This window comes from Sodalis sp. RH16, assembly GCF_047324245.1.
In the GTDB taxonomy this organism is placed as follows: domain Bacteria; phylum Pseudomonadota; class Gammaproteobacteria; order Enterobacterales; family Enterobacteriaceae; genus Acerihabitans; species Acerihabitans ligni.
This window is the reverse complement of the sequence record NZ_CP178737.1, coordinates 5,000,393-5,058,063: the sequence shown is the minus strand read 5'-3', so window position 1 is coordinate 5,058,063 and position 57,671 is coordinate 5,000,393. Positions and strand designations below refer to the sequence as shown.

The 57,671-nt window shown below is 52.4% G+C and carries 51 protein-coding genes, 1 tRNA gene and 4 other RNA genes (2 of these 56 running past the window's edge); 25 read left to right on the top strand and 31 right to left on the bottom strand.

The window, feature by feature from the left end; translation table 11 throughout:
- Positions 1–241 carry the 3' portion of a YcgN family cysteine cluster protein gene (locus ACL2XJ_RS23030; RefSeq protein ID WP_413726948.1) on the top strand. It extends 206 nt beyond the left edge of the window, so the window shows 241 of its 447 coding nt (coding positions 207–447); its start codon lies off the left edge, out of view; it ends in the stop codon at positions 239–241.
- Positions 242–312: 71 nt separating this feature from the next.
- Here ACL2XJ_RS23030 and ACL2XJ_RS23025 read toward each other — a convergent pair whose 3' ends face one another.
- Entirely contained in the window at positions 313–672 is a 360-nt protein-coding gene (locus ACL2XJ_RS23025) for a hypothetical protein (protein ID WP_413724595.1), read from the bottom strand.
- Entirely contained in the window at positions 669–2,621 is a 1,953-nt protein-coding gene (locus tag ACL2XJ_RS23020; RefSeq protein WP_413724594.1) for a hypothetical protein, read from the bottom strand. The genes ACL2XJ_RS23025 and ACL2XJ_RS23020 overlap by 4 nt, the downstream gene beginning before the upstream one ends.
- Positions 2,622–3,121: 500 nt before the next feature.
- Here ACL2XJ_RS23020 and ACL2XJ_RS23015 point away from each other — a divergent pair, with 500 nt between their 5' ends.
- A complete protein-coding gene (locus ACL2XJ_RS23015) occupies positions 3,122–3,472 on the top strand; it encodes a hypothetical protein (protein ID WP_413724593.1) in 351 nt (116 codons plus the stop codon).
- A gap of 13 nt (positions 3,473–3,485) precedes the next feature.
- Here the strand turns inward: ACL2XJ_RS23015 and ACL2XJ_RS23010 are convergent, their stop codons facing one another.
- Both ACL2XJ_RS23010 and dsbB read right to left on the bottom strand, forming a co-directional pair.
- A complete protein-coding gene (locus ACL2XJ_RS23010; RefSeq protein WP_413724592.1) occupies positions 3,486–4,577 on the bottom strand; it encodes an acyltransferase family protein in 1,092 nt (363 codons plus the stop codon).
- 205 nt (positions 4,578–4,782) lie between these two features.
- The gene (gene dsbB / locus ACL2XJ_RS23005) at positions 4,783–5,313 is read right to left on the bottom strand and encodes a disulfide bond formation protein DsbB (protein WP_132921350.1); all 531 of its coding nucleotides are present in this window, start codon (positions 5,311–5,313) and stop codon (positions 4,783–4,785) included.
- Between the two features lie 372 nt (positions 5,314–5,685).
- Between dsbB and fadR the strand changes: the two genes are divergently transcribed.
- Complete coding sequence (gene fadR / locus ACL2XJ_RS23000; protein ID WP_132921351.1) at positions 5,686–6,405, top strand: fatty acid metabolism transcriptional regulator FadR; 720 nt, start codon at positions 5,686–5,688, stop codon at positions 6,403–6,405.
- Positions 6,406–6,477: 72 nt separating this feature from the next.
- On the opposite strand, the gene ACL2XJ_RS22995 is transcribed toward fadR, so the two are convergent.
- Complete coding sequence (locus tag ACL2XJ_RS22995; RefSeq protein ID WP_413724591.1) at positions 6,478–8,013, bottom strand: SpoVR family protein; 1,536 nt, start codon at positions 8,011–8,013, stop codon at positions 6,478–6,480.
- Between the two features lie 313 nt (positions 8,014–8,326).
- Here ACL2XJ_RS22995 and ACL2XJ_RS22990 point away from each other — a divergent pair, with 313 nt between their 5' ends.
- Together ACL2XJ_RS22990 and ACL2XJ_RS22985 are read left to right on the top strand one after the other, a co-directional pair.
- The gene (locus ACL2XJ_RS22990) at positions 8,327–9,613 is read left to right on the top strand and encodes a D-amino acid dehydrogenase (protein ID WP_413724590.1); all 1,287 of its coding nucleotides are present in this window, start codon (positions 8,327–8,329) and stop codon (positions 9,611–9,613) included.
- 109 nt (positions 9,614–9,722) lie between these two features.
- Entirely contained in the window at positions 9,723–10,157 is a 435-nt protein-coding gene (locus ACL2XJ_RS22985) for a MarR family winged helix-turn-helix transcriptional regulator (protein WP_132921354.1), read from the top strand.
- A gap of 2 nt (positions 10,158–10,159) precedes the next feature.
- Here ACL2XJ_RS22985 and ACL2XJ_RS22980 read toward each other — a convergent pair whose 3' ends face one another.
- Positions 10,160–11,887, bottom strand: coding sequence for a potassium/proton antiporter (locus ACL2XJ_RS22980; protein WP_203521247.1), 1,728 nt, complete (start codon positions 11,885–11,887; stop codon positions 10,160–10,162).
- A gap of 477 nt (positions 11,888–12,364) precedes the next feature.
- Here ACL2XJ_RS22980 and ACL2XJ_RS22975 point away from each other — a divergent pair, with 477 nt between their 5' ends.
- Positions 12,365–13,753 carry a diguanylate cyclase gene (locus ACL2XJ_RS22975; protein WP_413724589.1) on the top strand — a complete coding sequence of 463 codons (1,389 nt, stop codon included), beginning with the start codon at positions 12,365–12,367 and terminating at the stop codon, positions 13,751–13,753.
- A 144-nt stretch (positions 13,754–13,897) separates the two neighbouring features.
- Here the strand turns inward: ACL2XJ_RS22975 and ACL2XJ_RS22970 are convergent, their stop codons facing one another.
- Both ACL2XJ_RS22970 and yeaG read right to left on the bottom strand, forming a co-directional pair.
- Positions 13,898–15,172, bottom strand: a complete 1,275-nt coding sequence (locus ACL2XJ_RS22970; protein ID WP_132921357.1) for a YeaH/YhbH family protein — start codon at positions 15,170–15,172, stop codon at positions 13,898–13,900.
- A 36-nt stretch (positions 15,173–15,208) separates the two neighbouring features.
- Positions 15,209–17,143 (bottom strand): protein kinase YeaG, encoded by a 1,935-nt coding sequence (gene yeaG, locus ACL2XJ_RS22965; protein WP_132921358.1) that lies wholly within the window; start codon positions 17,141–17,143, stop codon positions 15,209–15,211.
- A 438-nt stretch (positions 17,144–17,581) separates the two neighbouring features.
- Between yeaG and ACL2XJ_RS22960 the strand changes: the two genes are divergently transcribed.
- From ACL2XJ_RS22960 to ACL2XJ_RS22950, 3 genes are all read left to right on the top strand, one after another.
- Complete coding sequence (locus tag ACL2XJ_RS22960; RefSeq protein WP_413724588.1) at positions 17,582–18,331, top strand: MipA/OmpV family protein; 750 nt, start codon at positions 17,582–17,584, stop codon at positions 18,329–18,331.
- A 97-nt stretch (positions 18,332–18,428) separates the two neighbouring features.
- Positions 18,429–19,277, top strand: coding sequence for an aldo/keto reductase (locus ACL2XJ_RS22955; protein WP_132921360.1), 849 nt, complete (start codon positions 18,429–18,431; stop codon positions 19,275–19,277).
- Between the two features lie 203 nt (positions 19,278–19,480).
- The gene (locus ACL2XJ_RS22950; RefSeq protein ID WP_413724587.1) at positions 19,481–20,617 is read left to right on the top strand and encodes a DUF4765 family protein; all 1,137 of its coding nucleotides are present in this window, start codon (positions 19,481–19,483) and stop codon (positions 20,615–20,617) included.
- A 125-nt stretch (positions 20,618–20,742) separates the two neighbouring features.
- On the opposite strand, the gene ACL2XJ_RS22945 is transcribed toward ACL2XJ_RS22950, so the two are convergent.
- Entirely contained in the window at positions 20,743–21,618 is an 876-nt protein-coding gene (locus tag ACL2XJ_RS22945; RefSeq protein WP_413724586.1) for a D-hexose-6-phosphate mutarotase, read from the bottom strand.
- Between the two features lie 83 nt (positions 21,619–21,701).
- Positions 21,702–22,700, bottom strand: a complete 999-nt coding sequence (gapA, locus tag ACL2XJ_RS22940) for a glyceraldehyde-3-phosphate dehydrogenase (protein ID WP_165934099.1) — start codon at positions 22,698–22,700, stop codon at positions 21,702–21,704.
- 350 nt (positions 22,701–23,050) lie between these two features.
- Here gapA and msrB point away from each other — a divergent pair, with 350 nt between their 5' ends.
- Both msrB and ACL2XJ_RS22930 read left to right on the top strand, forming a co-directional pair.
- On the top strand, positions 23,051–23,464 hold the full coding sequence (gene msrB, locus ACL2XJ_RS22935; RefSeq protein WP_203521251.1) for a peptide-methionine (R)-S-oxide reductase MsrB: 414 nt from the start codon (positions 23,051–23,053) through the stop codon (positions 23,462–23,464).
- 74 nt (positions 23,465–23,538) lie between these two features.
- Positions 23,539–23,817: a YeaC family protein gene (locus ACL2XJ_RS22930; RefSeq protein WP_132921365.1), complete on the top strand. Its 279-nt coding sequence runs from the start codon at positions 23,539–23,541 to the stop codon at positions 23,815–23,817.
- Positions 23,818–23,953: 136 nt separating this feature from the next.
- Here the strand turns inward: ACL2XJ_RS22930 and pncA are convergent, their stop codons facing one another.
- From pncA to sppA, 3 genes are all read right to left on the bottom strand, one after another.
- A complete protein-coding gene (gene pncA, locus ACL2XJ_RS22925) occupies positions 23,954–24,589 on the bottom strand; it encodes a bifunctional nicotinamidase/pyrazinamidase (protein WP_413724585.1) in 636 nt (211 codons plus the stop codon).
- Positions 24,586–25,620, bottom strand: a complete 1,035-nt coding sequence (ansA, locus tag ACL2XJ_RS22920; RefSeq protein WP_203521254.1) for an asparaginase — start codon at positions 25,618–25,620, stop codon at positions 24,586–24,588. The genes pncA and ansA overlap by 4 nt, the downstream gene beginning before the upstream one ends.
- Before the next feature lie 181 nt (positions 25,621–25,801).
- A complete protein-coding gene (sppA, locus tag ACL2XJ_RS22915) occupies positions 25,802–27,652 on the bottom strand; it encodes a signal peptide peptidase SppA (RefSeq protein ID WP_413724584.1) in 1,851 nt (616 codons plus the stop codon).
- 249 nt (positions 27,653–27,901) lie between these two features.
- On the opposite strand from sppA, the gene ACL2XJ_RS22910 reads away from it, so the two are divergent.
- Both ACL2XJ_RS22910 and ACL2XJ_RS22905 read left to right on the top strand, forming a co-directional pair.
- The gene (locus ACL2XJ_RS22910) at positions 27,902–28,453 is read left to right on the top strand and encodes an NAD(P)H nitroreductase (RefSeq protein WP_132921368.1); all 552 of its coding nucleotides are present in this window, start codon (positions 27,902–27,904) and stop codon (positions 28,451–28,453) included.
- A gap of 48 nt (positions 28,454–28,501) precedes the next feature.
- On the top strand, positions 28,502–30,433 hold the full coding sequence (locus ACL2XJ_RS22905; protein WP_132921369.1) for a DNA topoisomerase III: 1,932 nt from the start codon (positions 28,502–28,504) through the stop codon (positions 30,431–30,433).
- A 207-nt stretch (positions 30,434–30,640) separates the two neighbouring features.
- Here ACL2XJ_RS22905 and xthA read toward each other — a convergent pair whose 3' ends face one another.
- From xthA to ACL2XJ_RS22865, 8 genes are all read right to left on the bottom strand, one after another.
- Positions 30,641–31,447: an exodeoxyribonuclease III gene (xthA, locus tag ACL2XJ_RS22900; protein ID WP_413724583.1), complete on the bottom strand. Its 807-nt coding sequence runs from the start codon at positions 31,445–31,447 to the stop codon at positions 30,641–30,643.
- A 27-nt stretch (positions 31,448–31,474) separates the two neighbouring features.
- Positions 31,475–31,590, bottom strand: a non-coding RNA gene (locus tag ACL2XJ_RS22895) — RtT sRNA.
- A gap of 43 nt (positions 31,591–31,633) precedes the next feature.
- A non-coding RNA gene (locus ACL2XJ_RS22890) (RtT sRNA) lies at positions 31,634–31,765 on the bottom strand.
- Positions 31,766–31,808: 43 nt separating this feature from the next.
- Positions 31,809–31,940, bottom strand: a non-coding RNA gene (locus ACL2XJ_RS22885) — RtT sRNA.
- A gap of 43 nt (positions 31,941–31,983) precedes the next feature.
- Positions 31,984–32,115, bottom strand: a non-coding RNA gene (locus tag ACL2XJ_RS22880) — RtT sRNA.
- A 43-nt stretch (positions 32,116–32,158) separates the two neighbouring features.
- Positions 32,159–32,243, bottom strand: a tRNA-Tyr gene (locus ACL2XJ_RS22875).
- A gap of 188 nt (positions 32,244–32,431) precedes the next feature.
- Positions 32,432–33,280, bottom strand: coding sequence for a formyltetrahydrofolate deformylase (gene purU, locus ACL2XJ_RS22870; protein ID WP_413724582.1), 849 nt, complete (start codon positions 33,278–33,280; stop codon positions 32,432–32,434).
- Positions 33,281–33,348: 68 nt separating this feature from the next.
- Complete coding sequence (locus ACL2XJ_RS22865) at positions 33,349–33,813, bottom strand: YchJ family protein (RefSeq protein ID WP_413724581.1); 465 nt, start codon at positions 33,811–33,813, stop codon at positions 33,349–33,351.
- 458 nt (positions 33,814–34,271) lie between these two features.
- Here ACL2XJ_RS22865 and rssB point away from each other — a divergent pair, with 458 nt between their 5' ends.
- The 4 genes from rssB to ACL2XJ_RS22845 all read left to right on the top strand — a co-directional run bounded on the left by rssB (position 34,272) and on the right by ACL2XJ_RS22845 (position 38,810).
- Positions 34,272–35,285: a two-component system response regulator RssB gene (gene rssB / locus ACL2XJ_RS22860; protein WP_132921373.1), complete on the top strand. Its 1,014-nt coding sequence runs from the start codon at positions 34,272–34,274 to the stop codon at positions 35,283–35,285.
- A 211-nt stretch (positions 35,286–35,496) separates the two neighbouring features.
- Positions 35,497–36,405 carry a UTP--glucose-1-phosphate uridylyltransferase GalU gene (galU, locus tag ACL2XJ_RS22855; protein ID WP_132921374.1) on the top strand — a complete coding sequence of 303 codons (909 nt, stop codon included), beginning with the start codon at positions 35,497–35,499 and terminating at the stop codon, positions 36,403–36,405.
- Between the two features lie 46 nt (positions 36,406–36,451).
- Positions 36,452–37,795 (top strand): UDP-glucose dehydrogenase family protein, encoded by a 1,344-nt coding sequence (locus ACL2XJ_RS22850; protein ID WP_132921375.1) that lies wholly within the window; start codon positions 36,452–36,454, stop codon positions 37,793–37,795.
- A 7-nt stretch (positions 37,796–37,802) separates the two neighbouring features.
- Entirely contained in the window at positions 37,803–38,810 is a 1,008-nt protein-coding gene (locus ACL2XJ_RS22845) for an NAD-dependent epimerase (RefSeq protein WP_413724580.1), read from the top strand.
- Between the two features lie 305 nt (positions 38,811–39,115).
- Here the strand turns inward: ACL2XJ_RS22845 and hns are convergent, their stop codons facing one another.
- Positions 39,116–39,523, bottom strand: coding sequence for a histone-like nucleoid-structuring protein H-NS (gene hns, locus ACL2XJ_RS22840; protein WP_132921376.1), 408 nt, complete (start codon positions 39,521–39,523; stop codon positions 39,116–39,118).
- A 560-nt stretch (positions 39,524–40,083) separates the two neighbouring features.
- Between hns and ACL2XJ_RS22835 the strand changes: the two genes are divergently transcribed.
- On the top strand, positions 40,084–40,716 hold the full coding sequence (locus tag ACL2XJ_RS22835; protein ID WP_413724579.1) for a thymidine kinase: 633 nt from the start codon (positions 40,084–40,086) through the stop codon (positions 40,714–40,716).
- A 585-nt stretch (positions 40,717–41,301) separates the two neighbouring features.
- Here ACL2XJ_RS22835 and adhE read toward each other — a convergent pair.
- Positions 41,302–44,022 carry a bifunctional acetaldehyde-CoA/alcohol dehydrogenase gene (gene adhE / locus ACL2XJ_RS22830; RefSeq protein WP_413724578.1) on the bottom strand — a complete coding sequence of 907 codons (2,721 nt, stop codon included), beginning with the start codon at positions 44,020–44,022 and terminating at the stop codon, positions 41,302–41,304.
- Between the two features lie 1,212 nt (positions 44,023–45,234).
- Here adhE and oppA point away from each other — a divergent pair.
- The 5 genes from oppA (at position 45,235) to oppF (ending at position 50,868) form a co-directional block, all read left to right on the top strand.
- A complete protein-coding gene (gene oppA / locus ACL2XJ_RS22825) occupies positions 45,235–46,872 on the top strand; it encodes an oligopeptide ABC transporter substrate-binding protein OppA (protein ID WP_413724577.1) in 1,638 nt (545 codons plus the stop codon).
- Positions 46,873–46,972: 100 nt separating this feature from the next.
- A complete protein-coding gene (gene oppB, locus ACL2XJ_RS22820) occupies positions 46,973–47,893 on the top strand; it encodes an oligopeptide ABC transporter permease OppB (RefSeq protein WP_132921380.1) in 921 nt (306 codons plus the stop codon).
- A 16-nt stretch (positions 47,894–47,909) separates the two neighbouring features.
- Positions 47,910–48,818 (top strand): oligopeptide ABC transporter permease OppC, encoded by a 909-nt coding sequence (gene oppC, locus ACL2XJ_RS22815; protein WP_413724576.1) that lies wholly within the window; start codon positions 47,910–47,912, stop codon positions 48,816–48,818.
- Positions 48,819–48,835: 17 nt separating this feature from the next.
- Positions 48,836–49,855, top strand: coding sequence for an ABC transporter ATP-binding protein (locus tag ACL2XJ_RS22810; RefSeq protein ID WP_413726947.1), 1,020 nt, complete (start codon positions 48,836–48,838; stop codon positions 49,853–49,855).
- Complete coding sequence (oppF, locus tag ACL2XJ_RS22805) at positions 49,852–50,868, top strand: murein tripeptide/oligopeptide ABC transporter ATP binding protein OppF (protein WP_132921383.1); 1,017 nt, start codon at positions 49,852–49,854, stop codon at positions 50,866–50,868. Before ACL2XJ_RS22810 ends, oppF begins: the two co-directional genes overlap by 4 nt.
- Positions 50,869–50,955: 87 nt before the next feature.
- On the opposite strand, the gene ACL2XJ_RS22800 is transcribed toward oppF, so the two are convergent.
- Both ACL2XJ_RS22800 and cls read right to left on the bottom strand, forming a co-directional pair.
- On the bottom strand, positions 50,956–51,279 hold the full coding sequence (locus tag ACL2XJ_RS22800) for an HI1450 family dsDNA-mimic protein (protein WP_132921385.1): 324 nt from the start codon (positions 51,277–51,279) through the stop codon (positions 50,956–50,958).
- A 36-nt stretch (positions 51,280–51,315) separates the two neighbouring features.
- On the bottom strand, positions 51,316–52,776 hold the full coding sequence (cls, locus tag ACL2XJ_RS22795; RefSeq protein WP_132921386.1) for a cardiolipin synthase: 1,461 nt from the start codon (positions 52,774–52,776) through the stop codon (positions 51,316–51,318).
- A gap of 196 nt (positions 52,777–52,972) precedes the next feature.
- Between cls and ACL2XJ_RS22790 the strand changes: the two genes are divergently transcribed.
- Positions 52,973–53,149, top strand: coding sequence for a YciY family protein (locus tag ACL2XJ_RS22790; RefSeq protein WP_132921387.1), 177 nt, complete (start codon positions 52,973–52,975; stop codon positions 53,147–53,149).
- A gap of 102 nt (positions 53,150–53,251) precedes the next feature.
- Here ACL2XJ_RS22790 and ACL2XJ_RS22785 read toward each other — a convergent pair whose 3' ends face one another.
- The gene (locus ACL2XJ_RS22785) at positions 53,252–53,494 is read right to left on the bottom strand and encodes a hypothetical protein (protein WP_413724575.1); all 243 of its coding nucleotides are present in this window, start codon (positions 53,492–53,494) and stop codon (positions 53,252–53,254) included.
- 588 nt (positions 53,495–54,082) lie between these two features.
- Complete coding sequence (locus ACL2XJ_RS22780) at positions 54,083–54,379, bottom strand: YciI family protein (RefSeq protein ID WP_132927729.1); 297 nt, start codon at positions 54,377–54,379, stop codon at positions 54,083–54,085.
- A gap of 230 nt (positions 54,380–54,609) precedes the next feature.
- Between ACL2XJ_RS22780 and ACL2XJ_RS22775 the strand changes: the two genes are divergently transcribed.
- Entirely contained in the window at positions 54,610–55,350 is a 741-nt protein-coding gene (locus ACL2XJ_RS22775) for a TonB family protein (protein WP_413724574.1), read from the top strand.
- A gap of 45 nt (positions 55,351–55,395) precedes the next feature.
- On the opposite strand, the gene yciA is transcribed toward ACL2XJ_RS22775, so the two are convergent.
- The 4 genes in view from yciA to ACL2XJ_RS22755 are tightly spaced (at most 56 nt apart) and all read right to left on the bottom strand, a layout consistent with a single transcriptional unit that may run on beyond the window.
- A complete protein-coding gene (yciA, locus tag ACL2XJ_RS22770) occupies positions 55,396–55,821 on the bottom strand; it encodes an acyl-CoA thioester hydrolase YciA (RefSeq protein ID WP_132921390.1) in 426 nt (141 codons plus the stop codon).
- 56 nt (positions 55,822–55,877) lie between these two features.
- Entirely contained in the window at positions 55,878–56,423 is a 546-nt protein-coding gene (locus tag ACL2XJ_RS22765) for a septation protein A (protein WP_203521270.1), read from the bottom strand.
- A gap of 39 nt (positions 56,424–56,462) precedes the next feature.
- The gene (locus tag ACL2XJ_RS22760; RefSeq protein ID WP_132921392.1) at positions 56,463–57,218 is read right to left on the bottom strand and encodes a YciC family protein; all 756 of its coding nucleotides are present in this window, start codon (positions 57,216–57,218) and stop codon (positions 56,463–56,465) included.
- A gap of 46 nt (positions 57,219–57,264) precedes the next feature.
- A protein-coding gene (locus tag ACL2XJ_RS22755) for a YkgJ family cysteine cluster protein (RefSeq protein WP_413724573.1) crosses the window boundary here: on the bottom strand, positions 57,265–57,671 show its 3' portion. Its footprint extends 1 nt past the window's final position; 407 of the gene's 408 nt are visible here — the last part of the coding sequence; the start codon is cut by the window's right edge — 2 of its three bases fall inside, at positions 57,670–57,671; its stop codon occupies positions 57,265–57,267.

The window sequence follows — 57,671 nt, the reverse complement described above, 5'->3', positions numbered from 1 at the left end:
TGAACCGGATTGCATCAAGCTGACGCGAGAAAATCTGGTGACCTTTGATTGGTTGCCGCCCACCTGCGCCTATCGATTGCGGGAGGAGGGCAAGCCCCTGCCGCCGTGGCATCCGCTGATTACCGGTTCCAAGGCCGCTATGCACGGCGAGCGTATTTCGGTGCGGTATATCGCGGTGCCGGAAAGGGAGGTGGAGGACTGGGAGGATCATATTTTAAATAAACCGGAATGGGCGAGGTAACCGCCATTATTACTCCGTACCGATACTTATCCGGCAATGTGTAGGTCCCGGCTGAGGCCGGGCGCCTAGGATCATTTATGGGGAAAATGATAATGTTCGGGGATCTTATAATTTTCCGGTATGGCAGGCCATTGCGGTGCCCTGAGCAGTTTAGTCGCATCAGAATCAATGTTCCCAAAAAAACTTGAAAGTCCCATGGCATATGAACTGATATGTAACAGAGCAGCTTGAGTCGCAATCTTATCATCTGCCTCCCTGGCTTTTTTCAAAAGGGAAACAGCATCTCGCAGACAATTAATTTGCTCTTCAAAATCTTGATCAAGGTCAAGTTGAATATCCATGGATACAATCCTATCATTTTTGGCAAAAAAATCTTGCAAAATTTGGATATAAGTATCTTTCAATTCATTCATAAATAGGGATTTATTCATTTCGGTAACGTCCTGCCTTCTTTTTTGGCCCTGTTCCACTTCTCATAATTAACGCTGCCGTCTAAGTTCAAGACGGTGCGAATCTTATTGCCTTCATCGAATACCTCAATATGGTCTTTATGCTTGCCATCCAAATAAAATTGGTCTCCTTTCTTGATGTTTTCATTGATATTCGTTGTGGCCTTATAAACCGTCTGTCCCTGATAGATTTTACCCGTTTTTTGCGAATGCGTCTTGGCGTTTTCCCCAAACCCGTTTTGTTTAAAGAACTCACCCATATTGCCGACCGCGCCTTGATTGGGTTGGTGGGTTTTTTTGTTCTTATCCAACACCCCCAGCGCGGGGGATCCTTTGCCCCCCGCCGGCACGCCATGGCCTAAGCCATCCAGCACTTCCTTGGCGCCCAGCGCCGCTTTCACCGCAGTGGGCATCGCCTGGTAAATGGCGGCGGCGGTGGCTTCATTCTCAGCCGATACGAAGTTATAAAGCTGGGACCGCTCTGCGCTGTTTAAGCTGGATACAAAGGGAAACCGATTGATGGTTTTGGCGATATCATTACCGCCATCCATTTCCGCAAGGGCGCCAATCGTCCAAAACGGTTTTTTGGCGCATTCCTCCGCAATTATCTGTTCACGGTTCTGCTGGCTGCTTGCGGCATATTTTTCGTAAATCCCCTTGGTACCTTCGCCGGTTTTTTTTGCGGCCTCAAGCTCTTTGTGCAGGTCTTCAACCTGTTTCGAGCTGAAAGCGCTATTTTTAATTCCGGGAGTTGTAGCACTGGCTGCCGGTTTGACCGAGGGCTGACCCGCTTTGCCTACGCCATCCTGATCGGCAGGTTGCGCCGTCTGGGATGAAATATCGAGAGCGCTAAATTGCCTGCCGACGGTATCAAAATAGTTATTTTCAACGCTTCTGGTGGCAATCAGGTCTTTGACAATATGCGTCGTTTCTTCAGCTTTTTGGCGAGCCATCTCTTGCTCTTTTGCCCTGGCGTCGTCGGCTTTTGTTTGTGCTGCCAGCTGTTCTTTAAGCCTTGTGGCTTCGGCTAGCCGGCGTTGCGCTTCGGCCGCCTCATTAGCTTTTTGTTGAGCTTCCCGCTGTTCGTGCAATCTGGCCGCTTCCAGCTGCCGTAAATGGGCGGCATGGGCTTCTTGGTCACGGCGAATGTTTTCTCTTATATGAGTAAGGTGATTATCGGCCTGGGATCTATTTTGATGAGCTTCGTGGAGCTGTTGATTACAATGATTTAAATGACCTCTCCGATGGTTGACTTCATCTTGTAATCTATTAATTTCAAGCTGTATGTCAGATAATGCCTTATCGCGCTTAATTTTAAGGAAGTAATCAGGACCGGCGACTGGGCCAAAAAAGCAATTTTGTCTTTCGTATGCAATCTTTTGTTCATAATCATCTCTTGTTTGGTTATATCTGTTCCGCTGATGTTCTAGGCTTTGCTCGCTTTCCCGTAATTGATGCTCGGCATGACTCCTTTCGTGCTCTTTATGTCTGAGATTTTCATTAGCATCACGCACCCCTTTTTCAGCGGCCTCGAGGGGATGTTTCGCCATCCATTCCTCATGCTCTTTTTGGCGGATGGCTTCTTCATGCCGGCGACGCGCCTCTTGCTCCTGCCGAATTCGCGCTTCTTCGTCATGCCTGCGCTGTGCTTCTTCGGCTTCATGCCTGCGGCGCGCCTCTTCCGCCTCGGCCCTTTCCCTCGCCTCCCGCCGCCTTTGCTGCATCTCATAGCGGTTTGTGCCTCTGGCGCCGCTCCTGTGTCTGCCGGTATAAGCAGTGTTATGGCCGCCTTGGAAATTGTGCGAAATGGAGGGTGTAGGGGCCGGGCTACGCTGTTCGCCGGTATAATGCCGGATATCTCCTCTCGGATCATGAGTGGTGGTCCAGCCGTTGCCATGATTTATTGACCCGCCTGTAAAATTATTATTCATAGTCTTTCCTTAGATTAATTAATAAAAATTAAATGGCGTTTGTGTTATTTATTCTTGAGATAATAATTAAGATTAATATCAGGATTATGATCAAAAAAAATAAAATACAATAAGTAATTAACCACAGGGAGTCTAAAAAAAGGTTAAACAGAATGAGCGAATAAATTAAAAACTTATCGGCAGTGAGTAAACTTAAAAGTATTATGGATTGAAATGGAATTTTAGAATTGGATTATTTATTGGCTATCTAATCAAAGCGCTATCACAGCATGTTTAAGATCCGGCAGTGGAAAATATCAAGCGATTCTTTAATAACAGATGGTCTTTATGAACAGCTAAACTTGTAAGTTTAACTTGCAAGTTTAGCGGGTTAGTGACAACCTCGACACTTGTACTGCCACTTTTGGTCGTGGCGGATAGGCGGCCGCGCGATGGGCAGCCAGACCATACACTTGACCGCTTGTTGCGTCATCCCTTGTCGGATCATCGGAGAATGTCTCATGCCCTGGCATCAATATCTTTCCTATTTTTTGGGCGGCATGTTTGTTTCCAATGCCATTCCACACCTTGTCAGCGGCATGATGGGGCGGTCTTTCCAAAGTCCGTTTGCCAGTCCTCCGGGACAAGGGCTGTCTTCATCAACCGTGAATGTGCTGTGGGGAGCAGTCAACATCGCGCTGGGTTACCTTCTCATCTATCAGGTTGGCGATTTCGATCTACGCGTTACGGCGGACGCCGGCATGGCCGGCCTCGGAGCGTTATTGATGGCGATCATCTCCGCGCGGTTGTTCGGGCGGTTTCATGGTGGGGAAGGTTCCGGCAAAACAAATCAATCATCCCGGGGTGAATGATTGAAATAGCCTCTCAAACCAGCGCCTTTTCAGTGCGAACCAGCGACGGGTACTGGAACAGGACGCGGCCGACGCCGCGATTCAGGGCCCACCAGATTGCAATTGCTCCCGCCGCGCATAAGGCCGTGGCCGCCAATGGGTAAAATGCCAGCCACAGCTGGGAGAACAGCTTATTATCGAAGGCGTGATAGCGCACCAGCGCTCCCAGCGCCGGCACGGCCATCAGTTCGGTGAGCAATTTATGCAGTACATAAATCTGCAGCGTATTTTTACCTATCCAGTTAAGGGCCCGCAACGGTCCGCTGTGCCACAGCCAATGGCGGTTTACCCACTGACAGCATAATATGGCGACGCAGACCGCCAGCGCGCTGGTAAACAGGCTCTTATCCATCGTCAGCATCCAATGGAAAAGCGCCAATCCGGTAAGCGCCGCCAGCAGCGTCAGGCGGGAACGCCTGTCCGCCAGCAAGGCCACGATACGCGAACCCAGAAAACAGCCGGTAAAGAAGAATATGCCGTTTTGCGCCACGCTTGCCGGACCCCACCAGGGAACCAGGCCCAAGATACAGGCGTAATTCAGCACTGCCCCCAGCCCAAGCAGTAAGACCCAGTGATTCCGCCACAGTTTGCAGATGACAAAATAGAGCGCCAAGGCATACAGATACCAGGGACTGGACATGGCTGCCGCTACGTAGAGTATGAATTGGCCCGCGGAACTTGCATAGGCGGCGTTGTGCGCCATCAGCCGCCAGTCGTCAAAGGCCAGGTCGCGGTTGATTAAACTCACGCACAGCCACTGTACAAGACACCACAACAGATAGAGATAAAACAGGTTAACCGCTTTTTTTGTCAATACCTCATTCCAGGAGCGTACGAGAACGCCGTCCGCGGCCAGCAGACCGGAAATAAAGAAAAAGGCCGGCATGCGCAGAGGTACCAGATAATGGTTAATCCCTACCCAGACTTTGGTAATGAACTGGTGCTGGTTGATCACCGATAGCGACGGGATATAGCTGGTGGTGATGATATGGTTTAATACCACCAGCAAGATGCAGACGCCTTTCAGAGAATTAATCCATTGGATTTTTTTGGCAGAGGCAGGCATGCAAAACTCCCCGTCGACGGTGATGTTGAGCGAACTTAAAACGGAGGGTAGCGGGAAGAGGAGGGGGGATCAAAGTGAAATCGGGGTTTTAACGGCGATTTCACTTTTCATTTATTACGGGTATTACAGGCCGCATGCCGGCTCGATAACCCGGAAAAGCTTTACGCGGCCTCGGGAGAAAGGGCCCCTGCGGGTCCTTTAGCCTTTAACGGTTGAACAGGTCGCGTTTTTTCGGGCGGAAAAATTGAGCAATCAGCACCAGGATGCCTACCAGCAAATAGGCGCCGAAGATCACGATCATCCATTGCGGCATTTCCAGCGACATGAAATGCCATTGGCGGACGGCGCAATCGCCCGTGGCGCTGAAAATCGACGGCAGCCATTTGTCCAGGGGCAGCCACGAGGGGAAACTGACAAAAAAATCGCAGGTGACGAACGGTGAGGGGTTCAACTGGATATCAGTATGCTTCATAGCCAGTTTCAAGCCTTCCCAAGCGCTGTACAACCAGATAATCAATGCACCGTAGCGTAACGGCGTGGCCGGCGCTATGGCGCCGATGATCCCCGCCCCCATGACGCCATAAAGAGCAACCCTTTGATAAATGCATAACACACAGGGTTTTAATAACATCACATGCTGAAAATAAAGCGCCACCAGCTCCAACGCCAGGGCAGTAAGCACCATCAATATCCAGGCGCCACGACCTCGCGAGCAGCGGTTGAGAAATTGCAACATATATTATTATCCAGGCCAGTTGCTTGTAAACACGCAGTTTAAATCAATTAATGACAGATGCCAGCCTCTTTTTTAAGTAAAGTACGATTCGTTCTCCAGCTTGTTTCGTTTTCATTGAAACTCTTGTCATTAAGAATTCATCTTAAGTGATATTTTTGCGAGGTCTCTTAACGTAATCTGAAGCTGATACAGGTATTATGTTTAAAGAAAACATTATCAAAATTAATCATAAGGTGACAAATATGCCTCGTTATTGCCATCACCGACAAGGTTTTACCTTAAGTCCCTTTATCTCCCTATATCAGCTTGACGCTATCTGCTATGATTAGCCCGTTTTAGCTTACTTACGCATGCTGCACGGAACATACTATTATGGTTATCAAGGCGCAAAGTCCCGCCGGTTTCGCGGAAGAGTATCTTATTGAAAGCATATGGAATAATCGTTTCCCGCCGGGATCCATCCTGCCCGCGGAACGAGAACTTTCAGATGTGATTGGCGTTACGCGGACCACTTTGCGGGAAGTGCTGCAACGGCTGGCCCGGGATGGTTGGCTGACCATCCAGCATGGTAAACCGACCCGGGTAAACAACGTCTGGGAAACCTCGGGCCTGAATATTCTCGAGACGCTGGCCCGCCTCGATCATGACAGTGTTCCGCAGCTCATTGATAATTTATTGTCGGTACGCACCAATATCGCCTCGATATTCATTCGCATGGCGATACGGTTTTATCCCGATAAAGCGCAGCTGGTTCTGGCGCAGGCGGCAAATCTGGAAGATCAGGCCGATGCCTTCACCGAAATGGATTACCGCATTTTTCATGAATTGGCTTTTGCCTCCGGCAATCCGATATACGGCCTGATTTTCAACGGACTGAGGGGGTTATACCTGCGGGTAGGGCGCTATTATTTCTCCAATCCCCAGGCCCGCGAGCTGGCTCGCAATTTTTACACCCGTCTTTCTGCCCTGTGCCGGGAAGGATTATATGATCAGGTTATTGATCTGGTGCGTCATTACGGCAATGAGAGTGGGGCCATCTGGAACAGCATGCAGTCCTCCATACCCCATGATATCGCCGAAGCCGGACGCTGAGCCGGCATCATTCCGAAGAAGGGTGTGAAGGCCGTGACCGACCTTCACCGGGTTTTGGTACGGGATAAGATATCACAAGGGTAAGTTGCGCGCGGGACAACGCTCAATCAATTCCACATTTCCGTCTTCATTAAGCTGTTCCATATACACATCAAAACTCCACAGCCGATGAATATGCTTCATCACTTCGCGACGGTTTTTTGCTAACGGCGCGCGATTTTGCGGCGTATAGCGCAGAGTCAGCGAGCGGTCGCCGCGCAAATCCACATTCCAGACCTGAATATCCGGTTCGAGATTGCTTAAATTGTACTGGGAAGAGAGTTCCTGCCGTACCGCCCGGTAGCCGTCTTCATTGTGGATGGCGGCAATTTCCAGGTAATTGTTATGATCGTCATCCAACACGGTAAACAGACGGAAATCCCGCATGATTTTCGGCGACAGGAATTGGCTGATAAAACTTTCATCCTTGAAGTTATGCATGGCGAAATGCAGGGTTTCCAGCCAGTCGCTGCCGGCGATATCCGGGAACCAGCGGCGATCTTCTTCCGTCGGCGACTGGCAGATACGCTTGATGTCCTGGAACATGGCAAATCCCAGTGCGTACGGGTTGATGCCGCTGTAATAGGGACTGTTGTACGGCGGTTGATACACCACGTTGGTGTGGCTGTGAAGGAACTCCAACATGAACCGGTCGGTCACCTTTTTCTCATCGTAGAGGTGGTTGAGAATGGTGTAGTGCCAGAATGTGGCCCAACCCTCATTCATGACCTGGGTCTGTTTTTGCGGATAAAAGTATTGGCTGACTTTACGGACGATACGCAAAATTTCCCGCTGCCAAGGTTCCAGCAAGGGGGCGTTTTTCTCCATGAAATACAGCAGGTTTTCCTGCGGCTCATGGGGATAGCGGCTGGCTTCGGCGGGAGACTCCTCTTTATCCCGGCGGGGCAGGGTTCGCCAAAGATCGTTGACCTGGCTTTGCAAATAGGCTTCTCGGCTTTCCTGCCGGGATTTCTCTTCCTCCAGGGAAATTTTCTGCGGCCGTTTGTAACGATCCACGCCGTGGTTCATTAAGGCATGGCAGGAATCCAGCAGCTGTTCCACCTGTTCGACGCCGTATCGCTCTTCACATTTAGTGATGTAATTACGGGCGAAAATCAGGTAATCCACAATGGAACTGGCGTCGGTCCAGCTGCGGAACAAATAATTATTTTTAAAGAAGGAATTATGGCCGTAACAGGCATGGGCAATCACCAGCGCCTGCATGGTCATGGTATTCTCTTCCATCAAATAGGCGATGCAGGGGTTGGAATTAATGACAATTTCATATGCCAGCCCTTGCTGACCCTGTTTGTAACGTTGTTCCGTTTCGATAAATTTCTTGCCGAATGACCAATGGGTATAATTAATCGGCATACCGACACTGGAGTAAGCATCCATCATTTGTTCCGAGGTAATGACTTCTATCTGATGGGGATACGTATCCAGCCGATAGAGTTTAGCCACCCGGTCAATCTCGTCCAAATACTCCTGTAATAGCTCAAATGTCCAGTCGGGTCCATCGCTAAGACAAGTGGAATCCTTTAAACGTTCATCAATGGAAATCGTCATCAGCGCACCTCATCGTTACAGACAGTACATCATCATGCTGGCTTATTATTAATCCTAGTGCAAGATGAAATTTACGCGGTGCCTGACACAGTATTAGCATGCAAATAATTGCGATTTTTTTGTATGCATTTCAGAGCACAACCGGACGGTATTGAATATCCCGATTTAGTCCTTGAAATGGCATTGCCGCTGAGTATCTAATGAATTGTGAACCAGCGCATGGTTTTGACGGCCTGCGGGACGCGGCCTGGACCGGGGCTTATCTTTCTATTGCGACTCTTCTGCTGTTGAATTCGAAAAGGGACACTTGACAATGCGGGTTATCATTTTAGGAAGCGGTGTGATCGGCGTCGCCAGCGCCTGGTATCTTGCCCGTGCGGGGCATGACGTTATGGTGCTTGAAAGACAGCCCGGTTCGGCGCTGGAAACCAGCGCCGGCAACGCCGGCCAGATTTCTCCCGGTTATGCCGCGCCCTGGGCCGCGCCCGGTGTACCGTTGAAGGCGATAAAATGGATGTTCCAGCGCCATGCTCCCCTGGCCATACGCCTTAACGGCACCCATCATCAGCTCCACTGGATGTGGCAAATGCTGCGCAACTGCGATAGCCGCCATTATTATATTAATAAAAGCCGGATGGTGCGCTTGGCGGAATACAGCCGCGATTGCCTGAAAGCCCTGCGCACCGACACCGGCATCCAATACGAAGGCCGCCAGGGCGGAACGCTGCAAATTTTTCGTACCGAACAGCAATTTGCCAGCGCTGCCAAGGATATCGCGGTGCTGCGCGACGAAGGGGTACCGTTCGAATTGTTGGAATCCCGGCAGTTGGCCGCCGTTGAACCCGCCTTGGCCGGCGTAGCGCACAAGCTGACCGGCGGCCTGCGGCTGCCCAATGATGAAACCGGCGATTGTCAGTTGTTCACGCAGCGCCTGGCAAAAATGGCGGCGGAGCTGGGTGTGGAATTCCGCTACGGCTGCGATATTACCGGCCTGCTTAGCTCCGGCGGCAGGATAATCGGCGTCAAGTGCGGCGGCGAGGTAATGCAGGGGGATGCCTATGTCATGGCGCTGGGTTCATACTCCACCGCCATGCTGCGCCATATCCTGTCTATTCCCGTTTATCCCCTGAAAGGCTATTCCCTGACCATTCCCCTGGCGGATGAACGGGCCGCTCCGGTGTCTACGGTCTTGGATGAGAGCTATAAAATCGCCATTACCCGTTTCGATAAGCGGATCCGGGTGGGAGGCATGGCTGAGATAGTCGGGTTCAACACCGAGTTGGCCAAGGCGCGGCGGGATACGCTGGAAATGGTGGTGCGGGATTTGTTCCCCGGCGGCGGACATATACAGCAGGCGACCTTTTGGACCGGATTGCGGCCGATGACCCCCGACGGAACGCCGATTGTCGGCAAAACCCCGTTCGCTAATCTTTACCTGAACACCGGCCACGGCACTCTCGGCTGGACCATGGCCTGCGGTTCGGGGCGTTTGCTGGCGGATATCATCAGCGGCCGGACGCCCGATATTCCCTACGACGATCTCTCCGTTGCGCGTTACATCGAAGGTTTCCGGCCCGGCGTCGAGCCTACCATGGCTTGAGTCGTTGCGGACCGGGGGGCTCTGTATGGTATGTACCCACTGGCCAATGGTCATGCCGGTGAAAATGTGTTAATTTTTGTCATATTATGACTAAATTTATTTTCTGCTGATGAATACTGAATACAAAAATTTCTCAAGGTTATTACATCTTACCTCCCGTGCGCTGCGGATGGCCATTGATCGCCGCCTGAAATATCTCGGCTTAAGCCAGGCGAGCTGGGTGGCGGTGGCCGCCATCGCCGGCGCGCAAACGCCCTTGTCTCAAAGCGAACTGGCGCAATTTCTTGGCGTGGAGGGGGCTACTATTGTTACCATGGTGGACCGGCTGGTGAAAACCGGCCTGGTACAGCGCGTGCCTACGCTCGCCGACCGGCGAAAAAAATTACTGGTGGTGACGGCGGACGGCAAGGCGTTATATGAAAAGGTCCGCAGCGAAGCGGATGCGCTGGGGGAAGAGATCCTGGACAAGGTGGCGGAGTCGGATTTGCAGGTGGCGATGCGCGTGCTGGCTGAAGTCTACGCCGCAACGGAATCCCTTTCCTGAGATTATTGTTCCTCGATTATCTTTATACCGATTTTATTGACCCGCTGGTCCTCTTTCTCCGCGATGGTCCACACCAGCCCTTCAGAAACGGCATTATCCCCCACTACCGGTTCGCCGCCGCCAAGCAGGCCCAGAACAAACTCGCCGAGGGTGAGATCCTGTTCATATTTTTCATCAAAGTCCAAGCCGTATATGGCCGCCACATCGGTGAGTTTTGCATCGGCTTCCAGAATGAAATCCCCAAAAAACCGCTGATCCAGCGCCACCGGCGGCGACTGGCTGAACAGCCGGCCCAGCGCGGGCAAATCACGTTCGCGGCCGATGACACACAGCACATCTCCTTCTTTAAGACGGGTATTGCCGGTGGGATGCAGCAGCACATTATCGCGAAAAAGCGCTGCGATACGGGTGTTTTTCGGCATTTTCATATCCCGCAATGCCGCGCCGACGCACCAGTTTTCACTGCCTAACTTATAAATAAACTGCTCCCAGGGGTTTTCGGGATGGATATCCATCCCGACGCGATTGATGGGGGAGGCGGTGGGGGGCACCACTACCTTGGCCAGTTTGGCGGCATAGCCCAAGGACGTACCCTGCAGCAGCAGCGAAATCAACACGATAAAGAACGCGACGTTAAAGAACAGTTTGGCGTTGTCCAGGCCCGCCATCATGGGGAAGACCGCCAGGATGATGGGAACCGCGCCACGCAGGCCGACCCAGGACAAAAAGACACGTTCCCGGGTCGTGAAATTACGAAACGGCAACAGACCCACCAGGATGGATAGCGGCCGGGCCACCAGCATCAGCCACAGCGACAGCAGTAACGCCGGAATGGCGATAACCCATAAATCACTTGGGGTCACCAGCAGTCCCAGCACGAGGAACATGCATATCTGGCTGAGCCAAGCCATGCCGTCAAAGGTTTGCAAAATACCGTGACGGCTGCGTATCGGCCGGTTTCCCAACAAAAAACCGCACAGATATACGGCCAGGATGCCGCTGCCCTCCAGGGCGGTGGTGAGGGCAAAGATCATGATGCCGCCGCTCACCGCCAGCAGGGGATAAAGCCCTCCCGCCAGGGAAATGCGGTTGATGGTTTGCAGCAGCAGCCAGCCGCCGCCGAGACCGAACAATACTCCCAGTCCAAATTGCTGGATGAGGTGCAGTACGAACATCCAGCTCAGATGAGTCTGTCCCTGCTGAATCATCGCAATCAGGGTAATGGTAAGAAAGACCGCCATCGGGTCATTGCTGCCGGATTCAATCTCAAGGGTTGAGCTGACGCGTTCATTGAGGCCTTTATTGCCCAGCAGCGAAAACACCGCCGCCGCATCCGTCGAACCGACGATGGCCCCTATCAATAGCCCTTCGATAAGATTGAGCTTGAACAGCCAGGCGGCGACCATGCCGGTCAAGCCGGCGGTGATGATGACCCCCACCGTGGCCAACGACAGGGCGGGCCACAGAGCCACGCGAAAAGACGTGGCGCGTGTGCGCATGCCGCCGTCCAATAAAATCACCGCCAGCGCCAGGTTACTGATCAAATAGGCCACCGGGTAATTGTCGAAGCCGATGCCGCCGATGCCGTCCACCCCCGCCAGCATGCCAATGGCGAGAAATATGACCAAGATGGGTATACCCAGACGCGAGGAGAACGAACTCAGCAATATACTGCCGCCCACCAGCAGAGAGCCGATAATAAATAAATTGATTATGGTGCCGCTATCCAATCGTCGCTCTCCTTTTTTTATAATAGTCAGTCTTTATAATAATTATCGAACCCTCTTCTTGTGAAGAGAATAGCAGGCAGATCCGCCAACACTGACACGAAACCCTGTTTTTAGCCATCAGTGGCAAAATGAGAGGGATATTGCCCTTTTTCCCGTTGAATCTGCTTTCCCGCGTCGACGTGCCATAGTTGTGGAGGGAGTAAACCTGCGTCAAGCCGCTTTCAATGCCGGCTTGAAAACCGGCTCTTTTTAACGTTATCACAAAAGTCGTTGAGGATGAAAGGGCTGCTTTTGGCCATTTAGCGTATTTCCGGCCGCATAACCCCTGAAAATCATAACCTGTTGTGCTGTAAATTATGTTTTTGTCGTGGTAAACCGTCGAAAGTGCGGGCGGTCCTCATCATTGATGGCTTCAGCCGTTCTTCAATTATGCTATTATAGAACAACGAAAATTATTAGTCTTAAAATTGACTGCCAATGAAAATAAACGGGCAATATTACGATGCGCTGATTATGAGCGAGTGGCATGACTTGATTGACATCACCGGTGCTGCCGCCCACTCATTATTAAAGTCGCTTTCCGACGACGATATTAGTCTGCTGGTGGATGATTTTTATGCGTACATGCTGGATGACGACGACGCTCGATTGTTTCTTTCCAACCAACTGGTGAAAGATCGTTTGCATGCCACGCTATTGAATTGGATTAGACAGGTTTTAAACAGTTCCACCGCCGACCTGGCGGAACTGATTGCCCAACAGCGTAAAGTGGGGAATATCCACGCCCGCATCGGTATTCCTATTGATTTGGTGGCCCGCGGCGCCCGCAGGGTCAAACAAAGCCTTTACAGCCGGCTGCGGCGGGAAAAGATGGATCCGGCATTATGTTATGACGCCATGCGTTTTTGCTCCCTTGCCATGGATACCGCCATCGAAGTCATGACTACCGCCTATTCCCGAACCCATGAAAGCACCACCAAGGATCAGGAAAATTATCGGTTATTTTCGATCTTGGATAACGTTAACGTTGAGCGCGAACGGCAACTCGCCGCATTGCTGAATTGGGAAAACCGCTTTATCTATAATGTCGCCACCGGCTCCCCCGCCGTCGAAATTCAGGAACTGAAGGAATCGGAATTCGGATTATGGTTCCAGCATAAAGGCAGGCATGTTTTTGCCCAGGTGGATGAAGTATCGGAAATTACCGCGCTATTGGGCAGTACGGATGAATTTATCAAGACCTTTACCCCCGACATGATTGCCATAGCGGAACAACGCTATGTGTTGTTACGAACCGTGCGTAATCGGATCATGAAATTGACATCTCTCCTGTCCTCGTTATTTGAAGAGCTGGCGAAATTCGAAAATGGCAAAGATCCCCTCACGAACCTGCTGAACCGGCGTTTTATCCCCACTATCCTTCGGCGGGAAATAGCCTTGGCCATACGTACCAATACGTCCTTTGTCGTGGCCATGCTGGATATAGATTATTTCAAGAAAATAAACGATAAATACGGGCATGATGCCGGCGATGCGGCATTGAAAAATATCGCCGCGATCCTCTATGAAAGCGTACGCAGCAGCGATTATGTCTTTCGCTACGGCGGGGAGGAATTTATGCTGGTTTTTGTGGAGATAACTGAAAACCAGGCCAATCTGATCATCGATTCGATTCGCGCAAAAATCGCCGGTCGGCCGACGTATCCCACCGCCGGCGAAAAAATCGACCTGACGGTCAGCGTGGGCCTGTGCGTGTTCGACGGGCATCCGGATTATGAACGCCTGATCCGCAGAGCCGACAGCGCACTGTATGAGGCCAAGCAAAACGGCCGCAACCGTGCGGAAACTTATCATCCTAAAGGATGACAGTATTTCCATTCGAGAGGTGCGCCAGGAAACAAAGTGGGAGGGGCCGATGGCAGCCGGCCATGGAGCTTGACGGGGGAAGGGACGCCGTATCCGAAATCAGCCAGAAACCGCCTGCTGTCTGGCTGATTTATGAGTGTGCGGTTATCTTTCGTTTACCTGTTTGTGAAACAATTCACGGAACACCGGATAAATATCTTCCTGATCGCGAATATGCTGCATGGCAAAGTTACTGTACTTGGCTTGCAGGTCTTCATATTCGCGCCACAAGGTTTGATGCGCCCGCCGGGTTATTTCGATATAGCTATAATAACGCACCATTGGCAACAGCCTGTTAGCCAGCAGTTCATGACACAACGGGGAGTCATCCGCCCAGTTATCGCCGTCAGACGCCTGTGCGGCATAAATATTCCATTGTGCCGGGTTGTAACGATCTTTAACCACCTCCTCCATTAATTTCAACGCGCTGGAAACGATGGTGCCGCCGGTTTCCTGGGAATAAAAGAATTCATGTTCATCCACTTCCTTGGCTTGGGTGTGGTGGCGAATATAGACCACATCCACGTTTTTATAGGTCCGGCTGAGAAACAGATACAGCAGAATATAAAAGCGTTTGGCCATGTCCTTGGTGGCCTGGTCCATGGAACCCGAAACGTCCATCAAACAGAACATCACCGCCTGACTGGAAGGCTCGGCCCGGCGTTCAAAATTTTTATAGCGCAAATCAAACGTATCAATGAAAGGCACCCTGGCGATTTTTTGCCTGAGTTCCGCAATTTCCTTATGGATACGCTCCTCTTCCAACAGCTGCACAGGTTCGCTGTTGGCCAGCAGCGCCAGCTCTTCTTCCAGGGCCCGGATGGCGCGCCGTTTACCCGCTGTCATGGCGGTACGCCGTACCAGGGAGTTCTGCAGCGACCTCACCACGCTGATATTGGCCGGAACCCCGGTAGAGGTATAGCCGGAGCGGTGGGTTTTGAACTCATTAAGCTGCTTGTGCTGGTTTTTCTGCAGATTGGGCAACGCCAAATCTTCGAACAGCAGGTCAAGGTATTCGTCTTTCGAGATCTGAAAGACGAATTCATCCTGCCCCTCGCCGTCCTGGCTGGCGTTCCCCTGTCCGCTGCCGCCACCCCCGCCTCCCGGCGGGCGCTCTATACGGTCATTCTGGACAAAGTGATCATTGCCGGGATGCACGCGGTGACGCATGCCCCCTCGTCCCTGATGGAAAAAAGGCTCATTGATGTCAGTGTTGGGAATCGATACCGATTCCCCGCTCTCTACATCGGTAACCGAACGCTTGTTGATGGCCCCGGCAATCGACTGTTTGATTTGTGACTTATAGCGGCGCAAAAAGCGTTGGCGGTTAACCATGCTTTTGTTTTTGCCGTTAAGTCGTCGGTCAATAAAGTAGGCCATATATCTCCTCCGGACGACAGCGTCTTAGCGCCGCGTTTAAGACGATTTCCTTACCCGCAGATACCATTCGCACAACAGGCGCACCTGTTTGCGGGTGTAGCCTTTCTCCATCATGCGATCCACAAAGTCGTCGTGTTTTTTCTGCTCATCTGTAGATGTTTTCGCATTAAATGAAATAACAGGCAACAACTCTTCGGTGTTTGAGAACATTTTTTTCTCAATCACGGTACGGAGCTTTTCATAACTGGTCCAATTCGGATTCCGTCCGCTATTGTTGGCGCGAGCGCGAAGGACAAAGTTAACGATTTCATTACGGAAATCTTTAGGATTGCTAATCCCGGCGGGCTTTTCAATTTTTTCCAGTTCGGCATTCAATGCTTCCCTATCGAATAATTGGCCAGTATCGGGATCGCGGTATTCTTGATCCTGAATCCAGAAGTCCGCATAAGAAACGTAGCGATCAAATATATTCTGTCCGTACTCGGAATAAGATTCCAGATAAGCGGTTTGTATCTCCTTGCCGATGAATTCGGCATATTTGGGGATAAGGTACCCTTTCAAATGTTCGAGATATTTTTCAGCAATATCTTGGGGGAACTGTTCACGCTCAATTTGCTGTTCAAGAATATAGAATAAGTGTACCGGGTTAGCGGCAACTTCGCCGTGATCAAAATTGAATACCCTGGAGAGGATTTTAAAGGCGAAACGCGTTGATAATCCGTTCATGCCTTCATCCACACCCGCGTAGTCGCGGTATTCCTGGTAGGATTTTGCTTTCGGGTCGGTATCTTTCAGGCTTTCGCCGTCATATATCCGCATTTTGGAATAAATGCTGGAGTTTTCCGGTTCCTTCAAGCGCGACAGAATCGAAAAACGCGCTAATGTCTCAAGCGTGCCGGGCGCGCAGGGTGATTCCGCCAGTTCACTGTTGCTGATAAGTTTTTCATAAATCTTGATTTCCTGCGATACCCGCAGGCAATAAGGCACCTTGACGATATAAACACGGTCGAGGAAGGCCTCATTGTTCTTATTATTGCGGAATTGTACCCATTCCGATTCATTGGAATGCGCCAGGATGATACCGTTGAACGGCAGGGCGGCAATGCCCTCGGTGCCGTTATAGTTGCCTTCCTGGGTGGCGGTCAGCAACGGATGCAGCACCTTGATGGGGGCCTTGAACATTTCCACGAATTCCATGATGCCCTGGTTGGCCCGGCACAGTGCGCCGGAATAACCGTAGGCGTCGGGATCGTTCTGGGCATGGTCTTCCAGTTTGCGGATATCCACCTTGCCCACCAGAGCGGAAATGTCCTGATTGTTTTCATCGCCGGGTTCGGTTTTGGCGATGGCGATCTGCTCAAGGATAGACGGCCATACCTTTACTACCCTGAAGCGGGTGATATCGCCGCCGAAGTCGTGCAGGCGCTTGGCCGCCCAAGGCGACATGATGGTGCCGAGATAACGGTGGGGGATGCCATAATCCTTTTCCAGGATATTGGCGTCTTCCAGCGGGTTGAACAGGCAGAGCGGATGATCGTTCACCGGGCTGCGTTCGCCGTTGGCGCTCAGTATATAAATAGGCACACGCTGCATCAATGACTTCAAGCGTTCCGCCAGGGAGGATTTACCGCCCCCCACCGGGCCGAGGAGGTACAGAATCTGTTTCTTTTCTTCCAGCCCTTGAGCGGCATGTTTCAGATACGAGACAATTTGCTCAATGGCTTCCTCCATGCCGTAAAATTCTTCGAAGGCAGGGTAGCGTGCGATAACGCGGTTGGAAAATAGCCGGGAGAGAGGCGGTTCCTGAGCGGTGTCAACCATAACTGGCTCACCGATTGCCATTAAAAGCCTCTCAGCCGCATTGGCGAACGCGCTGCGATCCTGGCGGCAGATAGCCAGGAATTCCTGCAAGGTGAACTCTTCGTCCTTGGCAGCTTCGTAGCGCTGACGATACTGGTCAAATATGTTCATGGCGATGCCCGTCCTTCGTTATTAGCACAGGTTAAAAAGGAGCTAAATTGGTATTTTGCGGCTCCTGAAAAAAAAGATCCCTTCTGAGTACAGCAACCACTATGCCAACTTGTAGCCGCTTTGCCGTAACCGCTCTCAGGTAAAATCTTTCTCTAAGATAAAGTTTAGTTGGCATCTTGGAAATGTCATTTAAGTGTTAACGCTTTTTTTAAGATATATCAATGACTCAGTTGCCGAAATATCTATCAGATCCCATTGTGGCGCGGTCTGTGAGGCTGTCAACAGATTCCGTTATAGTTTATAGAAAATTAGGATATAATTTAGATGTTAATTGTTCGTTTCTGTAAATAACCGACAATGACCAAGGCTTTACTTTACACTTCTAATTTAGATTGGTTGTAGCCGTTGTGCTTTTTTACATTAAGGGAAACTGACATCGTGAAAAGTAACACGTTTAAAATAGGGGCTATAGCCGCTGCGGTGGCGCTCTATGTGCCGACTGCCTTAGCCGGCACGTGGTCTTTGGGCGCTTCGGCGCTCTATTCTACCTCTCCGTATAAAGGGGAAGATGGAAAAATCTTTCCCTTTCCTCTTATCAATTACGACGGCGACAGCGTCTACCTGCAAGGGCTCAGCGCCGGTTATTACCTGTGGAAAGATCAACAAAATCAATTATCATTAGCCGTAGCCTATTCCCCCTTCCGTTTCAAGCCTGGCGATGACGATTACGGCTATATGAAACAGCTGGATAAACGCCGTTCCACCGCTATGGCCGGATTACGCTACCGATTCAACGCCAGTTGGGGAATTATCCGCACCGAATACCTCGGTGATATCCTTAATGAAAGCAATGGCTTTACCGCTGATTTAGCCTATCTCTACCCGTTTACCTTTGACAGGCTGACGCTCTTGCCGGGTATTGGAGCTGCCTGGGCCAGCGGCAAGCAAAACGATTATTACTTCGGCGTCAGCCCGCATGAGTCCCGGCGCAGCGGCTTAAACGAATACCAGGCCGATGACGGCTGGTCCCCTTACCTGGAAATGACTGCTGTCTACGCCTTGACTGATAACTGGCGCGCCTCGCTGGTGGCCCGGTATGCGCGCTTGAATGGCGAAGTTAAAGATAGTCCGATGGTAAACGCCAATTCCACAACCACAGTGGGGGTCGGATTGACCTATCGCTTCTAATATAGTGCAGACCTTGCACCATTATAAAGCGTTTAAAGTTTATTGCATCAAAAGAGTGCGATTACCGTGATTCATGAGAACAGGAGGGCCTATAACCATGAAACAGGTGATTTTTCCCGACGGATATTCCGTGCCCGCCATTGGCCAAGGCACGTGGTATATGGGGGAACGGTCCGGCAATATGGCGCAGGAAGCGCGCGCGATACAATTTGGTCTCGATCATGGACTGACATTAATTGATACCGCCGAGATGTATGCCGACGGCGGGGCGGAGAGAGTAGTGGCCCAAGCCATTCGCGGCAGGCGGGACGAGGTCTTTCTGGTGTCCAAGGTCTACCCGCAGAACGCCGGGGGGCAGAAAGCCGTCACCGCCTGTGAAAACAGCCTGCGCCGCCTGCAAACCGATGTTATCGATCTTTATTTATTGCACTGGCGAGGGAATATACCCCTGGCCGATACCATAACCGCCATGGAACATTTACAGCAGGCGGGAAAAATCAAACGCTGGGGTGTCTCCAACCTGGATTTGTCGGATATGCGGGAACTGTGGTCGTTGCCCGGCGGAACCGCCTGCATGACCGATCAGGTTTTATACCACCTCGCTTCCCGGGGCATCGAATATGACCTGCTGCCCTGGTGTCAGCAAAAGTCACTGCCGGTAATGGCCTATTGCCCCCTGGCGCAGGCCGGGAAACTGCGTAACGGTCTAATGGATAGCCCGGCGGTATTGTCCGTTGCCCAGGAACTGGAGGTAACGGTTGCACAGGTATTGCTGGCATGGGTGATACGTCAACCCGGAGTGATTGCCATACCCAAAGCCGGCAGCGAGGCCCACGTTCAGGAAAATGCCGGGGCGCTGGGCATAGAATTAAGCCCCCGCCAGCTACAGGCGCTGGATGAAGCTTTTCCGGCGCCCAAGCGAAAAACACATCTCGATATCGTTTGATCCTCTGTCGCGCCAGCTCCTGCGCGCCGCGGGCGTCACCATCGACCTCAATCCGCCGCGCGGTCCCGCGCGGCGCTGACGCTTTGTTCCTGCCCTTTGATGAAATATTTAATTAACGGAAAATCAAACGCAACTTACAGCATTAAACGCTAAGGTAACAGGATAAGAACTGGGTGCCGAACAAGGATGAAAAACGGTGAGATATGCTTTCAATTTTGAATGGTCTGTCCTCTTACAGTCCCCGTACCGTCCAGCTTCCATCGGGTATTCCTTCTTGGGATACCGAAGCGTACGCAAGAGCGATGGCAAGGCGCTATCCAAAAGATGAAGTACTTGATCTGCAGGCGCGCAATCCCTCGGACCTGCGGCGTCAATTGGATCTCATTGCACGGGGAGAAGAGCGGATCATCGCTTCTCTCGCCCTCTATGATAAATTTTTTTTACCTGCGGAGCCGGTAATAGAAACCTGGGTGAAAGAGCCGTTAATGGAAATATACCGGCTCAGCCGGACGTTTCGGCGGCTTTTTAATCATTGGAAAGTTGTTCTGGAGAAGGGGGGCGCCCCCGAGCGCTGGCAATTATTGCTTCAAGAAGGCATTACGCCCTCATTTCAGGGCCTGCCAAAGGCGGAGTTCGTCTTTATGCGGGGCGGTAGCGGACGCCAGCAAACATGTTATCCGGTTAAAGGGCTCGATGTGTCCAATGCGCTGCAGATCCTGCTGTCTCAAATGGTCTGGGCGCTCCTGCAAAATTTCAACGCCAACGAGGTTGAGTGCTGGGCCGGCGCGGCGGAATATACTAACCTGATCATGCGGGAAACGGCATGGCCCTTCCCCTCTCTGATGCGTTATATGCCATTGCTGGTGGTCTCGCATTGTATCTCCCCCGCTGCCAGTGTTGAAACTCCGCCGGCGGTCACGTTCTCGACTAAATTGTATGCGAAGGATCATTTCGGTAAAAGGGACATCACAAACAAAGTCCTGCGTTGGAGCGCTCTAACGGGAAAGGGTGCTTTGCCACGGGGTGAAATGGCCCGCTTCGCCAAAGACGAGGGAGTGGCTTACCGGGAGCTGAGTCGGTACATCGGGGCAACCGGACGGCTGACGAATCGTGGCAACAGGCTGATGGCGCAGGCCGCCGCCCCAATGGATGAAAAACTGTTGGCGTCGAACGTACGTGCCTGGGCGGGTATGTCCGAAGAGCTGCGCTGGGCCTCCGGCGGACAGAAAGGGTATGTCAAAACACGAGGCCTGACCCTTTATCGCTGGCGGCATTATGTAGACAAAAACGGGAACCTGACAAAACGGGGACACCTATTGTTGGCGCGGGCGGCGGGGTAATTCAGCCATGAAGCGCAGCCTGGTTGCAATGATTATTTCCCACTGCAACCAGTGCCTTATTCAGCTTGGCGACAGCGTGACGACAGATCCTGCACTACGCTTTCCAACGCCATGCCGTCCTGCCATTATGCCTTGCGCAGGCTGATCACCGTGGACAAACGGGCCGGGGCGGAGGCGGTGGCCGTCAGCGGGTCGTTAACGCGCGCGGTCTCGACGCAGACATAGGTTTTATAACCTTCATCGGTAATATCGCCTATTTGCTTCGCTAACGCGGCGCCGGGATTCCAGGCCACCACGTCGCTGTGATTGTGGTGGTGAATCTCAATAATCCGTTTAAGCAGCGGATCGTGGATCTGGCTAACCGATTCAGGATGGGTATAAACCCGGTCCACTTCTTCCCCGCTGAACCCCAGCTCGCCTTTTTGCTGCGCGGTGATGCCGTCTTTGACTTTATCTATATAGCTATCGCCTAAGCCGCTGATTTTGACCTGGGTAATGTCGCCGATATTGAAATAGCTGTGCAGGGCAGTGGTGTTTTGGAAATCCCCCTGAGCTTCAAGTTCGACGCTACAGGTCTTGCCAAGGACATATTTTGCCGTCAGGGTAAAGGGTTTCGGCCAATACTGTTCGGTGGCGGTGCTGTCATGCAGCGTCAGGGTTAACGTGACCTGACCCTCGTCTTCGTGATGTTCGCTTAGCTGCCAGGGCAAAATACGCGCAAAGCCGTGATTCGGGCTGGCTACTTTGCCAAACCAGGGCCAGCAGATAGGAATGCCGCCGCGAATGGCCACTCCGTCTTTGAACGCACTGGCTTCACTCAGCCATAAAACCGCTTCCTCGCCGGCGGGTTGCCAGGCGATAAGATGTGCGCCCTGTAACGTGACCGCCGCCCGAACCAGGGGATGATCGATAACGATGACCGGCAGTTGATCCAATTGGCGCAGGCTGACCGATGAAGAAAGCTGTTCTTTAACGGGTAACGCAAAAAGAGTGTCGTACATTTTCGGGCCCTATTGAAATGAGGAAACGGATCAAATAAAAAGGGCGACATCGCTGTCGCCCCCTACATATTTGCTATCGGCAATTATTTCTTGGCGATATGGGAAATCAGATCCAGCACTTTATTGGAGTAACCGGTTTCGTTATCGTACCAGGATATCAGTTTGACAAAGTTCTTGTTCAAAGCAATACCGGCTTTGGCATCAAATACGGAAGTCAGTTTTTCACCGTTGAAATCGGTAGAGACGACGTCATCGGTAGTATAGCCCAGGATGCCTTTCAGTTCGCCTTCGGACGCTTCTTTCATCGCGGCGCAGATTTCTTCATACGTTGCGCTTTTTTCGATGCGAGCGGTCAAATCCACTACGGACACGTTCGGCGTCGGAACACGGAATGACATACCGGTCAGTTTACCGTTCAGCTCAGGGATAACTTTACCCACTGCTTTAGCCGCGCCGGTAGAGGACGGAATAATGTTCTGGGATGCGCCGCGGCCGCCGCGCCAGTCTTTGTGGGACGGGCCGTCAACGGTTTTCTGGGTAGCGGTGGTGGCATGGACCGTAGTCATCAGGGCTTCGACGATGCCGAATTTGTCGTTCAGCACTTTAGCCAGCGGGGCCAGGCAGTTGGTAGTACATGAGGCGTTGGAAACGATATCCTGGCCGTCATAGGACTTGTGGTTGACGCCCATGACGAACATCGGGGTATTGTCCTTGGAAGGACCGGTCAACACCACTTTCTTTGCGCCGGCGGTGATATGCTTGCGAGCGGTTTCGTCGGTGAGGAAGATACCGGTGGCTTCTGCGACTACGTCGACGCCGATTTCGCCCCATTTCAGGTTAGCCGGATCTTTCTCTGCGGTAACACGGATAGTTTTACCGTTAACAACCAGATGGCCATTCTGGACTTCCACGGTGCCGTTGAAACGGCCGTGGGTTGAATCATACTTCAGCATGTAAGCCATGTAGTCAGCATCTAACAGGTCGTTGATTCCGACGATTTCCACATCGTCACGTTCCTGCGCAGCACGGAAAACAATGCGGCCGATACGGCCAAAACCGTTGATACCTACTTTGATAGTCATATATTCCACCAGCTATTTGTTAGTGAATAAAAGGTTGCTTGTAAATTTACAAAAACCTCACGCAGCGTCAAGCGGAATCGTGTCAATAGTTGCTACAAATCAAACCCGACAATACCATTCGAACGTTAATCGTTCGTTCCGCTGCCTGCTCAGCTACGAATAATATGAGGTCGTTCGACCTCAATTAAAACTGCACCTGGCAGTTAAATGTGATGTTCATCACACTTACCGCTCACGTTGTTTCTCGTTCCCTAGTTTAAGCTAAAAATGTCTCCGATGTTGTTAATTATTTGTTATAATGAGCCGGTTTTGACCTGCTTTATTCCATTAACCGTCCGGGAATCGCACTTATGGCTAACGACGAATCGATACGACCGCCTACGGACTCATTGACCGAAATGCAGCGGTATGTCACGCAGCAGCGGGGCACCGAGCCGCCCTACAGCGGTAAATTACTGGAGAACAAGCGGACCGGGCAGTACCATTGCCTGGTGTGCAATGCGCCGCTGTTTTATTCTGCAAGCAAATATGACTCCGGCTGCGGCTGGCCGAGTTTTTATGAGCCGGTAAGCGATACCGCCATCCGCTATCTGGATGACGACTCCCACGGCATGCACCGGGTAGAGATCCGTTGCGGCGCCTGCGATGCCCATTTGGGACATGTTTTCCCTGACGGACCGCAGCCTACCGGTGCCCGCTTTTGCGTGAATTCCGCCTCCCTGCGTTTCAAAGACCAGGACAATGGCGAAGAGATCAGCGGCTGACACTCTGTCATGTTTATCGCTTTAACGATTCAGCTAATTATTCATGTTGCAGATATTCCCCTAAGGAGAAATTCATGGATGTCGACGCGCTAATGGCAACCCTGACCCCGGAAATCTACCAGAGGCTGTTAACGGCGGTGGAGTTGGGAAAATGGCCTGACGGCGTTCGCCTTACCGAAGAACAAAAAGAGCATTGCCTGCAAATAGTCATGCTTTGGCAGGCCAGAAACAATCACCGGCCGGAGCATATGAGCATCGGTACCGACGGCAGCATTGTAATGAAAAGCAAGCGGGAACTGCTGGCGGAATTCACCGGCGAGCCGCCGGAGATTTTTCGAGCCAAGCCGGATTAATGAGGCGCGGGCCTGCTTTTGTATCGGTTCAAGCCGGATAAACGCGGTTAGGGCATGCCTGCATAGATAGCGATTCGGCGCGGGCAGGGACGGGTATCGCAGCGATTCGGCACCGCAGATGTCTACCACCCGGCCTTCAGCATCCGGCGGTGAACTCTGCCAGGGTGATAAGTCCCGCTCCGAGGCGCTGCATCTCTTCCAATGCCCTGGCGCTGTCGCCGGGATGAAGGTCCACGCCCCTGCAGCCGTCTAAGATAACATCCACGGCGTAGCCCAGCGAGAGGGCGTCCAGCACGGTATAATTCACGCAATAATCCGTCGCCAGGCCCATGATGGAGAGGCTATGGATTCCTTGGGCCTGCAGATAGGCGTGCAGCTCGGTTTGGGCTCGATGACCGTTATCGTAAAAAGCGCTGTAGCTGTCGATGCCGGCCTGACGGCCTTTATAGATGCGGCGGCGGATGCCTTCTGCATCCAGTTCGGGATGCAACTGCGCCCCGGTGGTATCCTGTACGCAATGCACCGGCCACCATACCTGGGACAGACCATCCAGCAGCCCGATTTCACCCACCCGTCCGCCGGAGTTCACGGCAAAGCTGCCGTGATTTGACGGATGCCAGTCCAGTGATGCCACGACCGGTATGTCTTCCCGGCGGCAGAACGCTATGGCTCGATTCGCCACCGCAATGACTTTATCGCCATCGGTAACCGCCAGAGCGCCGCCCGGGCAAAAGTCATTTTGCAAATCAATCAGCAGCAAAGCCTGTTTCATGCTGTTTCTCCGCTTATATCATCGCCGGTCAGCTCGCCGCGCAAATCCTGTTGCATGATGTGCCGTATCTCATCGGCCGGGAGCGATTGGCTGAGCAAATAGTGCAGTTTGGTCAGCGCCGCTTCAACCGTCATATCGAAGCCGCTGATAACGCCCGATCGCGCCAGAGCGTTGCCGGTGGCATAGCCGCCCATATTCACCCGGCCGGAGAAGCACTGGGTGAGATTCACCACGACGCTGCCGCGCGCTACCGCCTGCCGCAGCTCATCCAGCAACGCCGGATGCTGTGGCGCGTTGCCGACGCCATAGGATCGCAGAATCAATGCTTTTACCGGCTGTCGCAGGAAATTGCCCACCACATCGGCGGAAATGCCCGGATAGAGCGTCACCACACCCACCGGCTGGGGGGTGATGGGATGAAGAATCAGTTCGGCGCCGGGGCGGTGGGGCAGCGGCGGCGCCACGGGACGAATATGGATGCCCGCTTCCAACAGCGGCGGCAGGTTGGGGGAGGCGAAGGCGTCAAAACCATCCGCATGGGCTTTGGTGGTACGGTTGCCGCGAAACAGCTTGTTGTTGAAAAACAGGCTGACCTCGTTTACCGGATAATGGGCCGCCAGGTATAGCGCGTTGAGCAAATTGGTCTGGCCGTCTGAGCGCAGCGCCTCCAGGGGGATCTGGGATCCGGTGACAATGACCGGCTTGGCCAGGTTTTCCAGCATAAACGACAGCGCCGAGGCGGTGAAGGCCATGGTGTCGGTGCCGTGCAGGATGACAAAACCGTCATAGTTCTCATAGTGTTCCGCCACGTCCTGGGCGATATGCTGCCAGTCGTTTGGCGTCATATCGGAGGAATCAATCAGCGGGGCGTATTCATGAACGGTAAAATCGGGCATTTCCGGGCGATAGAATTCCGGCATCAACGCCAACTGGCGCTGCAAATGGCCCGATACCGGTATATAGCCGTTATCAGAGCGCTGCATGCCGATGGTACCGCCGGTATAGGCGACATAAATGGATTTTTTTTGCATGGGGAAAGGCACGGCCTCTCACGGGGCGATATACCCGTCATCTTTCACCTTGCAGGTGCGTTGGCTTACCTGCAAGGTGAATTATTTAGTGTATAGCCTCAATTATACGGCCACGGAGCAATAACACCAGCCCCATGGCCTAGGGTGCCGGCGGCATTGACGGGCCGCCGGCGATGACCGCTTATTGAATGTCGCCGCAAGACAGGCAATAGGCATAACGGTTTTGCGGATCGTTCAGGTTGGTGAGCAAACCCGGCTGGGCGGAAAACAGTGCGGCTATCTGGCCGGACGGCGCGGGCAGCCAGGCCTGGATGGTCGCCGGGAGACGGGCGTAAATCGAAGCGCTGGTTTGCGATAACACCAGGTCAATAAGGCTGGGCTCTTCGATATACCAATTGAGGTGATATTGCTTCAATTTGGCCAATTCGGCGGCTTTCGCCACGGCATCGTCGAAATCCCCCAGTTGATCCACCAGTCCGTTGGTTTTGGCATCGCTACCGATCCAGACATGCCCTTGGGCGATTTTGTCCACCTCTTCCGGCGTCTTGTTGCGGGCTTTACCCACCAGGGTGATAAAGTTTTTATAACCGTTCTCGATGTTCAGCTGCATCATTTGTGAGAACTCCGGCGGAAGGGCTTTGGTAACTGACAAATCCGCCAACGGCGAGGTGGACACCCCGTCGGTATGCACGCCGATGCTGCCCAGCGTATCTTCGAAGGTATTGATGACGCCGAAAATACCAATGGAGCCGGTAAGCGTGCTGGGGGCGGCAATGATGTAATTGGCCGGGGTGGAAATCCAATACCCCCCCGAAGCGGCCATGCCGCCCATGGACACCACAACCGGCTTGCCGGATTCACGGGCCGCTTCCAGTTCCGAACGTATCAGTTCCGAGGCGCTGACGCTGCCGCCGGGGCTGTTGATGCGAAATACAATAGCCTTGATGTGTGGATCGAGCCGGGCATCGCGAATCTGACCGGCGGTGGTATCGCCGCCCACCGACCCGGGGGTTTCCGGTCCGTCGATAATGGCGCCGTCGGCAAAAATAACCGCGATCTGTTCGCCTTTTTCCGATGGCTTCTGCATCTGATAATCATACATGCTGACGGCATTTATGGCCTTTTTCTGCTTGTTCCATCCGAAGGTCTTGGTTAGCTCGGTTTCGATGGCATAACGGGACGCCACGGTATCCACCCATTTATTGTGCAGGGCAAACTGGGCGGTATCCCCGTCGACGGCTTTCAGATCCGCCAGCATCGCCGGCGCGCCGGGGAACAGCTGCTGTGGCGTAATCTGCCGGTTGGCGGCGACGGTATCGAGATAATGCGCCCATATCTGGCCCAGCCAACGGCTATCCGCATCTCGGGCCGCCGGCGACATGTCGTCGCGCAGGAAAGGTTCCACCGCTGATTTATAGGTGCCCACGCGGAAAATATGCGTGTTAACCTTTAATTTATCCAGCAGGCTTTTGTAGTAGAGATTATTGGTGGCCAGTCCGTGTAGATCCACCGCGCCCTGCGGCGTCAGATAGATTTTATTGGCGAAACTGGCCAAAAAGTATTGTGACTGATTGTAGCTGTCCCCCACGGCAAAAATGGGCTTGCCGCTGTCGCGGAACTCACGCAGCGCCTTGCCGATATATTGCAGCGAAGTGGGGTCCGCCCCGGCGAAATCCTTCAAGGAAAGCACCAGGCCGGTAATGTTCTGATCTTCTTTGGCCGCCCGCAGCAGATTCACCAGATCAAACAGGGAATTCTCTTGCAAACGGTTACTGGAAGCGCCTAATAGTTCACGGCCAATCTGGCGGAATTTATTGTTCATCGAGGGTTTTTCAACCACCACGCCGGTGAGATCCACCAGCAGCGCGCCTTTGCCCGGTTCCGGCGCGGATCGGTGCACCTGCAGGTAGATACCGACGCAGATGACGATGATAAAAATCAGAAAAAGGTTAAGGATAAATTCGCGGATAAAATTCAACAAACGCCAGGCCCAACGAAACGGGCTGGATATTATTCGCCACAATGTGCGCATGTGCTCTCCATAAAACAACCTAGTGCAGGATTCGTATTGTAAAATTTAACCATGGCGCCGGCGATCAACGCGTGAACGGGTCATTATTCGCTCATAATGGCGATATCGGTTCATTGTCAGGTATCCTAAAGATCCGCCCGCTAAATGTCAGCATGAAAAAAGATAAAAATTCGGTTTAAAAGCGTCATGCTGTTACCGTCGGCGGCCGTATGTTAACGTTATAAGCATGAATAACATCGGGAGTAAGTAATGGATGCATTAGAACTTTTGCTAAATCGCCGTTCCGCATCTCGGCTGGCTGAACCTGCCCCCGCAGGCACCGTACTGGATAATATCATCCGTGCCGGTATGCGTGCGCCGGATCATGGCACATTGCAGCCCTGGCGTTTTGTCATTATCGAAGGCGAAGGCCGCACGCGGCTGAGCGAACTGCTGTATCAGTCCGCCCTAGGCGCGAAAATGGATGAAAAGGGCGTCGAAAAAGCCAGGCAAGCGCCTTTCAGGGCCCCGCTGATTATAGCGGTTTTGGCCTGGTGCGATACCCAAACCAAGGTCCCCCGCTGGGAACAGGTGGTCTCCGCCGGCTGCGCGGTGCAAGCGATGCAGATGGCGGCATTGGCCCAGGGCTTCAACGGTATCTGGCGCACCGGCCTATGGGCGACCCAGCCGGATGTTAAAGCGGCTTTCGGCTGTCGCGAGCAGGATGAAATCGTCGGATTTCTTTATCTAGGCACGCCGCAGCTGAAGGCATCCACCACCATATTACCTCCTGAAACCGAGCCTTTTGTCCGTCATTTCTGACCCGGAGAGCGTAAAATTTTCAGTAACAATTTCTTTCCAGGGTGAGAAATGCAGCTTTTTATCGCTGAAAAACCAAGTTTGGCGCGGGCCATCGCCGACGTGCTGCCGCAGCCCCATCGCCGGGGCGACGGGTTCATCGCCTGCGGCCAGGAACATATGGTGACCTGGTGTATCGGACATTTGCTGGAACAGGCCCAGCCCGACGCCTATGACGGACGCTATGCCCGCTGGTCCCTGGCGGATTTGCCCATTGTGCCGGACAAATGGCAGCTACAGCCCCGTCCCTCGGTATTGAAACAGTTGAATGTGGTCAAACGGCTGCTGGCCGGGGCGTCGGAAGTCATTCATGCCGGCGACCCCGATCGCGAAGGGCAATTGCTGGTGGATGAGGTGCTGGATTATCTGGCGCTGGACGATGAAAAGCGCCGTAACGCCAAACGTTGCCTGGTGAACGATCTTAATCCGGCGGCGGTAAGCAAAGCGGTAAGCCGCCTGCGGGAAAACCGGGAATTTGTGCCGTTATGCGTATCGGCCCTGGCGCGCGCCAGGGCCGACTGGTTGTACGGTATCAATATGACCCGCGCCTATACTCTGCTGGGCCGCAACGCCGGCTACCAGGGAGTGCTGTCCGTCGGACGGGTACAAACGCCGGTACTGGGGCTGGTGGTCCGCCGCGATGAGGAAATCGAAAATTTTGTGCCGAAGACCTTTTTTGAAGTCAAAGCACATATTGTGACACCGTCACAGGAACGGTTCATCGCGCTCTGGGTGCCGAGTGAAGCCTGCGAATCCTATCAGGACGAGGAGGGGCGGCTGCTCCACCGGCCGCTGGCGGATCATGTGGTATCCCGCATTGCCGGACAACCGGCCGTCGTTACGCTCTTTGCGGATAAACGGGAGTCAGAAACGCCCCCGCTGCCGTTTTCCCTGTCTGTGTTGCAAATCGAAGCGGCAAAACGCCACGGCATGAGCGCACAGCAGGTATTGGATGTGTGCCAGCGGCTCTATGAAACCCACAAATTGATTACCTATCCCCGCTCCGATTGCCGCTATCTGCCGGAAGAGCATTTTTCCGGCCGGCAGGGGGTGCTGAACGCTATCAATGCGCATATGCCGGAGCTGATGGCCCAGGCGACATTGGATACGACGCAAAAAAACCGCTGTTGGGATGATAAAAAGGTGGATGCGCACCATGGCATCATCCCCACCGCGCGCAGTGGCAAAATCGCTCTGAGCGACGATGAGAAAAAAATCTACGCACTGGTCTGCCGTCAATACCTTATGCAGTTTTGCGCCGATGCGGTATTTCGGCGCTGTATCATTAACCTGGACATCGCCGGCGGCAAGTTTGTGGCTAAATCCCGTTTTCTGGCGGATGCCGGTTGGCGTACCCTGCTCGGGGCAAAAGAGCGCGATGAGGAGAACGACGGTACGCCGCTGCCGGTGGTGAAAAAAGGCGATGAATTGTTATGCGAGTCGGGAGAGGTGGTGTCTAGGGAAACGCAGCCGCCCAGGCCCTTCAATGACGCGACTTTATTGTCCGCTATGACCGGTATCGCCCGGTTCGTGCAGGATAAGGAATTGAAGAAAATCCTGCGGGCCACCGATGGGCTGGGTACCGAAGCCACCCGGGCCGGTATCATCGAATTATTGTTCAAGCGGGGATTTTTATATAAAAAGGGCCGTAACATCCTGTCCAGCGAAAGCGGCCGCGGTCTGATTCATGCCTTGCCGGAGAGCGCGGCCAGTCCGGATATGACTGCGCAATGGGAGTCGACCTTAACCAAGATCAGTGAGAAACAGTGCCGCTATCAGGATTTTATGGTGCCGCTGACAGAGACGCTGCGCGGATTGATCCATCAGGTGCGGCAACAGCCGCCGCCCCCGTCGCTGCGCGGGTTACCGGCGACCTCGCCGGCCGGCAAGGACGCCAAGCCCAGGCGGCGGACGCGAAAATCCGGTAAGGGAGCAGCAGAGTAAGTGAAGTATCGGCCTTTGCCAAGGCATATGAGTCATCGTCCATGGGGTCAATTCAGTGAAACTCACTGTGACAGTGTAACGTCAATATGCCGGGAAATCCCTACAGATCCGGCTTATCTCGCCGGTCATCACGCCTGGCCGGCAAAATCCTGCCCTCGAGCTCAATTATCGCGGCCACCACGTTCAGCACCCGCTGATTGGGTCCTCTCACAGGGCAAAATCCACCCAGACAGGCGCATGATCCGAGGGTTTTTCCATGGCGCGTATATCGTAATCAATGCCGGTGGCGAGGCAGGTTTGCGCCAGCGGTATCGAAGCCAGCAGCAGGTCGATGCGCAGACCGCGGTTTTCATCAAAACCACGGGAGCGATAGTCGAACCAGGAGAAGCGATCGCGACAGTCCGGGTTGCGGCTGCGGAAGGTATCCACCAGGCCCCAGTCCAGCAGCCGCGCCATCCACTCCCGCTCTTCCGGCAGGAAAGAGCATTTGCCGGTGCGCAGCCAGCGCTTGCGGCTCTCTTCGCCGATGCCGATATCCAGGTCGGTGGGGCTGATGTTCATATCCCCCATCACCAGGAGCAGTGAATCCCCATGGTGACTCTGCTGGATATAGTCCTGCAAATCCTGGTAAAAACGGGCTTTGGCGGGGAATTTGACCGGATGATCGCGGCTTTCCCCTTGTGGAAAGTAGCCGTTCACCACGGTGAGTATGCCTTTTTCGGTCACGAAGTCGGCCATGATAATGCGCCGCTGCGCGTCGGCATCATCACCGGCAAAACCCCGGCGAATGGCCAGCGGCTGCTCCCGGCATAACAGTGCCACGCCATAATGGCCTTTTTGTCCATGGTAGAACACGTGATAGCCATGTTGCGCCACCTCTTCCAGAGGAAACATATCGTCATGGACCTTGGTTTCCTGCAGGCCGATCACATCAGGCCGATGCTGCTCAATGATCGCGCTTAACTGATGGGGTCTGGCACGCAGTCCATTGATATTAAAGGAGACAAACTTCATTTTTTGCGCCATATCGGGGGATTTCAATGATGGTAGCAGAAAAGCGGCGCCATTCAAACGGCCGGCGCGGACGCGACGTTGTCTCGCGTTGCTCGACTCGAACCTTGGTCGAAGGTTCTCATCCATCCCCCAATGGGGAATATGCTGTATTCGGAGTAGACGGGTTTGTTGGAGATATTCTTTAGATGGTGGTGGGGGAAGGATTACTCGTCACTTCGTTCCTCGCCCTTCGGGCCGTCGCGCGGGCGCGACGTTGTCTCGCGTTGCTCGACTCGAACCTTGGTCGAAGGTTCTCATCCATCCCCCAATGGGGAATATGCTGTGTTCGGAGTAGACGGGTTTGTTGGAGATATTCTTTAGATGGTGGTGGGGGAAGGATTACTCGTCACTTCGTTCCTCGCCCTTCGGGCCGTCGCGCGGGCGCGACGTTGTCTCGCGTTGCTCGACTCGAACCTTGGTCGAAGGTTCTCATCCATCCCCCAATGGGGAATATGGCGTGTTCGGAGTAGACGGGTTTATCGGACACATTCTTTAGATGGTGGTGGGGGAAGGATTACTCGTCACTTCGTTCCTCGCCCTTCGGGCCGTCGCGCGGGCGCGACGTTGTCTCGCGTTGCTCGACTCGAACCTTGGTCGAAGGTTCTCATCCATCCCCCAATGGGGAATATGGCGTGTTCGGAGTAGACGGGTTTATCGGACACATTCTTTAGATGGTGGTGGGGGAAGGATTCGAACCTTCGAAGTCAGTGACGGCAGATTTACAGTCTGCTCCCTTTGGCCGCTCGGGAACCCCACCAGGCCTTGAAACAAATAACGCATCAAGCGGGGCGCATCATATCAAATGAAACGCCGCTGTAAAGAAAAAATAACCGGGAAATTATTCACTTGCCGATTTTTTCGACACGAACCGGAGAAATTCCCTGTTAAGCCGTTTTTTTTAACGGCAAACCGGCCGTAAAGGCGGCGGCCGGACCGTCAATTCATTTAAAAAATAATGGTCCGATTGCCGTAGACAAAGACCCTTTGCGCCAATACGCGGTATAACGCGCGGCTCAAGACATTTTTTTCCACATCCCGCCCGGCGCGCATCATATCTTCCGCGGTGTAGGTATGATCGACATTGATCACGTCCTGGCAGATAATCGGGCCTTCGTCGAGATTATCATTCACGTAATGGGCCGTGGCGCCGATGATTTTAACGCCCCGCTCATAAGCCTGCTGATAGGGGCGTGCGCCGATAAAAGCCGGTAAGAATGAATGGTGGATATTGATTACCCGATTAGGGTAATGACGCACGAAATGCGGCGTCAGAACACGCATGTATTTTGCCAGCACGACATAATCCGGCGCGTAGGCGTCGATTTGCGCCATCATGCGCGCGTCATGCTCTTCGCGGTTAAAACCGTCGTGGCTCACCAGATGGAACGGAATATCGAAACGTTCAACCAGCGTGCGCAGGGTATCGTGATTGCCGATAACCGCGGCGATGTCCATGTCCAGTCCGCCGTAGGCGCTTTTCATCAGCAAATCACCCAGGCAATGCGCTTCCTTGGTGACCAGAACGACTATCCTGCGACGTCCGGCGGGATTGAGTTCCCGTATTGTGCCTTCCGGCAAGACCCGGTCCAAATCGCTCAGCAAGCGCTCATCGTCAAACCGGCCTTCCAATTCGGTGCGCATGAAAAAGCGTTCGCTGCGATGATCAACGTACTCGTCGTTTTGCACGATATTCAATTGATGATTAAAGCAAATGCTGGTGATTTGAGCTATCAGGCCCTTGGCATCCGGGCAAATGGTACGTAATATTTTTCTCTGGATTATTTGCGACTGCATTGACGTGCCAATCCTATACAAACTCATGGAATCCGTTTTAACAAGCGGTCGGATAAAATCCCACCGGGTTATTGCCCGCAACACTTTTTGTATTTTTTACCCGAGCCGCAAGGGCAAGGGGCATTCCTCAGGGGCTGCTGATGTATGCCGTCAATATAATACCAGCGTTCGTTCAATTGAACAAAGCGTGACCGTTCATGAATAAAACCGGGCCGCCGGTTGTGCCGGTCATAAAAAAGGGCGATAAATTCCACATAGGATTCATGGCCGTTTTTACCGGCACGTTCATCTTTAATGGTTAATCCCTTCCACTCTGTGAGGGGAAAATTCGCCGCGATATCGTCTCGCCATTGTTCAGCGCGGCAATCGGGATGCCAGGTTGAGATTAAATAATCAAGATTGTGTAATACATAAGCGGTATAACGGGAGCGCATTAACTGCACCGGCTTAAGCGGAAAGCGGTAACCGTTGATGAACGGCTTGCAGCATTCATCGAAAAGTAAACCGCTGCCGCAGTGACATAAATCTTCCACAAAACTCCCTGGTGATAACGATAGAAATCAGAGGATAATAGACTTTACCCTATGCTTGTATCCCAGTCATCGGCCATCCCGTGCCAACGAGCGTAAATGTTGATTTTGATCATTGCAAAATACGATGCCGTTGTTTTTCCAAACTCCAACTATTTCAAAGGAATGGTAGATTGTCCTTGTCAATGGGGGCGGGAACGGACATCATTTTGCCCGGATAAGATGCATTTTTACCTAATGGCTACTACGCTCCTTACTTAGGCAAGAACGTTTTTTTGCTAAGGTTAGGGTTATCCGACCGGTTGAGAGTAAGGGGTATCAGGACAAAAAAGGACCCTGTGTACGGTTGACAAGTGATTGATTGAATAATGAGTGACAGACTAATCAGCCCCTGACATTTCTTATAAGTAAAAGTGGTGAGACTGAGCCACTATTAAGCTGATTGAAATAAGGGGTCTTTGATGGTAAAGCCATTACAAAACAAACAAATATTAGTGATTGAGGACGAGGCGGTATTCAGATCCGTGCTGGCTCAATTTCTGCAATCGATGGGTGCCGAAGTCCATGAAGCGTCTCATGGCAGGGAAGCGTTGGATATGCTGCCCTCCACGCGTCCCGATCTGGTGATTTGCGACCTGGAAATGCCTGAAATGAACGGGCTGACTTTTGTAGAGCGTTTTCGTGCGTTTGATGCCGCCACTCCGGTGCTGGTGGTATCCGGTACCGATCAGATGACCGATATTGCCAAGGTACTGCGCCTGGGCGTGCAAGACGTTTTGCTCAAGCCCCTTGACGATTTTGGCCGCTTACGGGAAACCGTGCTTGGCTGTCTTTATCCCGACATGTTTACTTCGCAAGTGGATGAAGAAGAACAATTATTCCAGGATTGGGATGCACTGAGCCAACATCCCGGCGCCGCCGCCAAACTACTGAAACAGCTACAGCCGCCGGTACAGCAGAATATTGCCCGTTGCCGGGTTAATTATCGCCAGTTGACCATGGCTGAACAGCCGGGGCTGGTACTGGATATCGCCGCATTGTCCGAGCATGATTTAGCCTTTTATTGCCTGGATGTCACCCGGGCGGAAGAAAAAGGCGTATTGGCGGCCCTACTGCTCCGGGCCTTGTTTAACGGATTGTTGCAGGCGCATATTGCCAACCGTTCGCACCGGTTGCCGGAACTCTCCACCTTGCTAAGACAGGTAAATCAGCTGTTGCGCAAGGCCAATCTGGACGGACAGTTCCCTTTGCTGGTGGGGTATTATCACCGCGGACTCAATAAGTTGATTTTAGTGTCGGCTGGCCTGAACGCTACGCTTACCGCCAATGATCATCAAATCGAACTCAATAGCGGCGTCCCTCTGGGCACAATGAACAATGCCTATCTCAACCAGGTGAGTGAACATTGCACCGAATGGCAATGCCAGGTCTGGGGCGCCGGGGGACGTTTAAGGTTAATGTTATCTACCGATTAAATTCCGGCGGCTGAATGCTGATGCCGGTAATGGGGCTAAGTTCTATCCAATCTATTCTTTTTTCAATATCTTATAAAAATGGGTAATTGTCCTAATTTTTTGTCATATGCCGCCTTACGCCGCCCGCCAACAGTCTAAACTGGTATACTTATCGGGTTTAAAATTAGATAAATGAAATTTTATTATCTTGGCGAAATGAGAGAGGTGGTTGATGTCTGCTATTAATACAAATTTCAAAGTAACAAAAGCGGTAATCCCGGTGGCGGGATTAGGAACACGAATGCTGCCTGCGACCAAAGCCATCCCGAAAGAGATGTTACCGCTGGTTGATAAGCCACTGATTCAATATGTAGTGAATGAGTGTATCGCTGCGGGCATTAATGAAATCATCCTCGTGACCCATTCATCCAAGAATTCCATTGAGAACCATTTCGATACCAGCTTTGAACTTGAAGCGATGCTTGAAAAACGTGTTAAACGGCAATTATTGGCTGAAATCCAGGCGATTTGTCCGCCCCATGTGACTATCATGCAAGTTCGGCAAGGTTTGGCCAAAGGCCTGGGCCATGCGGTTTTATGCGCGCATCCGTTAGTGGGCGACGAACCGGTGGCGGTAATTTTGCCGGATGTGATTATCGACGAATTTGAATCCAATCTGAAAACTGACAATTTAAGCGAAATGCTGTCCCGCTTCGAAGAAACAGGACGCAGCCAGATTATGGTTGAGCCGGTTGTCGATGTGACCAATTACGGCGTAGTGGACTGCCAGGGCAAAGAACTGAAACCGGGTGAAAGCGCGCCTATGGTTAATGTGGTTGAAAAACCTACCGCCGATGAGGCTCCGTCCAATTTAGCCGTAGTGGGTCGTTATGTCTTGTCCGCCGATATTTGGACCCTGTTGGAAAAAACGCCTCCGGGAGCGGGCAATGAAATTCAGCTCACTGACGCCATCGCTTTGCTGATGGAAAAAGAAACCGTTGAAGCTTACCACCTTAAAGGCATTAGCCATGATTGCGGTAATAAATTGGGCTATATGGAAGCTTTCGTTGAATATGGTATCCGTCATGAAACTCTCGGAAAAGAATTTTCACAATGGCTCAAAGAAACCATTGTAGATTAATACACTTAAAAATTTTCAGGGTTAAATTTCAACCAGGATATTCAACATGAAAGTGACTGTTTTTGGTATCGGCTATGTTGGTTTGGTGCAAGCGGCTGTTTTGGCGGAAGTCGGTCATGATGTTCTTTGTGTGGATGTCGACGAACAAAAAGTGGAAAACCTGAAAAAAGGGAATATCCCGATTTTTGAGCCTGGTTTGACACCTTTGGTGCAGCAGAATTATGAGTCCGGTCGACTGAAGTTCACCACTGATGCCGAAGCCGGCGTCAGGCACGGCGTAATGCAGTTTATCGCGGTGGGCACTCCCCCCGACGAAGACGGTTCGGCGGATCTGAAATATGTCACGGCGGTGGCGCGGACGATTGCCCAATATATGGACGATCATAAAGTCGTGCTGGATAAATCCACCGTGCCGGTGGGGACCGCAGATAAAGTTCGCGCCGTTATGCAAGAGACCCTGCATGCCCGCAAGAGCACGCTGACATTCGATGTTGTATCAAACCCTGAATTCCTGAAAGAGGGCGCCGCGGTCGCCGACTGCATGCGTCCGGAACGTATTGTCGTGGGTACCGACAATGAACAGGTGGTGGAGCTGCTGCGGGAACTGTACGAACCCTTTAACCGCAATCACGACCGGATGATTTTGATGGATATCCGCAGCGCCGAGCTCACCAAATACGCGGCTAACTGCATGCTGGCCACTAAAATCAGCTTTATGAACGAAATTTCCAATCTGGCTGAATTGCTTGGGGCGGATATTGAGAAAGTGCGGCAGGGCATCGGTTCCGATTCCCGTATCGGCTATCACTTTATTTATCCTGGCTGCGGTTATGGCGGCTCCTGTTTCCCCAAAGATGTGCAAGCGCTGATTCGGACTTCCCAGCAAATTGGTTATCAACCGAAATTATTGCAGGCTGTGGAAGATGTAAATTATCAGCAAAAGAGCAAACTGCCGCAGTTCATCAAGCGTCATTTCGGTGAAAATCTGCAGGGTAAGACGTTTGCCTTGTGGGGACTCTCCTTTAAACCCAATACCGATGATATGCGTGAGGCTTCCAGCCGGGTTTTAATGGAAACATTATGGCAGGCCGGCGCGCAAGTGCAGGCATTCGATCCGGAAGCGATGAATGAAACCCAGCGTATTTACGGGCATCGCGGTGATTTAAAATTAATGGGTACCAAAGAATCCGCGTTGCAGGGGGCGGATGCCTTGGTTATCTGTACCGAGTGGCAGAATTTCCGTGCGCCGGATTTCGATATGATCAAGTCCATGTTAACTCAGCCGGTGATTTTTGACGGCCGTAACCTATATGATCCCGAACGTTTGGCTCATCGGGGCATTGTTTATTACGGCATAGGCCGGGGAGCTTCGCTGACTTCCTACAAGTAGAGGTTACATGAAATTTCTGGTAACCGGTGCCGCGGGCTTTATTGGTTTCCATGTCAGCGAGCGTCTGCTCGCTGACGGCCATCAGGTCATTGGTATCGATAATCTTAATAATTATTATGACGTGCGCCTCAAGCAATCTCGTCTTGAGAGATTAAAAGATAAGCAATCCTTTAGTTTTTTTAAACTGGATTTAGCCGATCGGCAGGGGATGGCCGAGCTTTTTGATCAACAGCGGTTTCAACGAGTGATTCATCTGGGCGCTCAGGCGGGAGTCCGTTATTCTTTGGAGAACCCCCTTGCTTACGCGGATTCCAATCTTATCGGCCATTTGAATATCCTGGAAGGGTGTCGTCATACCCAGGTAGGGCATTTACTTTATGCCTCGTCAAGCTCAGTTTATGGCCTGAATCGTAAAATACCATTTTCAACCGACGATTCCGTGGATCATCCGGTGTCGTTATATGCGGCTACGAAAAAGTCTAATGAATTAATGTCACACACTTATTCACATTTGTATCAGCTTCCGACCACTGGATTGCGGTTTTTTACCGTCTATGGTCCATGGGGACGACCTGATATGGCATTATTCAAATTTACCGAGGCAATGCTCGCCGGACATAGCATTGATGTCTATAACCATGGTGAAATGCGCCGCGATTTTACTTATATAGACGATATCGTCGAAGCCATAATTCGTTTACAAAATCTTCCACCGGTAGCGGATACGTCTTGGACGGTTGAGCAGGGATCCCCCGCCACAAGTTCCGCACCCTATCGTGTATATAATATCGGCAATAGCCAGCCGGTTAAATTGATGGAATACATACAGGCGCTGGAAAAAGCGCTGGGCATTACGGCAGTGAAAAATTTAATGCCGATGCAACCAGGTGATGTGCTGGAAACCAGCGCCGATACCGAGGCTTTGTATAACGCTATCGGTTTTAAACCACAAACCGGGATAGACGAGGGAATAGGGCGCTTTGTCCAATGGTATCGGAATTATTACCACCAATAACTAATTGTGACAATGTGAGCCATACAGACGTTAAAAGCGGCCAGAAGGCCGCTTTTAACGTCTGAGGGAACGGCATTACCGCATAGACATCGGCAAAAGGAATCATTGTCCTGCTCACAAATTATACGCTTATTGATTTTTTACGCGCTAATGCACAGGGACGAAACCATTACTGCCACAGAGGAAAGAGTGCAGACATGCCGTTGGCGGAAATTCATCGGATGGTTAAAATTCATCCGGCAGGGAGATAGAAAAACGCCCGCTGAGTATTCAAACGGGCATTTTATAATAAAGGATATAACGGATTACAGCAGGAAATCGTCCAGCGTTTTGCCTTCATCTTCAATAGACTTTTTGATGACAGCAGGTGTACGGCCTTGGCCGGTCCAGGTTTTGCTTTCACCGTTCTCATCGGTATATTGATATTTAGCCGGACGAGCTGCGCGCTTGGTTTTACCAGTAGCTTTTGATGCGCTCATGGTTTGCAGCAATTCATTCGGATCGATACCGTCGGCAATCAGCATTTCACGATATTGCTGTAATTTGCGCGTACGTTCTTCGATTTCAGCCTGTGCCTGGCTGTCTTCCTCGCGGCGCTCATTGACGACTACCTCAAGTTTCTCCAGCATTTCTTCCAGAGTTTCAAGAGTACATTCTCTGGCTTGTGCACGCAGAGTTCGGATGTTGTTAAGAATTTTAAGTGCTTCGCTCATTGTCCTAATCTCGAATAATATAAATGGGGCGTCGGAGTAATAATAGAGCGGTAGTTTCTTTTCTGCAATAGCTAGTTTGTAAGTAAGGTAAAAAATAATCTTTTTTTTTACCGCAGAGCCCGACAGCGCTAAATATATGCCCTTTGCATGGTAATGACAAATTGATTCACTATGTTGCGTTTTCCCGCTTCACCCGTTAATGGAGTGCATATTGCACAGCGCGTTTCATTATAAGCCACGTTTATATCGTAGAAAAATTTTGCGTTTTTATAACCAATGTTTAAAACCAGGGCGCTATTGCGCGTATAGCGTTCGCATCCGGCGTCGTGCTCGAAGCAAATGTTAGGTGATGTAGCGCAGTCACTTTGGTTATGATTCATTAAAGCAGAGGACTAATTTAAAGTAACACCCGCCGGGGCTAATTACCTGCCGGCTGCGTCGCCTACGGGGCCCGGCGATGTTAAAATCAGGGCGGTGGGGCACAGCAGACGGCTTAAAGTTTATGATACACTGGGCACCTTATTTATTATGTCATTGATTTTTTCCGAAGTGAGGGGCTGATGGCTCAACTTTATTTTTATTATTCTGCGATGAATGCGGGTAAATCCACTGCGCTCCTGCAGTCCTCGTATAATTATCAGGAGCGTGGCATGCGCACCCTGGTATTTACCGCTGAAATAGATAATCGTTTTGCTCGCGGCCAGGTCAGTTCCCGTATCGGCCTTTCCTCGCCGGCAGAGCTCTACCGCCCGGATACCGATTTGCTGGCGGTTATTCGTCAGTCCCATGAGCAGCAGGCGCTGCACTGCATATTAGTGGATGAAAGTCAGTTTTTAACCCGTCAACAAGTTGCCGGATTATCGGACGTAGTGGATTTTCTAAATATTCCGGTATTGTGTTATGGGTTGCGCACTGACTTTCGCGGCGAGCTGTTTCCCGGTAGCCATTATCTGTTGGCATGGGCTGATAAGCTTATCGAGCTTAAAACCATTTGTTATTGCGGCCGCAAGGCAAACCGGGTCATTCGCCTGGGTGAAGACGGTAAACCCGTGCATGACGGCCAACAGGTGGTTATCGGCGGCGAAGAACGGTATGTCTCGGTATGCCGCAAGCATTACAAACAGGCCATGGTGGAGGATAGCCAGGTGCCCGGCTATATCTCCATGGCCGCGTCCGAACCGCGTCAGCCGTAGGTCTTTGTTATCCGGCGGCGGTTGTGTATTTTGACGCCGGCGCCATCAGCGCGGCCATCTGCTTCTGCCGCTATATAACCGCCATAAAGGGCACAGGAGCGATTTTAGGCTTTCACCGGGGGGATTGCACCGGTTGCGGTCAAAAGAGCCCTGTGGGGCCGGATATGCGGTTTTGGTTATATTCCGTGAGACGGAAGCGTTCGGCGGTTTACGGCATGGCCGCTTCAATTCAGATTAGCCGGCAGGGGATTGCGTGGCGCGTTTTTTTCGTTCAGTAAAGGGAATGGCGGCTTAACGGCGATTAAGCTCCGTAGCGCGGCGTTTAGGCCGTATATGGGGGCTTGCTGACAAACGTACTCGGACTTAATTAGGGTGGCTCTCGGGGAAGAGAGTCATAATCGCGCGGATCAAGCCCCCAGGGATGGGTTCACGGCTTCTTTACGATCTGGCAGCCTGCCACGACCGGACACTTTGTCAACAAACTTACAACACAGGCCCCAAAAGGGGCCTGTGTTGTTTCCCCCGACTGACTTACCGGGGGTTGTATCGGTGACCGTTCTCAACGCGGGATGGTTATCGCCGCGATCAGCTGGTCACTTTTTTGCCTTTTTTCTCGGTTTTCGCTTCCGGAGCCGCGGTTTTCACCGCGTCAGCCGGGAGAGCCGGAGCATGGGCCACTGCGGCGGCATCTGCGAAAGGCTCGACGTATTTACGTCCGTAGTAGGTATCCAGGAGAATTTGTTTCAGTTCGGCAATCAGCGGATAGCGCGGGTTGGCGCCGGTACACTGGTCATCGAACGCATCCTCGGACAGCTTGTCCACCTTCGCCAGGAAATCCGCTTCCTGCACGCCGGCTTCACGGATAGAGGTTGGGATACCCAAATCGGCTTTGATTTCATCCAGCCAGGCCAGCAGGTTTTCAATCTTCTGCGCGGTACGGTCGCCCGGTTGGCTCAGGCCAAGATGGTCGGCCACTTCGGCATAACGACGACGGGCCTGCGGACGGTCATACTGACTGAACGCCGCCTGTTTGGTGGGGTTGTCGTTGGCGTTGTAGCGGATCACGTTGGAAATCAGCATGGCGTTGGCCAGGCCATGGGGAATATGGAATTCCGAACCCAGTTTATGGGCCATGGAGTGGCAGACGCCCAGGAAGGCGTTGGCAAACGCGATGCCGGCAATAGTGGCGGCGTTATGAACGCGTTCACGGGCTACCGGGTTTTTCGCCCCTTCGTGATAGCTGGCAGGCAGATACTCTTTGAGCAGCTTGATGGCCTGCAGCGCCTGGCCGTCGGAAAACTCGGTGGCCATGATGGACACATAGGCTTCCAAGGCATGGGTTACCGCATCCAGACCGCCGAAGGCGCAGAGGGATTTCGGCATGTTCATCACCAGATTGGCATCCACAATCGCCATGCTCGGCACCAGGGCATAATCCGCCAGCGGATATTTCTGGCCGGTGGCATCATCGGTCACCACGGCGAACGGCGTGACTTCAGAACCGGTACCGGAGGTGGTGGTGATGGCGATCATCTGGGCTTTAACACCCATTTTCGGGAACTTATATATACGTTTACGGATATCCATAAACCGCAGCGCCAGTTCTTCGAACGGGGTGCCCGGGTGTTCGTACATTACCCACATGATCTTGGCGGCATCCATCGGCGAACCGCCACCCAGGGCAATGATGACGTCCGGTTTGAAGGACATGATCTGCTCTGCGCCCTTGCGAACGATGCTCAGGGTCGGATCCGCTTCCACTTCGAAGAAGACTTCGGTTTCAATACCGTGGCCCTTCAGTACGGAGGTGATCTGATCGGCATAGCCGTTGTTAAACAGATAACGGTCCGTCACAATAAAGGCGCGTTTGGCGCCGTCGCTGGCCACTTCATCCAGGGCAATCGGCAATGAACCGCGACGGAAATAGATGGATTTGGGAAGCTTATGCCACATCATATTTTCAGCTCGCTTGGCCACGGTTTTGGTATTGATAAGGTGTTTCGGGCCGACGTTTTCGGAAATGGAGTTACCGCCCCAGGAGCCGCAGCCCAGCGTCAGCGACGGTGCAAGTTTGAAGTTGTACAGGTCACCGATACCACCCTGGGAAGCAGGAGTGTTGATCAGAATACGCGCGGTCTTCATGGTTTCGCCGAAGAAATTCACGCGGTCCGTCTGATTGTCCTGATCGGTATAGAGGCAGGAGGTATGGCCGATGCCGCCCATTTCCACCAGTTTTTCCGCTTTGACCACCGCGTCTTCAAAGTTCTTGGCGCGATACATAGCCAGCATCGGCGAGAGCTTTTCATGGGCGAAGGGTTCGGTTTCGTCCACAACGGTGACTTCGCCAATCAGCACCTTGGTGGAGCCCGGTACGGTCAATCCGGCCATGGCGGCGATTTTCACCGCCGGCTGGCCGACGATACCGGCGTTCAGCGCGCCGTTTTTCAGAATGATGCCCTGAACCGCTTTCAGTTCTTCGCCGCGCAGCATGTAGCCGCCGTGGCTGGCAAAGCGTTCACGCACCGCGTCATAGACTTCGTCCACGACGATAACCGATTGTTCGGAGGCGCAGATGACGCCGTTATCGAAGGTTTTGGACATCAGGATGGAGGCTACCACCCGTTTGATATCGGCGGTTTCATCCACAACCACCGGGGTATTGCCGGCGCCGACGCCGATGGCGGGCTTACCGGAACTGTAAGCGGCTTTTACCATGCCCGGCCCGCCGGTGGCGAGGATCAGGTTAACAAGCGGATGGTGCATAAGCTGGTTGGAGAGTTCAACGGTAGGTTCGTCAATCCAGCCGATGATATCTTTCGGCGCGCCGGCGGCGATAGCGGCTTTCAGGACAATTTCAGCAGCCTTGTTGGTGGCTTTCTTCGCACGGGGATGCGGCGAGAAAACAATGCCGTTACGGGTTTTCAAGCATATCAACGCTTTGAAAATGGCCGTGGAAGTGGGGTTGGTCGTCGGCACGATGCCGCAGATGATACCGATGGGTTCGGCAATGGTGATGGTGCCGAACGTATCGTCCCGGGCCAGGATGCCGCAGGTTTTTTCATCTTTATAGGCATTATAGATATATTCGGAAGCGAAATGGTTCTTGATCACTTTGTCTTCCACGATACCCATGCCGGATTCTTCAACGGCCATTTTGGCGAGAGGAATGCGGGCATCGGCAGCGGCAAGGGCGGCGGCGCGGAAAATCTTGTCCACCTGCTCCTGGCTAAAATTGGCATATTCGCGCTGGGCTTTTTTAACCTTTTCCATCAAGGTGTTCAGTTCAGCGACATTAGTAACAGCCATAGTGCTCTCCTAATAAATGTTAAAATTTCGGTTAAATTGTTAAACTCTTTAAGTAAAAAGCCATTCCCTGTCGTTGTGAAAGACGCGGATATTAAGGTTAGTTTATCTGCACAAGGACAGATAGGCAGTGGCACAAAGGGCTATTTACTTAACGAGTTTGTTCAATCAGTTAGCGATCTTCATTTACAGGCGATTTTTTTCCAAGCCCCCTATGTCCATGGGATTATCGATTAACTGTATAGAGAAATAGTAAAGAGTATTGAGGCCAGTAATTGTGATTCAAATCACATTTTATTCATGCTGACTCCTTTCAGCAACGACAATTTGGAGCAAAGGTTACAATTTCACTACAGTCTCGTTAAGGGATGAAATGCCGTGCCAATGTAATCCGCATTCCATTAACATTCTATTTGCAAATAACAGCAAAAATTTTACTTGCTGCTTAGGTTACGGGTTATAAAGCAACGGCACAATATGAATAATGTCAAAAAGTATAGCGGTAAAATTAAAGGTGAAGGAACGGCGCCGGGGCAGAAGCGGCAGCTCAACAATCCATATGTTCCCATGGCGCGGCCAAGAGCACTACTGTACAGATAAATGATGATGAGTAACAGCGCTGGAGCACGCCCTGCGTTTTTCGGACGCCTCGCCGTAGAGCAAATGTTGCTCCAATGCTGATAAATCGCACCCAAAAGCGGCATAGATTATTAAATGCTCAATTAGTCTATTAGCCGGATAAATTAAGTGAAAACGTCGAATATTCAGCGGGATGCAATGCAGGCTAAAACCCGTGGCGATTTTTTTTTAGACTATCTCACAAAGCCACTTGTCACGATGCGGTACAGATGTTATTAGTGTTAATTCATGAATCATTAGGGATTTATTCTCTTTCCAGGTCATTTATTGCCCTGATGTGTTTTATTGTAACAATCAATAATTTGATTATGTTTTTTGACGCAAGGTCGACATTTCTTGATTTGATTATGATAGCAAATAACTTCTTTCCGAATCTGCGTTCCGCCGTATCAATTTTTTTGCCAGCCTTATGCCGGCTTGTTTCCCATATAGATTCAATGAATAAGGAATATCGCTTCTTTACCTTGCGGTTTCGTTCGCCGTAATTGGCCGAGGAGTGCCCATACCCGTTCATCGGGAATCTGCAGACAGCTGAAAATGCGTCATGCAATAATAAAAAACTGGAGTGCATTAATAATGACCAACATCACGAAAAGAACTCTATTGGCAGCAGGTATTATCGCCGCCCTGGGAGTGGTGTCCGTAGGTACTTCTTTCGCGGCGGTGGTACCCGCCGGCGTCACCTTGAGTGACAAACAGGAATTGGTACGTGGAAACGGCGCCGAACTGCAATCACTGGATCCCCATAAGATTGAAGGGGTGCCGGAAGCCAATGTCAATCGCGATTTGCTGGAAGGATTGGTCATTAGCGACCTGCAAGGCCATCCGCAGCCGGGTGTGGCGGAAAGCTGGGAAACCAAGGATTCCAAGGTCTGGATATTCCATTTGCGCAAAGACGCAAAATGGTCCGACGGCTCGCCGGTGACGGCGCAGGATTTTGTCTATAGCTGGCGGCGTTTGGCGGACCCGAAAACGGCGTCCCCGTATGAAAGTTATCCCCAGTATGCCCATATCGTTAATATTGACGATATCATCACCGGCAAAATGCAACCCGATACCTTGGGTGTGAAAGCGATTGACGCCAACACGCTGGAAGTCGATCTCAGCGAGCCCGTGCCTTATTTCCCCAAATTGCTGACCCACCCGTCCATGTCGCCTGTACCGCAAAAAGTGGTGGAAAAATTCGGTGATAAATGGACCCAGCCGGCTAACTGGGTGGGCAACGGCGCCTATAAATTAAAGGACTGGGTCGTCAATGAACATATCGTGCTGGAACGAAATCCACAATACTGGGACAACAGCAAAACGGTTATCAATCAGGTGACCTATCTGCCGATTTCCTCGGAAGTGACCGACGTCAACCGTTATCGCTCCGGCGAATCCGACATGTCGTATAATAATCTGCCTATCGAACTGTTCCAGAAACTGAAACACGATATTCCTAAAGAAGTGCATGTGGATCCCTATCTCTGCACTTATTATTATGAAATCAATAACCAAAAAGCGCCGTTTACTGATGTGCGTGTTCGTACCGCGCTGAAATTGGGCCTGGATCGCGATATCATTGTTAATAAGGTCAAGGCCCAGGGCGACCTGCCGGCGTTTGGTTTTACCCCGCCTTATACCGACGGCGCCAAATTGACGCCGCCGGAGTGGTTTGGCTGGTCGCAGGAAAAACGCAACGCAGAAGCACGTAAACTGTTAGCGGAAGCCGGTTACACCAAAGACAAGCCGCTGACATTCGATCTGTTATACAATACTTCCGATTTGCACAAGAAGCTGGCCATTGCCGTTGCCTCCATCTGGAAGAAAAACATTGGCGTTGATGTCAAATTGGAAAACCAGGAATGGAAAACCTTCCTGGAGACCCGTCATCAGGGAACGTTTGATGTCTCCCGTGCCGGATGGTGCGCTGACTATAACGAGCCCACCAGCTTCCTGAACATTATGTTGACCAACGGTTCCAGTAATACCGCGCATTATTCAAATCCGGCTTTCGATAAGCTGATTGCCAGCGCGATAACGGCGAAGTCGGAAAACGAGCGCAGCGAAATTTATCAGCAGGCCGAACAGCAACTGGACAAAGATTCTGCTATTGTCCCGGTATATTATTATGTGAACGCCCGTTTGGTGAAACCTTATGTCGGCGGTTATACCGGTAAAGATCCGCTGGATAATGTGTACGTGAAAGATCTGTATATTATCAAGCATTAAGAAAAATTTTGGGACGTAAACAGGGCAGGGCCGTATAAGCCTTGCCCTGTTTTTCCTGTTCAGTCCGAACGGCATTAAATGTATGTCATAGGTATTAGTAATGTTAAAGTTTATTATTCGCCGGTTTCTGGAAGCGATCCCGACGCTGTTTATTTTGATCACCATTTCGTTTTTTATGATGCGGTTGGCGCCCGGCAGTCCGTTTACCGGCGAACGCAGCCTGCCGCCGGAAGTCATGGCCAATATAGAAGCCAGATACCATCTTAACGATCCCATAATGAAGCAGTATGGCGACTATTTACTGCAACTGGCCCATGGCGATTTCGGCCCTTCGTTCAAATATAAGGATTATTCCGTCAACGACCTGGTGGCAAATTCGTTTCCGGTTTCGGCCAAGCTGGGGCTGGCGGCCTTCATCATGGCCATGGTGCTGGGCGTGTTTGCCGGGGTGATGGCGGCGCTGCGGCAAAATACCAAATGGGACTATCTGGCCATGGGTTTCGCCATGACCGGGGTGGTTATTCCCAGTTTTGTGGTGGCTCCGCTATTGGTGCTGATTTTCGCCATTACGCTGAAATGGCTGCCGGCGGGCGGCTGGAACGGCGGCGGACCCAAATTTATACTGTTACCGATGATTGCGTTGTCCCTGGCCTATATTGCCAGCATAGCGCGTATTACCCGCGGTTCGATGATCGAAGTATTGCATTCCAACTTTATCCGCACCGCCCGGGCCAAAGGCCTGCCCATGCGGCGGATTATCCTCAGCCATGCCTTGAAGCCGGCCCTGCTGCCGGTGATTTCTTATATGGGACCGGCTTTTGTCGGTATCATCACCGGCTCTATGGTCATTGAAACCATTTATGGCTTGCCGGGCATCGGCCAACTGTTCGTCAACGGCGCGCTGAATCGCGACTATTCATTGGTGTTGAGTCTCACCATTCTGGTGGGGACCCTGACCATTCTTTTTAACGCCATTGTCGATGTATTGTACGCGGTCATCGATCCTAAAATACGCTATTGATGCTGGAGCACGCTTTATGATGGTAAATAATAAAAACAGCGAGGCTCTGGAGAAATTCAGCGAAGCACTGGAAGTGGAGGGGCGCAGCCTTTGGCAGGACGCCCGCCGGCGCTTTATACATAATAAAGCGGCATTAACCAGTCTCATCGTTTTGCTGTTCATTGTTTTATTTGTCGCCCTGGCGCCGTCTTTGTCGCAGTTTACCTATGACGATACCGACTGGGGCATGATGTCGAGCGCGCCGAGCGTGGAGTCCGCCCACTATTTCGGTACTGATTCATCGGGACGGGATTTATTGGTGCGGGTCGCCATCGGCGGCCGGATTTCACTGATGGTGGGTATTGCGGCCGCGTTGGTGGCGGTGGTGCTGGGGACGCTTTACGGCGCCATGTCAGGGTATCTTGGCGGTAAAATCGATTCGGTGATGATGCGTCTGCTGGAAATACTCAATTCCTTCCCGTTTATGTTTTTCGTGATCCTGCTGGTGACGTTTTTCGGCCAGAATATCTTCCTGATCTTTATTGCCATCGGCATGGTGTCCTGGCTGGACATGGCGCGTATCGTGCGCGGACAGACCCTGAGCCTCAAGCGCAAGGAATTCATCGAGGCGGCGGTGGTCAGCGGCGTCTCTTCCCGCAATATCATTTTGCGTCACATCGTCCCCAATGTGCTCGGGGTCGTGGTGGTTTACGCCTCGTTGCTGGTGCCCAGCATGATTCTGTTCGAGTCGTTTCTCAGTTTCCTCGGGCTGGGCACGCAGGAACCCTTAAGCAGCTGGGGGGCGTTGCTTAGCGACGGCGCCAATTCAATGGAAGTTTCGCCGTGGCTGCTGCTGTTTCCCGCGCTGTTCCTGGTGATTACCCTATTTTGTTTTAATTTTATCGGCGACGGTCTGCGTGATGCCCTCGACCCGAAAGATCGTTAAGGAGCGCCGTGATGAGCATGATTGATAATTCCACGCCGGCCCGTGGGCCCGTAGCGGGAGCAAAAGAGCCGGTATTGCTGGATGTGCGGGACTTAAGGGTGACCTTCGCCACCTCCGACGGAGATGTTACCGCGGTCAACGACCTGAATTTTACCCTGCGCGCCGGGGAAACCTTGGGCATTGTGGGGGAGTCCGGCTCGGGCAAATCCCAAACCGCCTTTGCCCTGATGGGGTTGCTGGCCGCAAACGGCCGTATCGGCGGGTCTGCCGCTTTCAACGGGCGTGAAATTCTCAACCTGCGGGAGAAACAACTCAATAAGCTGCGCGCCGAAGAAATTTCCATGATTTTCCAGGATCCCATGACGTCGCTGAACCCTTATATGCGGGTAGGCGAGCAGCTGATGGAAGTCCTGATGCTGCATAAAAAGATGGGTAAACATGAAGCGTTCGAAGAATCGGTGCGCATGCTGGACGCGGTGAAAATGCCCGAGGCCCGCAAACGGATGCGCATGTACCCCCATGAATTTTCCGGCGGGATGCGCCAGCGGGTAATGATCGCCATGGCCCTCATGTGCCGTCCCAAGCTGCTGATTGCCGATGAGCCCACCACTGCTCTGGATGTGACGGTGCAGGCGCAGATAATGACGCTGCTTAACGATCTCAAGCGTGAATTCAATACCGCCATTATCATGATTACCCACGATTTGGGCGTGGTGGCCGGTATTTGCGATCGGGTGCTGGTGATGTATGCCGGCCGCACTATGGAGTATGGCCGGTCCGCGGATATTTTTTACCGGCCGAGCCATCCCTATTCCATCGGACTGCTGGCGGCGGTGCCGCGCCTGGATGCCGATGGTTCCTCAATGATGGTAACCATCCCCGGTAATCCTCCCAATCTGCTGCGGTTGCCTAAAGGGTGCCCCTTTCAGCCGCGTTGCCCTTTTGCCATGGATATCTGCTCAACCATGCCCGCCCTCGAACCTTTTGGCGATGACCGTATCCGTGCCTGCTACAAGCCTGCGGAGGAACTGGCATGAATGCCCTGGACGAAAACAGAAAAGTGATCCTCGACGTCGATAACCTGAAAGTGTATTTCGATGTGAAGGGGGATAAGCAGTGGTTTTGGCAGCCGGTTAAACACCTAAAGGCGGTGGATGGGGTTTCCCTGCGCCTGTACGAAGGGGAAACCCTCGGGGTGGTGGGGGAATCCGGCTGCGGTAAATCCACTTTTGCCCGGGCGCTGATCGGGCTGGTTAAATCCACCAGCGGCCGCATCGCCTGGCTCGGTAAAGAATTGCAGGACCTGACCAACGCCGAATGGCGCGATACCCGCAGCAATATACAGATGATTTTCCAAGATCCCCTGGCTTCGCTCAATCCGCGAATGACCATCGGCGAGATAATCGCCGAGCCTTTGCATACCTATCATCCCAAGATGCCGCGGCTGGAAGTGAAGGAGAAGGTCCGCAGCATGATGATGAAAGTGGGTTTGCTGCCCAATCTCATCAACCGTTACCCCCATGAATTTTCCGGCGGACAATGCCAGCGTATCGGCATCGCGCGGGCATTGATACTCGAACCGAAGCTGGTGATTTGCGATGAGCCGGTCTCGGCGCTGGATGTATCCATCCAGGCGCAGGTAGTGAATTTATTGCAGCAGCTGCAGCGGGAAATGGGGCTGTCGCTGATTTTTATCGCTCACGATCTGGCGGTGGTAAAGCATATTTCCGATCGGGTGCTGGTGATGTACCTGGGACATGCGGTGGAGTTGGGCACCTATGACCAGGTTTACAATAATCCGCAGCATCCCTACACCAAAGCGCTGATGTCGGCGGTGCCGATTCCGGATCCCGATAAGGAACGCAACAAAAAGATTCAGCTGCTGGAAGGAGATTTGCCGTCCCCCATCAACCCGCCTTCAGGCTGCGTGTTCCGCACCCGCTGTCCCATCGCCAGCGAGGAGTGCGCCGTCACCCGGCCGATACTGCAGGGGAGTTTTCGCCACGCCTGCTCCTGCATCAAGGTGGATATCAGCCAGTTGGCGGAGTAGGGTGCGTTATCACCGAAACGCACAGCGCGCTAGGCCTGCCAACACCGAACTTTGAACCGAGGGGCTGTCCAGCGGGCTATCGGCCCGCTACTCCTTCCATATAATATGGCAAATCTTTTCCGAACGATCGCGGCACAGCAGCATGCGGGCGAAGATATCGTTAACCGGCATGCCGTCCTGCTCCGCCAGTCCGATGACCACCTCGGCGAAAAAGTCCGGATTCAGGTCGAAATCCACCTGCTCGTGCCACTGTTCGGAAGGGTCGAATAATTCCGCCGCCCCGCGCTGTTCAAACTGCAGATTGAACAACAGTACGTCCGCCGGGTCTAGATTGTCCGTCGCCAGCTCGAGAAAAATATCGTATGCCTGTTCAATGACCTCGTCATCCGTCAGGCGATTATCCAAATCCATGCTGTGTCCCTTAGTGTTTCGCCGCCGCCGGTCACATTACAGCAGCGGACTGAAAAAGTAGAACAGACGCTCGATAATCCGCTGCCAGTAGGGCCGCTGAGCCCATTTCGCCGGATCTATCAACCGGGAGCGGGCGATATAATCCTCCTGCACTCGCGCCAGGTCGCTGCCGAAGTCGTCATCATCAATCACCAGAGTGATTTCAAAATTCAGCCATAAGCTGCGCATGTCCAGGTTCACCGTGCCCACCAGGCTTAACTGCCCATCTACCAGCACGCTTTTAGTATGCAACAGTCCGCCTTCAAATTGATGAATATTCACTCCCGCCTCAAGCAGCTCGGCAAAGAAGGCACGGCTGGCCCAGCCCACCAGCATCGAGTCGTTATAACGGGGCACAACGATATGCACATCGACGCCCCGCTGCGCGGCGGTGCATATGGCGTGCAGCAGATCGTCGCTGGGCACCAGATAGGGCGTGGTCATGATGAGCTGCTGGCGCGAGGCATAGATGGAGGTCAGCAGCGCCTGGTGAATAACCCCGTCGGGAAAACCGGGACCGGAAGCGATAACCTGAATGGTATGCCCGGTGGCCTGCTCAAACGGCATGATATTCACATCCGGCGGCGGCGGCAGGATGCGTTTTCCGGTTTCAATTTCCCAGTCACAGGAAAAAATGATGCCCATGGCGGTGGTGACCGGTCCCTCCATCCGGGCCATCAGGTCTATCCACTGTCCAACCCCCGCGTCCTGCTTGAAAAAGCGGGGATCCACCATGTTCATGCTGCCGGTATAGGAAATATAATTGTCGATAAGTATCATTTTGCGGTGCTGGCGCAAATCCATACGGCGCAGGAACACCCGCAGTATGCTGACGTGCAGGGTTTCCACCACCTCCACCCCCGCCTGGCGCATCATGGCCGGATAAGGGCTGCGGAAAAATTTCACGCTGCCGGCGGAGTCCAGCATCACCCGGCAGCTGACTCCTCGCCGCGCGGCCGCCATCAATGCCTCCGCCACCTGATCCACCAGGCCGCCGGCTTGCCAGATGTAAAACATCATCTCGATATTGTTTTGCGCCAGCCCGATATCCTTGATCAAGGCTTTCAACGTATCGTCGGTGCCGGTCAGCAGTTGCAATTGATTGCCTTTAAGACCGCCCATGCCCTGGCGAAGTTCGCACAGCTGAAACAGCGACCGCGCCACTTCGCTGTTTTCGGTGGCAAAAATCCGTTTGCATTGTTTGAGGTCTTGCATCCATTTAGCCGTGGAGGGCCACATGGCCTTGGCGCGTTCGGCGCGGCGTTTGCCGAGATTCAGTTCGCCGAACAGTAAATAGGCGATTATTCCCACCAGGGGAAGAATGTAAATCACCAGCAGCCAGGCCATTGCGGACGGAACCGCCCGGCGTTTCATTAATACCCGCAGGGTGACACCCGCTACTAGTAACCAGTAGCCGAACACCAGTAGCCAATTGATTACATTATAAAGAGTTGCCATAAGGGCGAAAAATCCTGTTCGCAATGCTTGAAACCTGAGTGTACGCATAAGGGACGAAAAGAGGAAATTCTTTTAAACCGGGCGCTGCCTCTTCTCTCCCGCAGCAGGGGGTCGGGCGGCTTGGCTAACCCACAGAAAAGGCTATAATGGCGGCTCTTAATCATCGTCGGTAGAGGTCGGTAGAGCCGGTTCGTGCATGAAAAGAAGCAGAAATGAAGTCAGCCGTTGGCGTATGTTAAGGCAAGCGCAGCGTCGTCGGAGCCAGTGGGTGGAAGCACAGTCCCGCACTTATCGTCATCTGACCCGTTTGGGGCATCTCCAGCTTAAGAAGCAGCGCCGCTCGTTGCTCTTTTCAATGACCAGCGGACTATAACCCGCGGTGCAGGTGGACAAAAAAAACCGGCTTTAGGCCGGTTTGCGCTAGCAGAGATCCTTTCATCTTCTCGCCAGGTCCTCCATACCATTTCCAGGCGAATTACCTGGTTGAAGTGGTGGTGGAAGTGGATGTCGATGTTGATGTACCGGTTCCTCCTTCCGGATCGCTGGCCGATGCTACCGCGGCTACCGATCCGGAAACAAACCCGGCGTCGGCGGTGGTCGCGGGACCGGATGCGCTTTGCGTCGCCGCATCGGCCGTTCCCGCTGCACCCGCCGCCATCGCTGTGGTGGTGCCGGCGGCATACAACACGAGTAGTGCCGCTAAGATTTTCCTGGACATAATTACCTCCTATGGTTAGAAACTCAAAGGGAGTACAGCCATTACAAGGTATTAGATATTCGCGTCGCAGACAAATCGTAAGCCGCTATGGTATATGGTTTTTTTCAGTCGATCATGCTAAAAGCGGGGTCAACGCACTGATTCGTGGTTGTTTATTTTTTGTACTAAGATAATTCCTAAATGAATATCCTAGCCATTTTTCCTAACGGGTGCATTTCTTATTTTCGGGTGGGAACAAGAAAATATTCAAGTGTCATATTAGTGAAATGTTCAGCAAATTATTAATATCCATTAAACCATTTCAAAAGCAGTCGTTTGTTCAATAATCGGCGTTTTACTTTGCGGGAATATTCTTTCTATTCATCAAGTTGCTGATAATATGGAGGTATTGGCCATATAAGCCGGCAGTCTCTCTTTTTGAAAGATGAAAAGCGATAAATATTTCTACGATAAAGAAGATTTTCTCGCGAAATAGTTAAGTTTTAATAATGCTTTTAGCCGCTGGTTTATTTAAGATGCTTTCACACCCCCGGGAGGGTGTTTTAATCCCGCTCCCGCAGGTGACATAAGAGTGTAAACGGGCTGTTTTCAGAAGGTTTTACGGTAAGGTTTTACCGACACGTTATTATAGACGCCGGCGGCAACATAAGGATCGGCATCAGCCCAGGCTTGGGCCATCTCCAGCGAGTCGAATTCGGCTATTATGACGGAACCGCTGAAACCGGCGGCGCCCGGATCGTTACTGTCTATCGTCGGCAGCGCGCCCGCGGTGAGTAAACGGCCCTGGTCGCGCAATATTTGTAAACGCGCCACGTGGGTGGGTCGGACGGACAGACGTTTTTCCAGGGAATCGGCGACATCTTCAGCATAAATAACATAGAGCACGATTGATACTCCCATCGAATAGGCTTTTACAAAGTGATTCACGTTATGACAAAGGGGTCATGAGCGCAATGAAAAATTTCTCCCGGGGAAAATCCACCGCCAGAACGGGCTAAAAGATATTTTTTGACGTTAATCAGCCAAGACGTTGATATGAGTTATTGAATATGATTGTCATTTGCATTTAAACTTCGCTCTATAGGATAACTTTAGTTGAGATGGCGTTAACTATTTTGAAAACCACTCGTCGATTTATGTGGCCGTATGTCGTTTCCGTGGGGCTGCATACCTCTCTGGTGGCGGGTTTACTCTACGCTTCCATCAATCGGATCTCTCCGTCCATCGCCGTTGAACAGCCGATGAGCGTCACGCTGGTGGCCCCGGCCCCGCAGCCGGTTGTCGCGCCGGCCCCGCCTGTGCCTGAGCCGCCCCAGCCCCAGCCGGTGGAGCCTCCGAAGCCGGCCCCTGAACCTGAACCCGAACCAAAGCCCGAACCCGTTGCGGAACCGCCGGCGCCGGTGCAGTTGCCGAAACCCAAGCCTAAGCCCAGGCCGGTTATCAAAAAGGAAGCAAAGCCACGTCTTCACAAGGACCCGGTTTTGCAAAAAGAGTCGCCTTCGCCGGTAGCCGCCAGCGAGACGCCGGTGAGGTCGGTAACTCCCCCGGCCGCCGCGCCGGCGCGCTCCGAGTCCAAGGCCGATACCGGGCCGGTTGCCTTGAACCGGCAAGATCCCGACTATCCCGATCGCGCCAGGGCATTGGGGATTGAAGGGCGGGTACAGATTCAGTTTGATGTCAATTCAGACGGACAGGTGGAAAATCTGCGCATTATTTCAGCATCGCCCCCCAATATGTTCGAAAGAGGCATCAAGGAAGTAACGCGCAGATGGCGTTATCAAAGCGGAAGACCGGGTAAAAATGTCAATATGACCATTGTGTTTAAACTGTCGGGCATCGAAAGCGGCGATAACTGAGGTCGCAGCCGATAAGTACAGGCCGCCGGCGGCGGCCCAATCTAATCAGGTTTCATCCGGCAGATAATGGCGTTTGCCGTCTGGCAGGGGGCGGGCTTTGCCTTCCGGGTCCACCGCCACATAGGTAAATGCCGCCTCGGTGGCGCGATATCGCTGGCCGATGGGTTCGGACGAGACTTTTTTCACCCACACTTCCACATTGATGTTCAGCGAACTGGTGCCGGTACGCGTACAGCGGGCATAACAGCAAATAACATCCCCCACCGCCACCGGTTTCAGGAAGGTCATGCCGTCCACCTTTACCGTCACCACGCGGCCCTCGGCGATTTCTTTCGCCAGGATGGCCCCGCCCATATCCATCTGCGACATAAGCCAGCCGCCGAAAATATCACCGTTGGCATTCGTATCGGCAGGCATCGCCAAGGTTCGCAGCACCAGCTCGCCGCTGGGTAAAACCGGTTTTTCGCTCATCGTGCTTTCCGCTATTAAAAAAAGCGGCCCACAGTATGCAGACCGACTTTAAGGCATTAATGGGGATCTTTTTGATCTTCCGTCATATGACGATAGACATAAACGCCGCTCAGCAGGGTAAACAGCAGCGTCAGACCGGTCAGGCCGAATACCTTGAAATTAACCCAGACATTTTGCGGCAGCCAGAAGGCGATATAGATATTCAGCGCGCCGCAGGCGATAAAAAACAGTGCCCATGCCACATTCAGGTTATTCCATACCTGGGGCGGCAGCGTCATCTCCTTGCCCAGCATGCGCTGTATCAGCGGTTTTCCCATAACGAACTGGCTCACCAGCAGCGCGATGGCGAACAGGCTGTAAATGACCGTCACCTTCCATTTTATAAATTCGGCATTGTGATAATACATGGTCAGGGAGCCGAAAATAGCCACCAGAATGAAGGTTAGCAACGTCACTTTTTCAACTTTGCGATATCTGATCCAGGTAAAAGCCAATACCAGTGCAGAGGCGGCAATCAGCGCCCCGGAAGCGATATAAATGTCGTACAGTTTATAAACGACGAAAAAAACCACTAACGGCAGAAAATCGAGAAACTGCTTCATAGACAAATCCGTGGTTGATTAAATGGGTCTGGCCGCGCGTTATGCCTGACGCAGCAGCATATACAGACGATACAAATAAATGAGCAACAAGGCGGAGATAATATTACTTAATCCATTAAGCAGTACCGCCGCAACCAGAGATGATACCTGGGTAAATTGCGCCGCCAGAACCAATACCGCGGCTTTGGCCAGCAGCCAAACCAGCACCGCCGGCGTAATCAGGCGAAGATTGGCAAACGCCAGTTTACTACTCAGTCGCATGGACTTAAATACCCCCAGATTCTCGCTGGCGGCAATGACAGGCGCCAGGCTGAAGGCAATAGCCAGCAGGATGCCGGGTATCACTATTAACAATAGTCCCAATTGCACCAACAGCGTGGTGATAAAGATTAATAATAACAGACGGGGAAGAATCGGCACGGAAAGGCCCACCGCCCGAAGCACGCTGGTGGGCTGCCGGTTGGATACCAGCCGAATCATGGTTAATAACGCCCCGGCCAGTATGACGTTGCCCACCAGGCCGGCAAAGGTGCCGGCGGCGGAAGCCCTGAGCAATACCCGTTGCTGTTCCGGCGTCATTTGCTGCACCAACTCCTGCAAACTCATATTGGCCGTATCCGTAGCTGCCGTACCTTCCCCGTTGAGAACCAGCAATTGATCGGTATTCGGTGATAAGGCGTGACCCAACGAGACGCTTATCAGCGCCGTCAGCAGTGCCAATAGCACAATACTGACGAATTGATTGCGGGTGAAATTCAACATATCACGGTATAAGGTACTTGCCATAATTGGCATGACGACTCCTTGGCAAAACATTCTGATTAGGTCGGTATTCTACCCGTTAATCCGACCGTTGGCACCCCGCGGTCATATCCGTGCGAGTTTCGTTTTTCAGCGGCCGGCCCGCTGCGTTTAACGGCAGGGGCGGCAAGCCGTAGGCGGCTCTGGCGCGATCGCAGGCGTCGTTGGCCTGGCCTTGTGCGCCGGTCCTGATAAATTCCCGGCAAGGGGAAGGTCTTGCGGCATAAACGGAGCAATGCACCGAGGAGCCTACTTCGCCGGCCAATGCGCGGCAGCGCGGTTTTTTGTCGTTGGTGCCCGCCATGCATCGCAGGAACGGTGTGAGGGGTTCGGTGAGCTCATGGGGAACGATGCCGCCGCCGTCGTCCCCCTCCGCCCAATAAAAAGACACACGGAACCAGGCGCAGCAGGCGCCGCAATTCATACAAGGATTGTCACTTTCGCGCA

Excerpts from the sequence above, each read along its gene's own strand:
- galU (WP_132921374.1), top strand. The coding sequence starts at position 35,497 with ATGTCTGCTATTAATACAAATTTCAAAGTAACAAAAGCGGTAATCCCG.
- ACL2XJ_RS22785 (WP_413724575.1), bottom strand. The coding sequence starts at position 53,494 with ATGTCCAGGAAAATCTTAGCGGCACTACTCGTGTTGTATGCCGCCGGC.
- dsbB (WP_132921350.1), bottom strand. The coding sequence starts at position 5,313 with ATGTTGCAATTTCTCAACCGCTGCTCGCGAGGTCGTGGCGCCTGGATA.
- ACL2XJ_RS22930 (WP_132921365.1), top strand. The coding sequence starts at position 23,539 with ATGGATGTCGACGCGCTAATGGCAACCCTGACCCCGGAAATCTACCAG.
- ansA (WP_203521254.1), bottom strand. The coding sequence starts at position 25,620 with ATGCAAAAAAAATCCATTTATGTCGCCTATACCGGCGGTACCATCGGC.
- pncA (WP_413724585.1), bottom strand. The coding sequence starts at position 24,589 with ATGAAACAGGCTTTGCTGCTGATTGATTTGCAAAATGACTTTTGCCCG.
- yeaG (WP_132921358.1), bottom strand. The coding sequence starts at position 17,143 with ATGAACATATTTGACCAGTATCGTCAGCGCTACGAAGCTGCCAAGGAC.
- ACL2XJ_RS22850 (WP_132921375.1), top strand. The coding sequence starts at position 36,452 with ATGAAAGTGACTGTTTTTGGTATCGGCTATGTTGGTTTGGTGCAAGCG.
- ACL2XJ_RS23025 (WP_413724595.1), bottom strand. The coding sequence starts at position 672 with ATGAATAAATCCCTATTTATGAATGAATTGAAAGATACTTATATCCAA.
- fadR (WP_132921351.1), top strand. The coding sequence starts at position 5,686 with ATGGTTATCAAGGCGCAAAGTCCCGCCGGTTTCGCGGAAGAGTATCTT.
- purU (WP_413724582.1), bottom strand. The coding sequence starts at position 33,280 with ATGCAGTCGCAAATAATCCAGAGAAAAATATTACGTACCATTTGCCCG.
- ACL2XJ_RS22975 (WP_413724589.1), top strand. The coding sequence starts at position 12,365 with ATGAAAATAAACGGGCAATATTACGATGCGCTGATTATGAGCGAGTGG.
- oppB (WP_132921380.1), top strand. The coding sequence starts at position 46,973 with ATGTTAAAGTTTATTATTCGCCGGTTTCTGGAAGCGATCCCGACGCTG.
- gapA (WP_165934099.1), bottom strand. The coding sequence starts at position 22,700 with ATGACTATCAAAGTAGGTATCAACGGTTTTGGCCGTATCGGCCGCATT.
- ACL2XJ_RS23010 (WP_413724592.1), bottom strand. The coding sequence starts at position 4,577 with ATGCCTGCCTCTGCCAAAAAAATCCAATGGATTAATTCTCTGAAAGGC.
- ACL2XJ_RS22955 (WP_132921360.1), top strand. The coding sequence starts at position 18,429 with ATGAAACAGGTGATTTTTCCCGACGGATATTCCGTGCCCGCCATTGGC.
- ACL2XJ_RS22995 (WP_413724591.1), bottom strand. The coding sequence starts at position 8,013 with ATGACGATTTCCATTGATGAACGTTTAAAGGATTCCACTTGTCTTAGC.
- rssB (WP_132921373.1), top strand. The coding sequence starts at position 34,272 with ATGGTAAAGCCATTACAAAACAAACAAATATTAGTGATTGAGGACGAG.
- ACL2XJ_RS22760 (WP_132921392.1), bottom strand. The coding sequence starts at position 57,218 with ATGCCAATTATGGCAAGTACCTTATACCGTGATATGTTGAATTTCACC.
- adhE (WP_413724578.1), bottom strand. The coding sequence starts at position 44,022 with ATGGCTGTTACTAATGTCGCTGAACTGAACACCTTGATGGAAAAGGTT.
- ACL2XJ_RS22790 (WP_132921387.1), top strand. The coding sequence starts at position 52,973 with ATGAAAAGAAGCAGAAATGAAGTCAGCCGTTGGCGTATGTTAAGGCAA.
- sppA (WP_413724584.1), bottom strand. The coding sequence starts at position 27,652 with ATGCGCACATTGTGGCGAATAATATCCAGCCCGTTTCGTTGGGCCTGG.
- hns (WP_132921376.1), bottom strand. The coding sequence starts at position 39,523 with ATGAGCGAAGCACTTAAAATTCTTAACAACATCCGAACTCTGCGTGCA.
- ACL2XJ_RS22835 (WP_413724579.1), top strand. The coding sequence starts at position 40,084 with ATGGCTCAACTTTATTTTTATTATTCTGCGATGAATGCGGGTAAATCC.
- ACL2XJ_RS22905 (WP_132921369.1), top strand. The coding sequence starts at position 28,502 with ATGCAGCTTTTTATCGCTGAAAAACCAAGTTTGGCGCGGGCCATCGCC.
- ACL2XJ_RS22945 (WP_413724586.1), bottom strand. The coding sequence starts at position 21,618 with ATGTACGACACTCTTTTTGCGTTACCCGTTAAAGAACAGCTTTCTTCA.
- xthA (WP_413724583.1), bottom strand. The coding sequence starts at position 31,447 with ATGAAGTTTGTCTCCTTTAATATCAATGGACTGCGTGCCAGACCCCAT.
- msrB (WP_203521251.1), top strand. The coding sequence starts at position 23,051 with ATGGCTAACGACGAATCGATACGACCGCCTACGGACTCATTGACCGAA.
- ACL2XJ_RS22800 (WP_132921385.1), bottom strand. The coding sequence starts at position 51,279 with ATGGATTTGGATAATCGCCTGACGGATGACGAGGTCATTGAACAGGCA.
- oppF (WP_132921383.1), top strand. The coding sequence starts at position 49,852 with ATGAATGCCCTGGACGAAAACAGAAAAGTGATCCTCGACGTCGATAAC.
- ACL2XJ_RS22810 (WP_413726947.1), top strand. The coding sequence starts at position 48,836 with ATGATTGATAATTCCACGCCGGCCCGTGGGCCCGTAGCGGGAGCAAAA.
- ACL2XJ_RS23015 (WP_413724593.1), top strand. The coding sequence starts at position 3,122 with ATGCCCTGGCATCAATATCTTTCCTATTTTTTGGGCGGCATGTTTGTT.
- oppC (WP_413724576.1), top strand. The coding sequence starts at position 47,910 with ATGATGGTAAATAATAAAAACAGCGAGGCTCTGGAGAAATTCAGCGAA.
- ACL2XJ_RS22845 (WP_413724580.1), top strand. The coding sequence starts at position 37,803 with ATGAAATTTCTGGTAACCGGTGCCGCGGGCTTTATTGGTTTCCATGTC.
- ACL2XJ_RS23020 (WP_413724594.1), bottom strand. The coding sequence starts at position 2,621 with ATGAATAATAATTTTACAGGCGGGTCAATAAATCATGGCAACGGCTGG.
- ACL2XJ_RS22985 (WP_132921354.1), top strand. The coding sequence starts at position 9,723 with ATGAATACTGAATACAAAAATTTCTCAAGGTTATTACATCTTACCTCC.
- ACL2XJ_RS22910 (WP_132921368.1), top strand. The coding sequence starts at position 27,902 with ATGGATGCATTAGAACTTTTGCTAAATCGCCGTTCCGCATCTCGGCTG.
- ACL2XJ_RS22990 (WP_413724590.1), top strand. The coding sequence starts at position 8,327 with ATGCGGGTTATCATTTTAGGAAGCGGTGTGATCGGCGTCGCCAGCGCC.
- oppA (WP_413724577.1), top strand. The coding sequence starts at position 45,235 with ATGACCAACATCACGAAAAGAACTCTATTGGCAGCAGGTATTATCGCC.
- yciA (WP_132921390.1), bottom strand. The coding sequence starts at position 55,821 with ATGAGCGAAAAACCGGTTTTACCCAGCGGCGAGCTGGTGCTGCGAACC.
- ACL2XJ_RS22950 (WP_413724587.1), top strand. The coding sequence starts at position 19,481 with ATGCTTTCAATTTTGAATGGTCTGTCCTCTTACAGTCCCCGTACCGTC.
- cls (WP_132921386.1), bottom strand. The coding sequence starts at position 52,776 with ATGGCAACTCTTTATAATGTAATCAATTGGCTACTGGTGTTCGGCTAC.
- ACL2XJ_RS22970 (WP_132921357.1), bottom strand. The coding sequence starts at position 15,172 with ATGGCCTACTTTATTGACCGACGACTTAACGGCAAAAACAAAAGCATG.
- ACL2XJ_RS22765 (WP_203521270.1), bottom strand. The coding sequence starts at position 56,423 with ATGAAGCAGTTTCTCGATTTTCTGCCGTTAGTGGTTTTTTTCGTCGTT.